Raw genomic sequence first — 55,042 nt, forward strand, 5'->3', positions numbered from 1 at the left:
GGGGCGTTGGCACCCGGCGCGGGTGTTGCAGCCACCGGCAACCCACTCGCTCCCGTATCCGCATCGGTCCCCGTCTCCGTCTCCGTCTCCGATGGCGCTGAGGCCCGCCACTCACGCTCCAGGGCCTGCACCTCGCGCTCGGCGTTCTGCTGGGCCTGGCGGTTGGTCCACCACAACTGATGGACGACGAGGAGCAGCAGCACGACCCCAACGGTGACGAGGAGTTCGCCGCAGCTCCACAGGGCGCGCTGGCCGAGGGCGCGTCGTCGCCGGGTGCTGTGCCGCACCACGGGAATCCGCGTGGCCCGCATGACGTGCATGACCTGCATGCGTGCGCCTCCTTCGCCGGGGCGGCACGCACGTTAAGGGTTGCGGCTTCAAGTCACCAGCCCCGCAAGCCTTCGCAGCCCGGCGTGGCCGCCCCTGCTTCCGGCGCTGGAACACCGTCACGCCGGGCGGCCGTGACCTGTACACGGCCGCCTCGGACACGTGCCTGAGCGGGAAGTCTGTGAGCGCGCTGTTCGCGGCGGGGCCGCTGTAGGCGCTGTAGATCGCCGGGCGGGGTGATGTGAGCGTGCGGTGTGAGCCCGCGCACCACCCATGAGGGCAATGTGCGGGTGTGTGATCCTCTGCCCCTGTGACGCCTCTGGCCTGCGGATCCCTCTCGTTCGCGGGCCGACGGCAGTACGGTGTCCACCATGCGCCCCGACACGCCTGCCGAGAACGCCGACCACACCGGCGAAGCAGCCCGCCTGGAACGTACCGCCGGCCTCTACCCCGAGGACGCCGAACACCTGCTTGTGCAGGCCGCGGCCCACCTCGAACTGGCCGGCGACCGCCCCGCCGCCACCGCGCTCTACGACCGCTTGCTGTCATCCGCGGCCTCCCTCGAGAACCCCCACCTGGTACGAGCCCTCAAGGCCTCCAACCTCTGGGAGTACGGCCACGAGGCGGAGGCCCGCGCGATCATCGACGGAGTCCGCGCCGCGTCCCCCCGCGACCCGGCCCCCTGGGTGATCGTGGCGGAGTCCCTCGAATCCCACGACGAGCTGGAATCGGCCCAGGAAACGTTCACGCAGGCGGCCACGCTCCTCCTGACCGACGTGGCCGAACCCCCGTACGCCACCCACCCCGTCCTCTTCGGCCGCCACCGCGTCCGCCGCATGCTGGGCGCCCCCCACGACGACTGGGACCTCCAGGCCGACACCCTGCACTCGTCCCCCATCTCCCTGGACGAACTCCACGACCCCAAGCGCGTCTGGTCCCTCGGCTCGGACAACCCGGAAGAACTCCAGGCCGAAATCTCCCGCCTCCGAGCCGAACTGGGCACCTACCGAGCCGCCCTCTCCCGCCCGTTCCCGGTAGCCGTCCTCCACTGGCCCGCCGAGGAACTCACCGAACTCCTCGCCGCGTACTCGTCCCTCGAGTCGGAGTACCCCTCCCACGAGGAACACCTCGCGACGATAGAGGCGTCGCTACGGGAGCTCGCGGCCTCCGGCACCCCGAACCTGGGGATCGTGACGGGGACGGTGCCTTCATACGAGGCATTCGCGGCGTCGGAGGCCTCGTCCCCGGCAGACGCGACGTTGTTGCCGCAGTACGCGACGACGCTGGCGGCACGGGGGCTGGCTGTGGCTTGGCCGCCGCAGCGGGGGGATGGGTGCTGGTGTGGGTCGGGGAGGGTTTATGGGGAGTGTCACGGGACCACCTACTGACCGCGCGCCCGCCAAAGTTCGAGGCCTGCCTGTCAGTGCTCGAAGCACCGCGCCTGATCTTGCGTCGACGCAAAGGTGGACGAACGACCTACAAGTCGGCGACGGTCAGGCGCATGGTGACACCGGTTAACGGTTGTCATGCTTGCAGCAGCGGCTACTGACAATACTTTCAAAACCCCCTAAATCCCGCTTTTACATCCTCCCCAAGTCGCCCCTCATCTACATCTCACCTACCTACTCGCCGTCGCCCACTTAAGTCATTACCTAATAGTTGTTAGGGTCGTGACATGGCGACAAAGGTTAGCAAAATCTTTCCCGGAGACGTGCGCACGCGGGCAGAGATTAGGGAGGTGTTCGGAGGGAGCCCGCAGGGCGGGATATGTCCCGCAATAGAAAAGCAGAGTGTCAACCTCTACTCGGACCCCTCTGTCGGAGAGGTCAATGGCTACTACGACGGTTGGCTGTCCGAGGAAGACGATCTCGGATCCGTCTTCGAGTACACCGGAGCCGGGAAATCTGGGGATCAGACATTCGCCGGAATTGCGGGGACAGGCAACCGGGCTATCCTGCTCCACGCACAACAGGAACGTAAGATACGCGTTTTCATCCAGGTCGGACAGGTCCCCCAAAGCGGCACCAAGACTCACCAGTACATCGGAGAGTTCACTCTGGATGCACTGAAACCATACGTGTGGCGCAGAGTACACGACATGGATGACAAGGAACGCAATGTCATCGTCTTTCGCCTTCGGCCGGATGCGGAGGTCGAGCGCTCGCCAAATAGCCTGGTCCCCATCGCGGAAGAGACCACATGGGAACTCGTCCCCTTTGAGGAGGTGGTCACGGCGGCGACCCTTCAAAGCGATCCTGCGACTATTGGGGAACTACCTGTTTCCAAGCAACGCAGAAAAGCCAGATCTCTACGAAAGGCCGCCGAAAATGCCGCCACCAGTGGCACATTCGTCGTCTCGGAGACCTTCAATAAAAAAATGAGTCTGCGCGCCTCGGCTGCAGCACACATCGCTGTGCGACGTGAAGCCGAGTTGACTCGCACCTACATGGCCTACCTTAAAGCTGTCGGACGCAAGACTGGCGCCTTCCAGATCAAAGTAAAGGGCCTTACGTCCACCCTAAGGACAGATCTCTACGACGCGACGGAACACGTGCTCTACGAAGCTAAGGGATCTAGCGCTCGCGAAGAAGTGAGAATGGCACTGGGGCAAATCCTAGACTATAGCCGCTATGTGCGGACTGAGGATCACAAGGAGCCCCCCAAGCGGGTCATACTGCTCCCCGCAATGCCCGACCTGGACATGTTCGACCTGTGCGAATCGTACGGGGTGGAAATAGTTTACAGATCAGAAAATGGCAGCTTCATTGGGGAATCCGTACCAGTCGAGTAACCCTTTGCACCTTCACCCTCACGGGCCTTCCAGCACCTTAGGAGGCCTACCCACGGGAGTCATTCGCCATCGACGTGAGATGACGCCAAGGCGAGTGGCTCCCGCGTATGGGACAAGGTCCACCGGGTTCATCCACGCATCCGAGAAGTGAATGTTCAGGTGTAGTGCGAGCGCCAAAAGGATGTCCTCAGATTCATCCGTATCGATTTGCGCAAGCAGAGATCCCGGCCCTGGCGAGCGTTCGAGAAGGTGCGTGTCGGGGTTCTGCCACTGTAATTGCCCTTTACCCAGTACCCACACACTGTCAGGCCATTCAACCGGAAGTCGATTTTGACACCATTCCATCAGGTGACTACCAATGGTCTCCAGTTTCAGACTATCAAAAGCGATGATGATCCCAGAAGTGGGGAAGAAATCGTAGGCTTTCCCATAAGCCCACGTTTTTCGTGGTACAAGGCCAGGTGTCAGACGATATGAATCCTTCGCCATGTGGCGCAGCCTGCTGATCTTGCTGCACGCGTCGACGAGTTGCACCTTGTCGAGTTTAGTTTTCACCTCGACAACGCCATAAACACACTCGTTCGGGAGTATCCGATACCCGTTCAAGGTCGTGAAGGGTGGCGTTCCTCTATCTGCGAGAACGATGTCGCACTGAGGAGAAGTCTCGCCTGATGCAGTGACGATCTCGGCATTGTGCACTGTTTCCACATGGGATGGTAAGTAGTTGGCGAGAAACTCGCGAACAAGGGCTTCCCGGGAAGTGCCCGCCTCACCGTTATGGCTGAAATTTCGCGACTGCTTGAAATCTGCATGCATTCGCATGGCGACCGAGCTGAGTATTCTTCCAAGTTTCTCTTGACCCATGAAATGATTCTAGGTCAGCACGCAGACCTCTGCAGCTACGAAAGGCGAACCTGCCGGGATCTCTAGAATACGGCGAACCATCATCACCCATGAAGAATCACCCCATATGGCATAACTTTGGCTCCCGCTGACATGCAGCAGCAGTTGGCAGCTTCACCACCTTCCGTGGCCCCACCCCTGAGCTGGACGTGGTCTTCCTCCACATCCTCGGCGGTGGACTCTTCGTGGAGAAGCCGCCGGAGTTGGAGCGGCGCAGGCTGGCGTTCCAGTACCTCAGCGCTCGATCACGAGTCGTCCGCGGCCCTCATCCACCGCATGCACAAGGAGTCCTGGGGCCCGCACCCCTGGCGCCCCTCTGGTTCAAGTCCTCCTATAGCGGCGGTAGCGATACGGAATGCGTCGAGCGCACACAAGCGAGAGCTCCCTTGTGTGCGATTCCAAGGACTTAGGAGGTCCTGCCGTCATGGTCGGGCGAAACGCTTGGCAAGCCTTGACACGAACCGTGGGTCACGAAGTGCTGAAGGGGTGACGCAGTCTGGCGCCTCGCTACCCTGCCCCTATGATTCGCGCAGTCGTGTTCGACGTCGGTGAGTGTCTGGTGGACGAGACCCGTGAGTACGGGGCCTGGGCTGTCTGGTTGGGTGTGCCCCGGCATACGTTTCACGCAGTGTTTGGGGCTGTGATCGCCCAAGGACGCGACTACCGCGAGACGTTCCAGGAGTTCCGGCCGGGCTTCGACCTCTATGAGGAGCGGGAGAAGCGGGCCGCTGCCGGGCAGCCCGAGACGTTCGGGGAAGGTGACCTGTACGAGGACGTCCGGCCGGCCCTCGCTCAACTCCGCGCCGATGGGATGTGGCTCGGCATCGCGGGCAATCAGACCGTGCGGGCTGGCCGCATTCTCCGGTCACTGTTCTCCGATGACGTCGATCTGATCGGGACGTCGGACGACTGGGGTGCCAGCAAGCCCGACCCTGAGTTCTTCAAACGCGTGGCTGCTGTGATGCCCTTCGACAGCGACGAGATCCTCTACGTCGGGGACCGGTGCGACAACGACATCCGACCCGCTGTTGAAGCGGGGATGCACACCGCGCTTGTACGGCGGGGTCCTTGGGCCACGATCCAGTGGGACAGTTCGGAGGCTCGGGAGCTGCCGACGTTTCGGGTCGGCAGTCTCCTCGAACTGTCCGGTCTCATCCTCAACTTCAACGGCTCAGCGCGCTGACCGTCGTCGACCATCCGTAGAGCCGGTCGTCGAGGTCTCGTACGCAACGCTCGTGCTGGTGCGGCGCGAGTGCCCGCCGTACCTCGCGTACGCGGTCCATGCCGGTGGCGTACCAGGTGAGCGCCAGTTGATCGAGAGCTTGTCCTGCGTAGGCACACGCCTGCTCCGGATTCCCCGACGCCGCCTCGACAGCGGCCAGGTCGCCGAACACGACGCTTCGCTGCTTGTCCTCGCTCGTCGGCATTGCGTCGAGGACGCCGAGCAAGGTGTCGCGTGCTTGAGGAAGGTGTCCGGCGATCAGCTGCGTGTTGCCCTTGAACGCGGCCAGGCGGGCTGGGGAGAACCAGTCCATCCATTCAGGTGAGGGGTGCTCGTTTCCTGTGGCGAGGACGTCCTCGGCATGCCCGATCAGGTGCAAGGCCGTGCGAGTGTCGCCGCACCGTGTCTCGCACTCCGCTTCCACCGCGTCTAGCCAGGCCAGAAGCTCCGCGGAAGCAAGCCCACGACGAGCGTATGTACGTGCCGCGATCATCCGCTCCAGCGCCGCGTCGCGGTCGCCCGCCCAGCCCGGAATGAACGCCATGTGCGCGATGATCGCCGAGCCGAGCAGCGGATCGTCCGCTTCGCCTGCGGCTTGCAGAGCCAGCAGGAGTGCGTCGCTCGCGCTGCTGGGTTCCCGGCGGTCGAAGAAGTCGATCCGTCCCGCGAGGAGATACGACTCGGCGAGCGCTGTCGCGACCGTACGACGGGTGGAGCCTGTGGTCTCCGGAAGCAGCGCGCAGCCCAGTGTCGCGTGGGCAAGGATGGCCGGGTGCAGTCTGGCGGGAGCGACGGACCAGTAGAGCCGACGATGCGAGCGCGTCACGGCGGCGAAGTCCGAACCGGCAGTGGCTGGTTGTGTCGTAGTGGCAACTGCCAGCGCGGGGACTGCCGCGAGGCCGACAGCAGTCACGCCACCCGTTACGAGGGCACGCCGCGTGCGGTCGGGCTGAGTGCCGTCGGGGTCCCAGGGCGGGGTGAACCCGAGTGACTCCATGCTCTGGCCCAGCAAGTGCACCAACACCCTCTGGCAATCCGGCTGAGGCCAGGGAGGACTGTCCGACTCCCAGCGCCGGACCTGACGTACGCCAATCGACAGTCCGCGAATACCGATCTGCTTTGCGGTTCCGGACAAGGCATCGGCCAAGTCCTGTTGCGAGTTGAAGCCGGCGGCCACACGAGCGGCCTTCAATCGGACGTTGCCAGTGGGACGGGGCATGAGCACCTCCTCATCTGGAGATTGCACTGTCCGTCTCAGAGTAAGTCCGCTGTACGACGTCATGTCACCCTCACGCGCCAACTAGGCCCTGTCGAGGTCCTCTTGAGGACCTTCTGAAGTCCTGGAGTTGAACGCCTGCCGCGTCCAGGCTGGCTCCAAGTCCTACGAGCCGAGTACTCATGCCGAGAGGTGGCCTAGTGAACGACACGCAGCAGGCAACGGAGCGAGCGATTGCCGAGTGGCTCACGTGGGAGCACCCCGTGCCAGCACAGGTATGGACAGAATGGACAACCCATGGAGTCGCGTTGCTGCCTCTCGGAAAGCGGTTCGCCGCGGTGCGGATGCCTATGGACGTCGTCCATGCCGCCCTCGATACCGACCAGCCGACTCAAGTAGCTTCGCTTCTTGAGCAGTTACTCTGCGGTCCCGTCGTCCATGACCGCCGAGTCGTGGGCGTGACGTACTACGCCTTGATCCAGTGGAATGCCGATCTCGTTTGGGCCCACGACGAGATCGCGCCCTGCCTTGGACGAGGCATCTACCTGGGAGTGCCGCGCATCGACCGCCGTAAGCCTCCGGGTACGTATTGGGTCGTGGCACCGAAGTACGCGGGGAATCTGTGTGCGCCGCATGCCGTGGCCTCCTTGATCGAGGCCGGTCGGCAACGGCTTGTCCATCAGCGGAGTTGTCGCTGAGCGCGGCGCCGGCGGCTCCGTAGCAACAGCGTGTGGGGCAGCACCACCTTCCGGTCCTTGAGCCTGACCGGCGGGTCTTGCCAACCGGCATGAAGGGCCTCCGAGCCAGGCTCGGCGAGTCCGCGGTGCGCGAGTCCGCAACCGGCGTCGCGGTACCCCGGTTTGAACTCAACCCGTTGACGCAGGGAATTGCACCGCCAGTCGCAGGCCGCCGCCGGGATTGGGGTGGGCGGTGATCTCGGCGGCATGGGCGCGTGCGATTGCGGCGACGATCGACAGGCCAAGGCCGGTGCTGTCGGCTGACCCCGTCCGCGCGGAGTGCAGCCGGCGGAATGGTTCGAAGAGCTCGCCGATGCGGCTTTCGGGAATCTCAGGTCCGGTGTTGCGGACGGTCAGGAGAGCGGTGGGTGTGAGCTGTATGTCCACCACGCCGCCGGGGCGGTTGTACCGGATCGCGTTGTGCACCAGGTTGGCCACCAGCCTGTGCAACAGGACCGGGTCGCCGGTAACCGTGGCCCGTTCGGTGTCCTGTCTGATCGAGATGCCGTTTGCCGGCGTTTCGCTGACCGCCCGGCGTACCAGGAGATCGAGGTCCACCGGCTCCGTGGTCTCCAACCCGTTCTCTCCCTGGGCGAGGATGAGAAGGCTGTCGATCAGCCGCTCGTTGCGCCGGTTGACCTCAAGCAGTTCGTCACGCACCTGGGCGAGCCTTTGCGGGGAGGGATTGTCCAGGCCGATCTCGATCGCAGCCCGTTGAATGGCCAGCGGGGTTCGCAGTTCGTGCGAGGCGTTGGCGATGAACCTGCGCTGGCTGTCCACGGATCGCTGAATGCGTTTCAGCATGCTGTCGAAGGTGTCGGCCAATTCGGTGAGCTCGTCGCGCGGTCCGCCGAGCGCGATGCGTTCGTTCAGGTTGGACAGCGAGAGCCGTCTGGCGGTTGCGGTGATCTGGTGCACGGGGCGCAGCAGGCGGCCGGCCAGCCACCAGCCGATGGCGATCGACACGATCGTCAGTACGGCGACAGTGATGCCCGCGATGCCCCACTGGTAGGTGAGCACGGCATCGGGCAGATGCCTGAGGTCCGTGCTGCCGGGTGCCTGCTGGGCCACAGGTGGCGGGGCGAGAGCCGGGTTGGGCGCCGGGTTGAGCAGCTCGACCCGGACGTCGGTGATCCGTCTGTCCAAGTTGTGCTTGAGCAGGAGGTTGGTGGTGACAAGCACGGCCGCCGAGGTCAGCAGGAACAGACCGCTGTAGACGGCGGTGAGTCGCACCCGCACGGTGCGGCGTTTCACAGGTGGTACCCGACGCCCGGGACGGTGTGAACGCACGGCGGGTCCCCGAGTTTTGACCGCAGCCTGCTGATGATGACCCTGACCACCGTGGTGAACGGATCGACGTTCTCGTCCCAGGCCAGTTCGAGCAGTGTCTCGGCACTGACCACCGCACCGTCCGCCCGCATGAGCACTTCGAGTACGGCGTACTCCTTGACCGACAACGGCACATGGCGGCCATCGCGGCTGACCTGTCGGCGGGGCGTGTCAAGCACGATCCCAGCCCGTTGCAGGATCGGCGGAACGGGCGCCTGGCTGCGCCGCCCCAACGCCTGCACCCGCGCGACGAGTTCGCTGTAGTCGAAGGGCTTGGGAAGGTAGTCGTCAGCGCCGAGGCCGAGCCCGGCGACCCGCTCGGGCACCGAGGTGGCGGCGGTCAACATCAGGATCCGGGTCCGGGCGCCGCTCTGCGCCAGGTCGCGGCAGATCACGTCGCCGTGCACGCCCGGTAGGTCCCGATCGAGGACGAGGACGTCGTAGTCGTGCACGGCCAGCCGCTGCGATGCGGCCGTACCGTCGTAGACCACGTCCACCGCCATGGCCTGCTTGCGCAGTCCCTCGGCCACCAGATCGGCGAGCATCCGCTCGTCCTCGACTACCAGGATTCGCATACCGGGTCTATATCAGGTGCCTCCGCTACGGGGGCGTTAACGGTTGCGTTCACACCCCCGCAACGGCATGCCCCCAATGGTGAGCGGCATGAAGAACAACCTACGGATCACGGCCTACGTGGTGACCTTGGCCTCGCTTGCCGGCTACGCCGCGACGCTCGTGATCGCCCCGGCCGTTTCCGCCGACGCGTCCAGCCGCCCACCGGCCTGCGCCGCGCCCACCGGGCCGATCGGGCAACCCACCACGCCCGCGTCCGAGTCGAAGCCCACCACCATCACCACCATCGAGCAGGCGTACTACTGCATCTTCGAGAACTACTACAGCGGGTCCGTACTGGACGCCCGCACCTTGCTGGTGCCGGCCTTCGCCGCGCTCACTCAGGAACTGCAACGCCGCGGGCTGGACCAGCCGCAGGCCACGACGCCGGTCCTGACCGGTAAGAGGGCCGCCGACTGGACCGCCTTCAGCCGCGCCTACCAGAAGATCGCCGCGAACCTGCCGCAGGACTCCGTACTCCAGCAGGCCATCGCGGAGGCGACGTTGCAGGGCATGGTGGCGGCTCTCGGCGACAACCACGCCAACTGGGCCCGTACGCCGCAGCAGCGAAGTCTGCTCGGCCTGAAGTTCTCAGGCCTGCGTCCCGACGGCACCGACCCGGCCGTCACAGCACCGGTCTTCGTCACCTCGGTCGCACCGGGCAGCGGTGCGGACAGCGCCGGGATCAAGCCGGGAGATGAGGTGGTCACGGTCAACGGCGTGCCGCTGATCCTCAACGGGATCGTGTCGGAGGGCGTCGTCGAGTGGCTCACGGCGGCGTCGCCTGAGCAGCCGCTGCGGTTCAGGCTGCGACGCCCGAGCACCGGCAGAATCTTCACTACGACCGTCACACCGGTCACGTTCCCGCAACAGCAACCCAAGGCCGAGGCAAGGCTGCTGTCCGACGGCATCGCCTACGTCACGATCCCCGGCTTCTCTCCGGGAGTTGCCGACCAGGCGCTCGACGCGATCACGGACCTGCGCGAGAACACCACCCTGCGGGGACTCATCCTCGATCTGCGCGGCAACGGCGGCGGTTCCGGGGCGGAGCTGGAAAGGCTGCTGGGCGCCTTCGTCCACGGCAGGACCACAAGTTACTGGTGCGACGTGCGTGACCAATGCACCGCCAACCACCCGGACGACTCGGTACCCCTGCTGGATCTCCCCCTGGTCGTGCTGACCGACCGCAACTGCGCCTCGGCCTGCGACTCGTTCGCCGGCACGGTCAAGGATCTCCACCTCGGCACCCTGGTCGGTACCCGCACCGCGGGCCTCGTATCGGGCCCGTCCCTGCCGTACCTGCTCGACGACAACAGCGAGTTGACGCTGCCCGGTCTCCGCGAGATCGGCGCGAACCGGGAAACCATCGACACCATTGGCGTCGCCCCTGACCATCTGGTGCCGATGACCTCCGCGGACCTGTCCGCGGGGCGGGACCCGGGGGTGGCGAAGGCCCTGACCCTGCTGCGATAGACGTCGGTAAGCCGGCTGTGTCCGCGCGCGCCCCGCGAGGCTCGCGCGGATGCCCGCACGAAGGCCAAGGGCTCCGCCGGATGTCTGACGTCGCAACCACGCTGCTCGGGGCCCATGGAAACGTGCGCGCATCGCGCCGAAGGGTCTACGCCGCTCACCGTAGGCACGAACACCCTGGGCAAGAGTGCTCAAGCATCCCGGCGGGGCACCGTCGCTCACAGCCCGCCGACGGCCTGAGCTCACGATTCGTCACCAACTCGTCAGCCAACGGGAATTGGACCGCCTTCCGGCACAACCCCCACCACCGATGCGGTGTCTAACGGGGCGATCCGGATCAACAGCCACCCACCCACACAACTCCAGTCTCACCGGCCCGCACCGACCGCCACGACAGCGGCGCCTCCACTGGCAAGGGACTTCAGCGGCGGCCTCCTCGCCGACCGACCTGACCACCCGCTGCCTGCCCAACACCCCACCACTGATTCAGCTTCCGCGAAGGGTTACTTCCGCATGCGCACTTACAGGACCCGGACCATCGCCACCACCGCCACGCTCGCCCTCGCCCTGGGTGGAGCCTTGTTCGCGGCACCCACTGCCCAGGCGGCCACAACGGTGGCCTCCGTCGTCCATGAGAACGGTGAGCTCTGGTACAAAGGCGCCGCCGGGCAGGCGAACAACCTGACGGTCTCCACAGAGGTCGAGGAGAGGGGCGAGTGGGAGTACTACTACGTCATCACCTTCCGCGATCGGGGTGACGTCACCATCGATTCGAGCGCGGCAAGCACCGATGAGTGCACATACCCCTCGTCGGCCGACCGCACCGTCGTCCAGTGCGCGACCGAGATCCCCCAGGGCTCCGACGACTCGGACAACTTCGACGTCAACCTCGGCGACGGCAACGACAAAGCGACGGTCAACGCCGACAGCAACGCCTACTCCTCGATACACGGTGGCGCCGGCAACGACGTCCTCCGGGGCTCCGCGGCGGACGTGCTGTACGGCGACAGCGGCAACGACCGCCTCGACGGTGGCGGCGGCGTCTGGAGCGTCGGCCCCTACGGCGGCACCGGCAACGACACCATCACCAACTGCGCGACCGACTGCTACGGCGGCCCCGGCAACGACTCCCTGACCGGAGACGCCGGCGCCAACCACCTTTACGGCGAAGACGGCAACGATGTCATCCACGGCCTGTCCGCGGCGGACTTCATCTACGGCGGCCGGGGCAACGACACCCTGTACGGCGAGAAGGGCAACGACACGGTCTACGGCAACAGCGGCAACGACACGCTGTACGGCGGCCAGGGCACCGACAAGCTCTCGGGCGGCCCGGGCACCAACAAGGTCCACCAGGGCTGAGGAGCCCGCCCGCGAGGGACGCCGGCTCTCCCACGTCTCGAAGAACCCCGGCATCCAGACGACGACCTGGTACAGCAACCACTACCTGTCCACAGGCCCCGCCTGGAAGCTCGGCTGACCGGTCTTTCGGCCGGCGGCCAGGGCCCGGTGCGCCAATTGCGGCGTACCGGGCCCCTTTTCAGGTTCTTGGAGGGCTCAGCGCTTGAGCGTGAAGGTGAAGTCGCCGGTGAGCTTGCCGTTCAGGCGGACGGCCGAGACGAGTTCGCCTTCCGTGATCAGTCTCTCGACCTCGGCCCGGGAGAGGCCGCAGCCTTCAGCGATCAGCCGTACCGGCCGGACGGGGATCCGCGCCGCAAAGCGGACGGATATGTCGATCACCTCGCGGTCGAGGTGATCCGTTCCGCCGGTGTCGAGGCGCCAGGCGTTGTCCCAGTCGAGTGCGATGCGATTGCGGCGCTGCACAACCGGATCCTGGAGCAACTCGACTGTCAGGCCAGGGTCGTTGCCGTGCAGCCTGTCCAGCAGCTCAGGCCTTACAGAGCGCACCTTGACCCGCTCCAGGACCGTGAGTTTCGCCGTCTCCCCGCACGCGGTGCAGAGCACGAGGAGCCAGATGTCGAGGAGCTTGTGGTGTGCGTTGACGCGGAATTTGCCGCTTGCCCGGAAGCGTTCTGACGCGCACGTGTGGCAGCGGCGGCGAACGAGCGGTGGGCAGGTGGGCATGACCACCCAGTTTTCGAGCACAGAAGTACACCGGTTTCAGTGAGAAGTCCGCAGCGAAAAGGAGCGCGGCGCACATGCGCGACGCGCGACAGATCAGCTCTCGGGGGGTCTCACAGGGTGTACAACGGCGCGTCCTTGACTGAGCGGCGGCTGCGCGACGACTGGGCAGCGACTGGGCGACGTGGTTCGGCAGCACGGTAATGGCGCACGGTGGCGCTGCTCCACCGGTTTTCGGGCGCCCCACCGGCAGGGCCTGTCCGGCGGGTCGTGGACGAAGGACAGAGTCGGATCGCGGCGGCGACGACGCCGACGGCGACGGCGACGGCGACGGCGACGGCGACGGCGACGGCGACGGCGATGGCGATGGCGATGGGAGCGGCGACGGCGATGGGAGCGGTGGCGTGGCGCGCGTGACATCCGTGAGCGACATGCGGGACATCGACGCGGGGGCGTCACCCGACCAAAGTATGATCGCCCTTCGGCTGACAGGGCGCTCCTCAACAAGCCGCAAACGAGGAGCCGTTGGGCGTTGGGCCGGCCAGGGAGCCTCATGGCGCCGCCGGCCGGATCGGTCCCTGAAGCAGTGGAAAGGAACCCGCGGTGTCCGACGAAGGACGGCTGATCGCCGGCCGCTACCGCATCCTCGACCGGGTCGGCCGAGGCGGCATGGCCACCGTGTGGCGCGCCCACGACGACCTCCTCGGGCGCGAGATCGCCGTCAAGAAGCTCCACCCCCAGCCGCATCTCGACGCCGACGAACTCGCCACCCTCTTCGAGCGCACCCGCCGCGAGGCCCGCAGCACCGCGAGGATCAGCCACCCCAACGTCGTTGTCGTCCACGATGTCGTGGAGGACGAGGGTGTGCCCGTCATCGTCATGGAGTACGTGCCTTCCACCACGCTCGGTGCCCTGGTCAAAGAGCACGGCCCGGTACCGCCGGAAGAGGCAGCCAGGATCGGCAGTGACGTGCTCGCCGCGTTACGGGCGGCGCATCGGGCCGGGGTCCTGCACCGGGACGTGAAGCCGGCGAACGTACTGCTCGCCGAGGACGGCCGGGTGGTCCTCACCGACTTCGGCATCGCCCAGGCCGCCGAGACCTCCACTCTCACCCGCACCGGCCAGCTGGTGGGATCGATCGACTTCATGGCCCCCGAGCGTCTCGTCGGCGGGCCGCCGGGCCCGGAGGCCGACCTGTGGGCGCTGGGCGCCACGCTCTTCCAGGCGGTCGAAGGCCGCTCGCCGTTCCTCCGGGACACGGCGGGGCAGACGATGTACGCCATCGCCATGGAGCCGGCTCCCAAGGTTCTCGGCGCCGGGCCGCTCACCCCGCTGATCGAGGCTCTGCTCGTCGGCAACCCGGCCGACCGTATGTCGGCCGAGGACGCCGAGCGCCTCCTGCGGACCGTGGACACGGGCCCGCCACGAATACGCCGAGCGGGTTCCTCCAGCGCCCCGCCCGCTGGCGCTCCGACCGCTGCCCCGAAGGCTGCGACTGCGGCTGCGGCTGCGGCTGCGGCTGCGGCGAAGTCGGAACCGAGTTCCAAGCCGGAGCCGGAGCCGGAGCCGAACTCGAAGCCGAACCCGAACCCGAAACCGGAACCCGAACGAGAACCAGCCTCAAAGCCGGAACCCAGCCCGGGACGCAGATCACGCAAAGCATCCGCCGCCGCCGCTGCCGCTGCCGCCGCCGCTGCCGACAAAGCACTGGCCGCGGAACGCCCGCAGCCCGCCACGACCGACATGCAGGCGCTGCGGCCCTCCAGCAGCCGAACGGGCGGCCGTTCGAAAAAGCTGGTCGCGCTTGCCGCAACGGTCGCCACAGCAACACTGATCACGACCGCGTTGCTGCTCAACACGACGGCGAAGAAGAACACCAACGACGCCACAACGTCGGCCGGCCCGCTCCCGGTCGGTGGCATCACAACGTCGCAGTCCGCGAACACCCCGACATCCTCCTCCGTCTCGTCTCAACCGAGCTCTGCGAGTTCCGGCGTCACGTCCCCGACGGCGCACGCCCCGTCGCAGGCGTCGACGCCCAAGCCCGGAGAGGTGGATCCCGGCCCTGAACCGGGAGAGGAGAACCCGTCCCCGGACAGCGGATCCGACCCATCGCCCGCCCCGGCCACCGGCCACACCTTGGTGGTCGCCGCCTCGGCGAAGTGCCTGAGCAGCGGCGCCGGAACCGAGGGGATACAGCTCGTCCAGGCCACGTGCGACGGCTCCGCGGCACAGCAATGGCAGACCGGATCGGACGGGACCCTCCGGTCATCGGGGAAATGCATGACCGTGGCCGGCGGGTCGAGCGAGGACCGCACCGAGATCCAACTGACCGGCTGCAGCGGCGGCGCCAGCCAGCAATTCCACCTCTCCGGTACGAAACTGCTGGCTGATCAGTCCCAGAAATGCGTCGACATTTTCGGAGGCGAGAGCGGAACAGGCGCGGTCCTCTGGGAATGCAACGGCAGGGACAACCAGACCTGGACGATGGGATGACCCGACAGGCTGCGCGCGACCGGGCCGGCGGGATCGCGTGTCGGTCAACTTCCCTTGAGATACCGCAACTTGGGCCTGCGTGAGGCTGCCGTGACACCGCCTGCCCTCGCTGCACATCATGAGTGAATGACGCGCCTCCGTGACATCGTCATCGACTCGGCTCCCCCCTTCCGCGGCCCGATTCTGGGCTACCACGCTGGACAGGTGAGCCATTGCTCCGTACGACGATGCGGAACTCACGGGGGAGGCGGTCAGTACCGGGCGTCGGGGAGGGATCGGCTCGTGGATCCTGTGCGCAGCCAGTCGTTGAGAGCCGCGTAGTCGGCGTCGGTGAGACCCCGGCGCGCATCGACGCGATGGAGCAGGGCCTCACCTCGATGGTGTGCCGACACCCAGGCCCGGTCGGTGTCGGTGATCTCGTCGTCGACCCAGATGAAGTCGCGGCCGGCCGCCCAGTCGACGAGAGGGCGGGTTTTCCAGTGCAGGCCACAGCGCTCGTCCTGCTCGTCGGCGTCCGATGGGTCCGGCCAGATCACTACCGGCAGCTCGGACAGGCCGAGCCGTGGTGCGATGGACTCGTTCGCGTCGGTCATCCAGGTCGTGGCCCAGACGAGTTCGCACGGTAGCGCCGTCAAGCGGGAGCCGTGCGCGGGGTTGACCCTGGCCAGAAGGGGATTCGAGTCGGCGCCGTGCGGATCGGGACCCGGCGGGTAGGTCGGATGCCCGTGGATGTACTGCGGTGGCGGCGCCCCGAACGGAATTAGCGGTCCGTCGACATCGAGGAAGAGCAACGGGCGCTGTTCGGAACGAGTCACGGCTGGACGATAGCGCGCACATCGGGACCCGATCGGTGCCGTTCAGGTGGAGGTCTTTGATCGCCAGAGTTACGGCGGCCTCGTGACGTCCGCGATGCCAGTCAGCCCCTGGACCCATCGCCCGGAACCGCGACGCAGCGAGCTAGCCTCGGTTCGTACGAGACACGTAGCAGCGGAGGCAGTGATGGCGAAGGTCGTGAAGGTGCCGGCTGCGGTGGTGGCCGCGGGTGGGCTCATCGGTGGGTACGGCGTGGCCCGCTGGACCAAGAAGCGGCAGCTCGGCGGAGTCGTGCTGGCCGCCGCCGGAGCCACGGCCGCTCAGCAGTGGCGGCAGCAGGCCGGCGGTAAGGCCGCCGGGGCGCTGACGGTCGCGTACGTCGCCGCCTTCGCCGGGTCTCATCCGCTGGCGAAGAAGGTCGGCGCCTGGCCCGCCGTGTTCGGCGTCGCCGGGGCCGTCGCCCTCGCCTCCTGGGCCGTGGCCGACCGCCGAGCCGTCTGAGCGAGCAGGATCCCAACAACCTCGCCTACGAGGCAGCGGCAGCGGAACCCGATACGGATGCCGAACCGGGCGCCGAACCCGTCCCATCCACCCCCTGAAACGCCCGCCGATACGCATACGGACTCGTCCCCACCACCTTCTTGAACCGCTCCCGGAACGCCGTCGGGGAGCCGAACCCCGCCTGGGACGCGATGCGTTCGACGGGGTAGGTGGTCGTCTCCAGGAGGTACTGGGCGCGCCGTACCCGGGCCCGGTGCAGCCACTGCAGAGGCGTCGTGCCCGTCTGTTCGCGGAAGCGGCGGTTGAGCGTACGGGTGCTCATGCCGGCGTGGGCGGCGATGTCCTCCAGGGTCAGTTCCCGCCCGGCGTTCTCCTCCAGCCAGTCGAGGAGGGGCTCCAGGGTGGCGCCGGCCGGTACCGGTGGCTGGGTGTGGATGATGAACTGGGCCTGGCCGCCCTCCCGTTCGAGCGGGACGACCGACATCCGGGCCGCGTGCGCGGCGACGGCCGAGCCGTGGTCCTTGCGGATCATGTGCAGGCACATGTCGATCGCGGCCGCGGCGCCCGCCGAGGTGAGGAACTGGCCGTTGTCGACGTAGAGGACGTTCGGGTCGACGGTCACGGCGGGGTACATCTCCGCCAGGTCCCGGGCCGCGATCCAGTGCGTCGTCGCGCGCAGCCCGTCCAGCAGGCCGGTGGCGGCGAAGACGAACGCGCCCACGCAGACCGAGGCGATCCGGGTGCCGTTCGCGGCCGCCGCGCGCACCGCCTCCGCGACGCCCGGCGGAAGCGGGACGGTCGGGTCGGCGACACCCGGCAGGATGATCGTGTCCGCCTCGGCCAGCGCCTCCAGCCCGTACGGGGCCCGCACCGCGAACGGGCCCGCGCTCACCTCCTCCGTCACCGAGCAGACCCGGATCCGGTACGCCTCCCGCCCGTCCGGCAGCCGCGCCCAGCCGAAGGTGTCGATCGGGGCGGAGAGGTCGAACGGGATGACCTGGTCGAGCGCGAGTACGGCAACGGTGTGCATGGCAAGAGAGTAGGGGTACGACGGATTCCAGTCAGCAGCGGTACGAGGCACACAGACCCGGAAGCACCCGCAACAACCAGGAACCTTTACGGCCCCGGCACCCCTCCACCCCCCCCTGGCGAAAATCCGTTGCCCCCTGGCAAAACCGCCACTTCCAGAAGATCCCCGCCGCCCCTACCGTCACCCCGTGACCAAGTTCCTCCTCGCCGTCCACGTGATCGCCGCGATCGTCGCCATCGGGCCCGTCACGGTCGCCGCCAGCATGTTTCCGCCTACAGCGCGCAAGGCGCTCGCCGAACCGGGGGACGCGCAGACCCTCGCGACCACGCGGCTGCTGCACCGCATCTGCCGGGTGTACGCCACCGTCGGCGTCGCCGTTCCCGTGTTCGGGTTCGCCACGGCGAGCAACATGGGGGTGCTCGGCGACACCTGGCTGATCGTCTCGATCGCGCTGACGGCCGTCGCCGCGGTCGTCCTCGGCGCGCTGGTGCTGCCGAGGCAGGCGTCGATCATGGAGGGCATCTGGGACGCCGGGGGCCGTGCGGTCACCGTGACCCCGCGGGCGACCGCACAGCTCGCCATGTTCACCGGGATCTTCAACCTGCTCTGGGCCACCGTCACGGTCCTGATGATCATCCGGCCGGGTTCTACGACAGGGGCTTAACCCGTGAGGGGTTCAGCTCCCCGGTGCCCCAGCACATTCACCACCCGCCCGTTGGGATCCCGTACGAAGAAGCGCCGTACGCCCCACTCCTCGTCCCGCAGCTCTCGTACGACCTCCGCGCCCGTGGCGACCACCTGTGCGTACACCGCGTCGACGTCGTCGACCTCCACGCTCAGGTCGGGGACGACGGGGGCGGTCCGTTCCTCGGTGAAGAAGCTGATCTGGGCGGTGGGGTTGGACGGGGAGGCGAGGGTCATGACCCAGCCCAGGTGCATGACCTGCTCCAGGCCGAGCAGGCCGTAGAAGTCACTGTTGGTCCTCATCGACTCCTCGGAGCCGACCTGGATGTCGGGGACGATCCTGCGGACGGTCATCGAAAGCGGCTCCTCAGGTGAGGTGGGCGTACAGCAGTCCGTCCGTCGAGTCTTCCTCAGCCGGCCGGAACCGGCGGGCCACCGCCGCCGCGACGAGTACTGCGGCACCGATCAGGAACGTGCAGAATCCCCACGTCAGGGGCCACGAGTGCGCCATGCCGTCCGGCGTTCCGGGGTTCGTGCGCAGCGAGATGTGGAGCAGGACTACAGGCGGGCCCGCAACCAGCAGCAGGGGCCAGCCCAGGTAGTCCCGGTGGCCGAAGTAGGCCGCCAGCGTCAGCAGGACGAGGGTCAGGCCGACGACCCCGACGACCGTCACCGGGGTCGTCCCGTCGACGGAACCGGGCGCCTGGGCGCGGTTGTTCAGGTCCCATGGGACACGGTTGTTCAGATCCCACGGGATACAGACGAGGTACGCCGCACCGGAGAGGGCGGCGCCGAGCACGCGCGTCAGCCAGCGTTCCGGCCAAGGGCGCGTTCGCAGCGGGCTCAACAGCTTCTCGGTCATGCGTACGAGGTTTGCGCGGCGTGCGAGGGCCCGACAGAGTACGCGTACTCAGTCGGGCCCTTCACCTACTCAAGCGGGCGCCCGCTTGACGTAGCCGGTTACTCCGGCGGGCGCCCGCCTCACGTAGCCGGTGCCGAGGACGGCGACTCCTTCTCCACCACCGACAGCGGCGTGGCGATGTCCTCCAGCGAACGGCCCTCCGCCTTCACCGCGAAGAACACCGCGACCAGACCCGCCGCGCACATCAGTGCCGCACCGATCTGGAACGCGAGCACCGTGTCGCCGACGACGCCGGACTCCGTGAGGTCGGCGAAGACCAGCGGGCCGGTGATACCGCCGGCGGCCGTGCCGATTGCGTAGAAGAAGGCGATGGCCATGGCGCGGGTCTCCATCGGGAACACCTCGGACACCGTCAGATACGCGCTGGAGGCGCCCGCCGACGCGAAGAACAGCACCACGCACCAGCAGGCCGTCATCGTCACCGCGCTCAGCGAGCCCCGGTCGAAGAGCCAGGCCGTGCCGAACAGCAGGATGCCGGAGAGGAGATACGTCGAGGAGATCATGATGCGCCGGCCGACCGTGTCGAACAGCTTGCCCAGCAGCAGCGGGCCAAGGAAGTTGCCGGCCGCGATGACGGCGAAGTAGTAGCCGGTGCTGCCGGTCGGCACGTCGAAGAACGTGGTGAGGATGGCGCCGAAGCCGAAGGTGATCGCGTTGTAGAGGAACGCCTGCCCGATGAAGAGGGCGAGACCGAGCGTGGCCCTCTTCCGGTAGCGGCCGAAGACGGTCTTGGCGATCAGGCCGAAGCCGACGCTCTTGCGCTGCTGGATGGTGATCTCGCGGTCGGGCTGTGGCAGCGCCTCGCCCTTCTCCTGCTCGATCTCGCGCTCCACGGAGGAGACCAGTGCCTCGGCCTCCTCGCCGTGGCCGTGGATGAACTGCCATCGCGGGCTCTCCGGCACATGCCGCCTGACCAGCAGGATCACCAGGCCCAGTACGACGCCGAGCGCGAAGGTCAGCCGCCAGCCGACGTCCTTGGGGAAGATGGACGTGTTCAGCATCACGACGGACAGCAGCGCTCCGCCGATCGCGCCCAGCCAGTAGCTGCCGTTGATGATCAGGTCGACCCGGCCCCGGTACTTGGACGGGATCAGCTCATCGATCGCCGAGTTGATGGCCGCGTACTCGCCACCGATGCCGAAGCCGGTGAGGAAGCGGAAGACGAAGAACCACCAGGGCGAGAAGGACAGCGCGGTGAGAGCCGTCGCCGCGAGATAGACCGCCAGGGTGATCATGAAGAGCTTCTTGCGGCCGTAGCGGTCGGTCAGCCAGCCGAAGAACAGCGCGCCCGCACAGGCACCCGCCACATAGAGCGCCGCCGCGATACCGGTGACCTGCGCGGTGGAGACGGCAAGACCGCTGCCCTCCTCGGAGAGGCGGCCGGCGATGTTACCGACGGTGGTGACCTCAAGGCCGTCCAGGATCCATACGGTTCCCAGGCCGATCACGATCATCCAGTGCCAGCGGGACCACGGCAGCCGGTCCAGACGCGCCGGTACCGACGTGGTGACCGTTCCCGTGGAGGCGGGCACAGCGCCCGGCGTCGCTGATGCTGTCATGGCTCCCTTTCAGTCCAGTGACCCTGAGCGATCACTCGACTATCAGTGAGTGATCCATGGGTGACCAAACCAGAGTGCCCTCATCCGCGCATCTCACGCCCGTCGAACACCGCACGGCACGCACGGCCGCACGCCCGGCGCACACCGCACGACGCGCACCGCCGCACGCCCGGCGCGCAGTACGCGACACGCACCGCCGCACGCCCGTCGAACACCGCGCGACACGCACCGCCGCACACCCGGCGAACACCGCGCGACACGCACCGCCGCACACCCGGCGAACACCGCGCGACACGCACCGCCGCGCAGCACGCGACACGCACCGCCGCACACCCGGCGAACAGCACGCGGCGCACAGCACACCCGGCGCTCCACGCTCCACTACCGGCGGCCGACGCCGACCCTCACGCCCCCAACGCCCGCGACACCGTATAGATCAGCAGCCCCGCCAGCGACCCCACCACCGTGCCGTTGATCCGGATGAACTGCAGGTCGCGCCCGATGTTGGCCTCGATCTTCCTGGTCGTGTGCTCGGCGTCCCAGCCCGCGACCGTGTCGGTGATCAGGGAGGTGATCTCGCGCCGGTACGTCGTCACGACGTACACCGCCGCGCCCTCGACCCAGCCGTCGACCTTGGCCTGCACCTTGGGCTCCACCGCCATCCGGGCCCCCAGAGACAGCAACGACGCCCGCACCCGCAGCCGCAGTTCGCTCCGCTCGTCCTCCGCAGCGGACACGATCATGGACCGTACGGCGGTCCAGGCGGAGGCGATCAGGTCCTGGACCTCGCCGCGGCCGAGGACCTCGCCCTTGAGGCGCTCCACGCGGGCCCGGGTGTCGGTGTCGGACTGGAGGTCGGAGGCGAAGTCGGTGAGGAACCGGTCCAGGGCGCCGCGGGCGGGGTGCGAGGGGGCGTCGCGCATCTCGGTGACGAAGCGGAGCAGCTCCTTGTAGACGCGCTCGCCGACCCTCTTGTCGACGAACCGCGGGGTCCAGCCGGGCGCGCCGCCCTGCACCGCGTCCATGACCTGCGCGTCGTGCAGGACGAGCCAGTCGTGAGCGCGCGCGACGACCAGGTCCACCACACGCTTGTGGCCGCCGTCCGCGACGATCCTCTCCAGCATTTTCCCTATGCCGGGCGCGATCTCGGCGGAGTCGGCCCGCCGTGTGATCGCCTCGCCGACCACCGCCTGCACATCGGAGTCGCGCAGCACGGTCAGCGCCCCCCGGAGCGCGGCGGCCAGCTCGGCCGTCACCCGGTCGGCGTGCTCCGGTTCGGCGAGCCAGGCACCGAGCCGGCTGCCGATGCCGACGGCGCGCAGCCGGCTCCGTACGACCTCCTCCGAGAGGAAGTTCTCCCCCACGAACTCACCGAGCGAGACGCCCAGTTGGTCCTTCTTGGTGGGGATGATCGCGGTGTGCGGGATGGGCAGGCCCAGCGGGTGGCGGAAGAGGGCCGTCACCGCGAACCAGTCGGCGAGCGCGCCGACCATGCCCGCCTCGGCGGCCGCGGCGACGTATCCGGCCCATGGGCCCGCTCCCTCGTTCGACGCCCACTTGGCGAGGACGTACACGACCGCGACGAAGAGCAGCAGGCCGACCGCCGTCGCCTTCATCCGGCGTACGCCCCGCTGCTTCTCCTCGTCGGCAGGGCTGAAAGTGGTCATCGCCCGGCGAGGGTCCGCCTTCGGCGCGCCTTCCCGGTTCATCGCGGCGGCCGGCAGGGCCGGTTTCCCGTCGGCATCCGCGCCCGCTTCTTCCGGTTTCGTACGTTCCATTCACTCCACCCGTTCGCGTCCCCCGTACACATTGTCCCTTCCTGACCGACTCCCGGAACGGAACAGGAGTTCCCGTCGTCTGTCCGAGGGGCAAAGTTCCGGCTGAAGTTGCACGAGTGCGACGGTTTCGCCCCACTGATGACGCATCATGGTTTGATCGCACCGGAGCCTCGGGCTCCCATCGCCCGAGGGGAAACGCACCGCATGACCCAGCAACGTGGTTATGCCCTGCTGGCCGGAATCGTCGCCGTGGTGCTGGTCATGTCCGCCGCCATATTCCTCGGCGTGGGCGCCGACGACGGCGGCGAGCAGAACAACCTCGCCGGCGCCCGTGCCCCGCGGGGCACCGCAGCTCCCGCGTCCACCGGTACCTGGGTCGGCGCCTGGTCGGCCTCCCCCGGCGGAGGCGAGCCGGGCACCGCGGCCAACGGCATGGCCGACCGGTCGGTCCGCAACATCATCCACACGAGCGCGGGCGGCACACGTGCCCGGATCACGCTCTCCAACCTCTACGGTCGACAGGATCTCTCCGTCACGCACGCCACGATCGCCGTGGCGGAGACCGCGAACAGCGCCACCGCCGAACCGGACACCATGACCCGCCTCACCTTCGGCGGCAACACCTCGGTGGTCATCCCCCCGGGGCAGGAGGTGCTCAGCGACGCGGTGAGGGTGCTGATCCCGAGCGACTCGGACGTACTCGTCACCACGTTCTCGCCGACGCGGTCGGGCCCGGTCACCTTCCACCCGCACGCGCGCCAGATCTCCTACGCCGCCAAGGGCGACCTCGCGAGCGAGGTGAGCGGAGACGCGTACACCGAGGAGACGCGGTACTGGCGCTATCTGACCGCCGTCGACGTCCTCAGCGACGAGTCCGTGGGCACCGTCGTCACGTTCGGCGACTCCCTCACCGACGGCGGCACCGCCACCGTGGGTGCCAACCACCGCTATCCCGACTACCTTTCGGACCGGCTCCGCGCCGCCGCCGGCACCGACGGAGCACCCCGCTACAGCGTCGTCAACCAGGGCATGGGCGGAAACCAGCTCCTCGCCTCCCGGCCCGGCAGCCCGGCCGAGAGCCTGAGCGGCCTGTCCCGCTTCAGCCGCGATGTCCTCGGCCGTCCGAACGTCAAGGCCGTCGTCATCGACCTCGGCATCAACGACCTCCTGCGCAACCCGAACGAGGTCAACTACAAGACGATCACCGACGGACTGCGCACGCTGGTCAAGCAGGCGCACGCTCACCGGATCGTCGTCATCGGGGCGACACTGACGCCGTTCTACGGCTCCGGTGGCTACTCCGACCAGCGTGAGGCCGTACGTCAGGCCATCAACGCGGAGATCCGGTCGGGAGAGGTCTTCGACGCGGTGGTCGACTTCGACGAGGCGCTCCAGGATCCGTACGACCCGCGCAGGCTCCGCCCCGACTACGACTCCGGCGATCATCTCCACCCCAGTGACAGGGGGAACGAGCGGATGGCGGAGGTCTTCGACCTGGGAGCGCTGTCGCAGTCGGTGACGGCCACGATGTAGGAGCCGGCCACGATGCGGGGGCCGGCGGCCGCCTATCGCGCGCGCCGGTTACACAAGTCGGTCACACGAGCCGGCCGCACGAGCCCGTCACACGAAGCGGCGGGGCACCCGAGAGGTCGAGAGGTCACACCTCGGGTGCCCCGAAGCCGAAGGCCCAGGCCGAAGGCCGGAAGCCGAAGGCCCAGGCCGAAGGCCGGAAGCCGAAGACCCAAGCCGAAGCCGAAGACCAATGCCGAAAGTCCCAGCCGTAGGCCGGAACCGAAGCCCAAAGCCCGGAGCCGAAGCCGGAGCCGGACCTCAATGCCCCCCCGTGCCGCCGCCGATGGCGCTCATCCCGCCGCGCCTGGTGCCGTTCCCGCCGCTCCTCGTGCCGCTCCCGGCGCTCCTCGTGCCGTTCGCGGACCAGGTCGCGGGCCTCGTCCAGCGCGTCGAACGCGTCACCGAGACCATCGCGGTCGCCGCGGTCGCCGCGTGAACCCTGCAGCTCCTTGCGGGCCTCGCGCCGCTCCAGCTTCTCCTGGCGGCGCTCCTCCTTCAGGCGCAGACGCTCGGCGCGGGTCAGCTTCCGCTCCACGCCCACGCCGCCCCAGAAGGCGAAGCCCGTGACGACCACGCGCGGGGCGCCGGGCTCGCCCGGGACACCCTCCTCACGGTGGTCGAAGCCGCCCATGATGCCGATGCCGCGCACGACGACCTCGACACCGGGCGGTACGACGACGTTCATACCGCCCATGATCGCGACGCAGTTGACGACCACCTCGCGGTCCGCGAAGTACGCCTCGCGCAGGTCGATCTCACCGCCGCCCCAGAACACGAAGGAGTTGAACCGCTTGGGCATCGTCCAGCGCCCCTTGCGCTGGAAGCCCGCCATGATCGCGACACCCCACGAGGACGAACCCTCGCCGCCGACGATCCGGTCCGCCCAGGCCCCGGTTCCGCCCTCGGCGGGCCCCTTGACCATGTTCACCACGGGCGGTGTCACACCCGGGTCCGGCAGATCACGGGTGATCGGCGCCAACTCCCCGTACGTACGCGCCTTGTACGTCGCCTCCAGCCGTTCCTCGAACTCCTCCATGTCGAGGCGGCCCTCCGCGAGGGCGTCCCTCAGCACGTCGGTGACTCTCTCCCGGTCGGCGTCCGAAGCCCGGAGTTCGGGGCCGGGGAGTCCGGGTCCGGGTCCAGGGAGTTCAGGACCGGGAAGTCCGGGGTCCCGCGGCGCCGGCCGCCCGTCGTCGCGTCCCTCGGAAGGCACAGGCTCGCTCATGGAACGAAGCCTACGAGACCGCCTTCTCCGCGTACATGCGGCTGATGACCGCCTCGATGTCCGGCTCCCGCACCGAGAGGTCCACCAGCGGGTACTCCGCCGCGATCCGCGCCACGAGCGGAGCCGCCGACTGGGCCGCGGGGAACGCGAGCCACTGCCGAGGCCCCTCCACCTTCACCACCCGCGCCAGCCCGACCTCGATCGGCGGAAGCTCCCGCTCCAGGTCCACCACCAGCGTCCGCTCGCTCTCCCCCACCTCGTGCAGCCCCGACAGTGCGCCGTCGTACATCAGCCGCCCGTGGTCGATGACCATCACCCGCTTGCACAACTGCTCGATGTCGGTGAGGTCATGAGTGGTGAGCAGGACCGTCGTACCGCGCTCGGCGTTGAGATCGCGCAGGAACTCACGCACCCGCGCCTTGCTGATCACGTCGAGCCCGATCGTCGGCTCGTCGAGATACAGCACCTCCGGATCGTGCAGCAGAGCCGCCGCGATGTCACCGCGCATCCGCTGCCCCAGGGAGAGTTGCCGGACCGGCACGTCCAACAGGGCCCCCAGCTCCAGGAGTTCGACACACCGGTCGAGGTTCTCGCGGTAACGGGCGTCCGGGATCCGGTACATGCGGTGCATCAGCCGGTACGAGTCGATCAGCGGGAGGTCCCACCACAGCGTCGTACGCTGCCCGAAGACGACGCCGATGCGCTGCGCGAGCCGGGTCCGCTCGCGCGACGGGTCGATGCCCGCGACCCGCAGCCGGCCGCCGCTCGGGGTGAGGATGCCGGTCAGCATCTTGATGGTGGTCGACTTTCCGGCACCGTTCGGACCGATGTAACCGACCATCTGCCCGCGCGGCACCGTGAAGGAGATCGAGTCGACCGCCCGCACCTGCCGCCGCTCACTGCGCAGGAACCCCGTCTTCTTGCGCACGTCGAAGACCTTCTCGACCCCGTCGAGCTCGATGAAGTCACTGTCCACGTCCACGTCGGCTAACTCCCCGTGCTCCGGTACGAACGAAGTCCCGCCCGCCAGGCAAGGCCCGCCAGCGCACAGCAGACCGCGGCCACCAGCGGTGGGGCGAAGGCGACCCACGTCGGCAGGTCGAGCGGATAGGGCCGCCCCAGCACATACAGCGCGGGCAGCCAGTTGACGAAGGCCAGCGGGAAGACGAAGGTCACCCCGCGCACCAGGTCCTTGGCGAAGACGGTCGGCGGGTACTGCAGGAGCGTACTGCCGCCGTACGTAAAGGAGTTCTGCACCTCGGACGCGTCCTGCGCCACGAACTGGAACGCCGCGCCCGCCACGAACACGGCCCCGAAGATCGCGCCGCCGCTCAGCAGCGTCAGCGGGATCAGCAGCACCTTGAGCGGCGTCCAGGAGATGTCGAGCGCGACGAGGGCGAACCCGAGGACCAGCAGCCCCTGGGTGACCCGGCCGATGCGGCGCACCGCGAAACGGTCGGCGGCGACCTGCGCGAGGACGGGCACGGGCCGCACCAGGAGCGTGTCAAACGTGCCGTCGCGCACCCGCCGCCCCAGCCGGTCCATCGTGCCGAACCCCAGGTCCGCGAGCCCGAAGGCGGTGCCCCCGAGGCCGTACAGCAGCGCGACCTCGGCAAGCGAGTAGCCGCCGAGCCGGTCGACCTGCGAGAACATCAGCAGGATCGTCACGAAGTCCAGGCCGGTCATCACGAAGTTCCCGAAAAGGGTCATCGCGAAGGAGGCGCGGTAGGCCATCGTGGAGCGGATCCACATGGCGGCGATCATGCGGTAGGCGCGCAACCCGTCGCGCACCCGGGCGTACGCCCCCAGCCTGGGCGTGGGCCACCGGGTGTCCGCCGCCCGCTCCTCGACCTGGCTAGCCACCCTGCACCACCACCCTCCGCGTCGCCGCCGACTGCACGAGCCGCCCGGCCGCGAGCAGCGCGGCGGCCCAGGCGATCTGGAAGGCGTACGTACCCAGCGGATCGGCCGTGCCAAGGAGCACGTCCGCGGGCGCCTGGATCAGGGACGACCAGGGCAGCGCGCGTACGACCTCGCCGAGCACGCCCGGGAAGACGTTCAGCGGCAGCACCATCCCCGAGCAGAAGATCGCCAGGATCCAGGCCATCTGCGCCACGCCCGCCCCGTCCATGAGCCAGAACGCCGACAGCGCCACCAGATAGCGGATCGAGAAGCTGACCAGCACCCCGAGGGCGACCGCGACCATGAACGCGATCCACGTCAACAAGTCGGTCGGCAGCGCGAGTTCGAAGACCAGCGCGCCGAACGCCAGCGGGACCGCACCGCGCGCCAGCAGTTGGAACAGCGCCCGGCCCATGTCCTGTGCCAGCCACCACAGTTGCAGGTCGACGGGCCGGTACAGGTCGATCGCGATGTCCCCCGTACGGATGCGCTCGATGAGCTCGTCCTCGAAACCGCCGCCCATCACCGACACCACCGTGAGCAGCCCCTGCCCGACCCACACATAGGTCAGCGCCTGCGCCTGGTCGTACCCGCCGAGGTGCGGCTTCTCGTCCCACAGCGCGATGAAGGTGTACGCCAGGATCAGCCCGAAGACGGTGTTGGTGAACAGGCCCGCCGCGGTGGCCACCCGATAGGTGGCGTACCGACGGAAACCGCCGACCGCGACGGCGACGTACAACCGCCCAGTGCCCACAAAAAGGCCCTCCCTCAGCGCGTCAAGGCCGAAGCGCACGACCCTAGCCGCCGGGTGACACGCCCCGCCAGGCATTTTCCTGGCCCGACGCGTGCCGAGGTGAGGGAACGGAACGCATGGTGCGACAGTCTTCAAGAGGGGGCGCATCAGGCGTACGAGGGCGTACGGCAACGTACGACGCGAAACGGGAGTCCGGCGAACAGATGAGCGACGAGCCGCAGCCGCAACCGCAGCAGAACAGCCAGGGCTGGGCGCCGAGGGAGCCGGCACCGGGACCGGACCGAGGACAGGGACCCGGTCAGGGACAGGGGTCCGGCCAGAGTCAGGGTCCGGGATTCGGTCCCGTACCGCAGCCGGTCCCCGGCGGGAAGAAGCAGAAGCGCAAGCGCACCGGCTGGCGGCGGATCATCCCGACCTGGCGCATGCTGCTCGGCACCTTCCTCACCGTCCTCCTGCTCCTGATCGGCCTCTTCGCGCTCGGCTACTACCTCGTCAAGATCCCGCCCGCGAACGCCGCCGCGACCAAGCAGAGCAACGTCTACCTCTACGCCGACGGCAGCCAGCTCGCCCGCGACGGCGAGGTCAACCGCGAGAACGTGACCCTCGCGCAGATCTCCAAGGACGCCCAGCGCGCGGTGCTCGCCGCCGAGGACCGGGACTTCTACTCCGAGTCGGCCGTCGACCCCAAGGCGATGATCCGCGCCGCCTGGAACACGGTCACCGGCAAGGGCAAGCAGTCCGGCTCGACGATCACCCAGCAGTATGTGAAGAACTACTACCTGGGCCAGGAGCAGACGGTCACCCGGAAGGTGAAGGAGTTCTTCATCTCCATCAAGCTCGACCGCGAGAAGAGCAAGGACGACATCCTCGAGGGCTACCTCAACACCAGCTACTTCGGCCGCAACGCGTACGGCATCCAGGCCGCCGCCCAGGCGTACTACGGCGTCGACGCCATCGACCTGACGGTGGGTCAAGGTGCTTACCTGGCCGCGCTGTTGAACGCGCCGAGCGAGTACGACGTGATCGCGCACCCGGAGAACAAGTCCGCGGCCGTGGCCCGCTGGAACTACGTACTCGACGGCATGGTCAAGAAGGACTGGCTGACCGCCTCGGACCGCGCGGCCGTCAAGTTCCCGGCGCCGAAGGAGGCCAAGGGCTCAGCGGGCATGTCGGGCCAGCGCGGCTACCTCGTGCAGGCCGTCCGGGACTACCTCATCACCAACAAGATCATCGACGAGGACACCCTCTCCACCGGCGGCTACCGCATCACCACCACCATCCAGAAACCCAAGCAGGACGCCTTCGTCGAGGCCGTCAACGACCAGGTGACGGCCAAGCTCGACAAGGAGAACCGCAAGGTCGACACCTACGTCCGCGCGGGCGGCGTCGCCATCGACCCCTCCAGCAGCAAGGTCGTCGCGATGTACGGCGGCATCGACTACACCCAGCAGTACGTCAACAACGCCACCCGCCGCGACTACCAGGTCGGCTCCACCTTCAAGCCCTTCGTCTTCACCTCGGCCGTCCAGAACGACTCCCAGACCCAGGACGGCCGGACCATCACCCCGAACACGCTCTACGACGGCACCGACCGGCGCCCGGTGGAGGGCTGGAACGGCGGCACGTACGCACCCGAGAACGAGGACGGCGTCTCGTACGGCGACATCACCGTCCGCACCGCCACCGACAAGTCGGTCAACGCCGTGTACGCGCAGATGGCGGTCGACGTCGGCCCCGCCAAGGTCAAGCAGACCGCGATCGACCTCGGGCTCCCCGCCAACACCCCCGACCTGACCGCCACCCCGTCCATCGCGCTCGGCCCGGCCACCGCCAGCGTCCTCGACATGACCGAGGCGTACGCCACCCTCGCCAACCACGGCAAGCACGGCACGTACACCCTGGTCGACAAGATCACCAAGGACGGCGCGCAGGACGTACAGCTGCCGGAGCAGGACACCCAGCAGGTGGTGCCCCGCGAGGCCGCCGACACGACCACCTCCATGCTCCAGAGCGTCGTCGACGGCGGCACCGGCACCGCGGCCCAGGGCGCGGACCGGCCCGCCGCCGGCAAGACCGGCACCGCCGAGGAGGACCAGGCCGCCTGGTTCGCCGGCTACACCCCCGACCTCGCCACCGTCGTCGCCGTCATGGGCCAGGACCCCGACACCGGCGCCCACAAGTCCCTGTACGGTGCCCTCGGCCAGGCCCGCATCAACGGCGGCGGACCCCCGGCACAGATCTGGGCCCAGTTCACCAAGGCCGCCCTCGACGGCACCGAGGCGACCGACTTCGACCTCGAACTCCAGCCGGGCGCCGAGGAACCCCCGCCCGTGACCGACGAGCCCTCCACCGAGCCCCCCGCCATCGGCGGCCAGGACAACGGCGGCACGACGACCGGCGGCACGCAGCCCCCGTCCCAGACCCCGGGCCAGACGAACGGCCAGACCCAGGGCCAGACGGACGGCGGCACCACCACGACAACAGGCGGCACCACCACGGACGGCGGCACAACCACCGACGGCGGCACAACCACCACCGGCACCACCGACGGCGGCACGACCACCGACGGCACCACCACGGACGGCGGCACCACCGCCGACGGAGGAACAACGGACGGCGGGACGGACACCGGCGGGACGGACGCAGGGGCGATCGCGGGGGCGGGACCCCTGAACCGGCCCGCATCGCGAAAACCGTAGAGGGACCGCCGAACAACAGGAACAACGAAGGGGCTGGTGACCATGGCCACCAGCCCCTTCCGAAGCCCCTTCTGGGCTACGAATCACAGATACAAGCCGGTCGAGTCCTCGGAGCCCTCGAAACGGTCCGCCGCCACGGCATGCAGATCCCGTTCACGCATCAGCACATACGCCGTCCCGCGCACCTCGACCTCGGCGCGGTCCTCGGGGTCATAGAGAACCCGGTCACCCGGCTCCACCGTCCGTACGTTCTGCCCGACCGCGACCACATCCGCCCACGCCAGGCGCCGGCCGACGGCCGCCGTCGCGGGGATCAGGATGCCGCCGCCGGAACGCCGCTCGCCCTCGGCGGCGTCCTGCCGCACCAGCACACGGTCGTGCAGCATGCGGATGGGCAACTTGTCGTCAGGGTGGGTGCTCTGCTTGTCCCGGTTGGCGCTCACTCCCCGAACCTACCTGCCCTCGACCGGTCCGTACGCCGCCGGGTCAGCGCTTGCGCCGACGCGAGCCGACGGCGAGCAGCCCGACGATCCCGACCACGACGAGGGCCACCGGCACGATGCGTTCGAGCCGCGGCGCGCCCTCATCGGTGACGAACTGCCCCTTCACATCACTCACGACCCGGTTGACGCCGACGTACGCGCGCCCCAGCGTGTGATCGATATTGGAGACGACCTTGGCCTTGGCGTCCCCGACGATGGTCTTCGGGTGCACGCGCACCCCGATCTCGTCGAGCGTCTCGGCGAGGGTTCCGCGGCGGCGCTCGATGTCCGCCTCGATCTGCGCCGGAGTCCTGGTATCCGACGTGTCCGACGTGTCCGGCACCGCGCTGCCTCCCGTAATGGTGTTCTGGCCCTTTGCTCCCGACAGTCTGTCAGCTCCGGCGGCGACGCACCCCTCGGCACCCCCATTACGCTCGTTCCGTAGTCCGTAACCCATATCCACCCATCCCCCGGCCACGTGAGGTACCGATGAGCGAGCGACTCCAGCCCGGCGACACCGCCCCCGCCTTCACCCTGCCCGACGCCGACGGCAACGAGGTCTCCCTCGCCGACCACAAGGGCCGCAAGGTCATCGTCTACTTCTACCCGGCCGCCCTGACCCCCGGCTGCACGAAGCAGGCCTGCGACTTCACCGACAACCTCGACGTCCTTGCCACCGCCGGCTACGACGTCATCGGAGTCTCCCCCGACAAGCCCGAAAAGCTCGCCAAGTTCCGCGAGAAGGAGAACCTGAAGGTCACCCTTGTCGGCGACCCGTCCACCAAGGTCATCGAGGCCTACGGCGCCTACGGCGAGAAGAAGAACTACGGCAAGACATACGTCGGCGTCATCCGCTCCACCCTCGTCGTCGACGAGGAAGGCAAGATCGAACACGCCTTCTACAACGTCAAGGCCACGGGCCACGTCGCGAAGATCATCAAGGACCTGGGGATCTGAGGCCGCCACTCCGCCAGGAACGGCCCGCACCGGCCCGATCCGGTACGGGCCGTTTCACGTTCCGGGCGTGACTGTCCGATAAACGGTTCGTTACTCCGTACGAGGTCACGAACGTGTGGCCGGTACAGGAGGGGTACATGCGCGTGTGGAGCACACCGGAACCGGCAACGAAGACCAACTCTGGTGACGGCGCGGCGCCACCAGAGCCATATAGCAAGGAACAGCTCGGACCGGTCGTCGCCGAGGCCCGCAACTGGACCGATCTGATGCGGCGGCTCGGCCTCAAGACAAGTGGGGGCCAACGGCGTGTGTTGCAGGAGAAAGTAACGGGCCATGGACTCGACACGAGCCACTTCGTCAAGCGGAGCCCGTGGCGCAAGTACCCGGACGCCGCAATTGCCGAAGCTGCGGCCTCGTCGTCCTCGCTGCGCGAAGTGGCTCTGAAACTGGGAGCCACCCCGGCCACGGGAACGCTCTCTCACATCCGGCGCCGCATCAGCGCGGCGGGCATCGACATCAGCCACTTCCCGGGCATGGATCGCCCCGAGTTGGACCTACCGTTCACCCCGGAGGAGCTGCGGGCAGCCGCAGTTGCAGCGACCAGCATGCGCGGCGTAGCCCGCACACTGGGCGTTCCGGACGACAGTCGCTCGCGCGCGACGCTGAGCCGCATGCTGGCAACCCAACGCATCGACATCGGGCACTTCTCCCACCGGCGTACACAGATTGCCGAGGACGGGCTGCGCAGCCTTGTGCTGAGCTCCACCAGCTACGCCGACCTCATGCGTGGGCTCGGGATGGAAGTCAACGACACCAATCACCGACGTGTCCGGCGGGCCGTCTCGCGCCTCGATCTCGACACCAGCCACTTCAAGCGCCGAGCCTGGGGGCGGCCGGAGCGCCCAGCACCCGCATCGACCGCGCACCGGGTACTGGCCGTCCTACCAGATCAAGCCGGACGGACCAACAGAGCCCAGCTCCACCGAGCCATGACCGAGATCGGGGTGCCGTACGCATGCGTGGAGTGCGGAAACACCGGTGAATGGCGAGGCCGCCCGATCACCCTGCAAATCGACCATGTCAGCGGAGACTGGCGGGACAACCGCAGGGAGAACCTGCGATACCTGTGCCCCAACTGCCATTCGCTGACCGACACGTGGTGCCGACAGAAGGAAAGAACGGCGCTCGCCGGATAACCGCGCGGCACCGTACACTTGCAGCCGCCCGCTACTCTCAATGGCGGGCGGCTAGGCGGCCTTGGCGGAACGGTAGACGCCTCGCGTTTAGGGCGCGATGGGAGCAATCCCGTGAGGGTTCGAATCCCTCAGGCCGCACTTGCCTTCAAATGAAAGGTCCGGCTTGCGACTATGCAAGCCGGACCTTCGTTCTTGGTAGGCACTCCTCAGCCCAACAACTCCCGAACCACCGGCACCAACCCCCTGAACGCCTTCCCCCGGTGGCTGATCGCGTTCTTCTCCTCGGCCGAGAGCTCCGCGCACGTTCGCGTCTCCCCCTCCGGCTGGAGGATCGGGTCGTACCCGAACCCGTTCGTGCCGACGGGAGCGTGCCGCAGGGAGCCCCTCAGCTGCCCCTCGACCACACGCTCCGTGCCGTCCGGCAGGGCAAGCGCCGCCGCGCACGCGAAGTGGGCGCCCCGGTGTTCGTCGGCGATGTCGCCGAGCTGGGCGAGGAGCAGGTTCAGGTTCGCGGTGTCGTCGCCGTGGCGGCCGGACCAGCGGGCGGAGAAGATGCCGGGGGCGCCGCCCAGGACGTCGACGCAGAGGCCGGAGTCGTCGGCGACGGCGGGGAGGCCGGTGGCCTGGGCGAGGGCGTGGGCCTTGAGGAGGGCGTTCTCGGCGAAGGTGACGCCGGTTTCCTTGACGTCGGGGATGTCGGGGTAGGCGTCCGCGCCGACGAGGTCGTGGGTGAGACCTGCGTCGGCGAGGATCGCCTTCAGCTCGGTGATTTTTCCGGCGTTGCGGGTGGCGAGGATCAGGCGGGTCATGCCCCTCAGTATCCCCAAGCCGTCCCCGGGCCCCAGCCCAAGCCGTCTCCAGGCCCCATCCCCAGCATCCCCGAGCCATCCCCGGGCCCGGGCGTGATCCCAAGCCCCCGCCTGACGGTTACGGCGTGCAGACCTTCGTCAGTTCACCCGCCGCGTCCGTGACCGGGCTGATGTCGGGCGTCTCGTCGCCGTTCTGGATCGCCGTACGGACGTTGCCGACGGCCTCGTTGAGGTCGTCGACCGCTTTGTTGACGTCGGCGTTGTCGGTCTTGTCGCCGATCTCGTCGAGGTTCTGCTCGATGGAGTCGAGGGACTCGGCGGTCTGCGTCGGGTCGTTCGCCGCGTTCTCGACGGCCTGCTGGAGGTCGGTGACGCTGTCGGCGATGGCGTCGGCGGTCTGGACGCAGTCCAGGGCCTTGTTGACGGCGTCGCAGCCGACTGCCGCCGGTAGGGCGACGAGTGCGGCGATGACGGCGAATGCGGCGGTGCGTCGGCGTTGGCGCGCGGCCATGGAACGGTCCCTCCCCGTGGGCAAGATGTGATCGACCCCATTGGTGTGGTCGACCCATTGGTGTGGTCGACCCATCGGTGTGATCGACCCTCTGGTGCGGTCGGCCCGGGCCCCGTGCCGGGGCCGGGCTGGGGCGCACGGCTGGACCGTACGCCCGTACCCCTTAGAACGCGAAGGGTTAACTGGTGGTTGCCTCAAGTGCCGCGCGTTGTACGGCGGCCAGCTCGTCGCAGCCGGCGACGGCGAGGTCGAGCAGGGCGTTGAGTTCCTTGCGGTCGAAGGGCTCGGCCTCGGCGGTGCCCTGGACCTCGACGAAGCGGCCGTCGCCGGTGCAGACGACGTTCATGTCGGTGTCGGCCCGCACGTCCTCTTCGTAGCAGAGGTCGAGGAGCGGGATGCCGCCGACGATGCCGACGGAGACGGCGGACACGGTGCCGGTGAGGGGCTGGCGGCCGGCCTTGACGAGCTTCTTGCCCTGGGCCCAGGTGACGGCGTCGGCGAGGGCGACGTATGCGCCGGTGATGGCGGCGGTGCGGGTGCCGCCGTCGGCCTGGAGGACGTCGCAGTCGAGGACGATGGTGTTCTCGCCGAGCGCCTTGTAGTCGATGACGGCGCGCAGGGAGCGGCCGATGAGGCGGGAGATCTCGTGGGTGCGGCCGCCGATCTTGCCGCGGACGGATTCGCGGTCGCCGCGGGTGTTGGTGGCGCGCGGGAGCATGGAGTACTCGGCGGTGACCCAGCCTTCTCCGCTGCCCTTGCGCCAGCGCGGGACGCCTTCGGTGACGGAGGCGGTGCAGAAGACTTTTGTGTCGCCGAAGGAGACGAGGACGGAGCCCTCGGCGTGCTTGCTCCAGCCACGCTGGATGGTGATGGGGCGCAGCTGTTCGGGGGTGCGGCCGTCGATTCGAGACATGGCGTTGAGCCTAGCCGTATACGGGTGAGGGGCTGCCGCCGGTTGGGGAAGCAGCCCCTCAGGGGTGAGCCGTCGTTCTAGAAAACGTGGTTCTGGAAAACGTGGTTCTGGAAAACGTGGTTCTGGAAAACGTGGTTCACATCATGTCTTCGATGTCCGCCGCGATCGGGTCGGCGTCGGTGCCGATGACGACCTGGATGGCGGTGCCCATCTTGACGACGCCGTGGGCGCCGGCGGCCTTCAGGGCGGCTTCGTCGACCTTGCTCGGGTCGATGACCTCGGTGCGGAGGCGGGTGATGCAGCCTTCGACCTCTTCGATGTTCTCGATGCCGCCGAGCCCGGCGACGATCTTCTCAGCCTTGGTGGCCATGTCCTACTCCCTGATCCGAACCGCTTTGTCGCAGTAACCCACAGTTGGCCCATCTTCGCGAGCGGCCATGTCGTGGGTGCCGAATCATGGCGTTCACGACAGCGCGACCGTTCATGGACTGGTCTACACCAGTCGAGGAACGGGCGCCAAGCCCGGTTCCGCCCGGAGGACGCCCATGAGTGCCAGCAGTGCCGCCGCACCCGCGCGCACGCCCTGGAGCAACCTGTTCCAGAGTCTGCAGAAGATGGGCCGGAGTCTTCAGCTTCCCATCGCCGTTCTGCCGGCGGCGGGCATTCTCAACCGGCTTGGCCAGCCGGACGTGTTCGGTGATGACGGTCTCGGCTGGACGAACGTCTCGAAGGTGATGGCGGGCGCGGGTGGTGCGCTGCTGGACGGTTCGCTGGGGCTGCCGTTGTTGTTCTGTGTGGGTGTGGCCATCGGGATGGCGAAGAAGTCGGACGGGTCGACGGCGCTGGCGGCGGTGGCGGGGTTCCTCGTCTACTACAACGTGCTGCGGCAGTTCCCGGTGGACTGTGCGAGCGGGGCGACGAAGATCCCCGCGGGGTGTCAGGCGTCGGACGGTACGGTGGCGGCCTTCTCGTATCAGAATCCCGGGGTTTTCGGCGGCATCGTCATCGGGCTGCTGGCCGCGTACTTCTGGCAGCGTTTTCACCGTACGAAGCTCGTGGACTGGCTGGGCTTCTTCAATGGGCGCCGGCTGGTGCCGATCATCATGTCGTTCGTGGCGATCGGGTTCGCCGCGTTGTGTCTGTGGGTGTGGCCGCCGATCGGTGACGGTCTGGAGAACTTCAGCGACTGGCTTGTCGGGCTGGGCGCCTGGGGTGCGGGGCTGTTCGGTATCGCCAACCGTGCGCTGCTGGTGATCGGTCTGCACCAGTTCCTGAACGTGCCCATCTGGTTCCAGTTCGGCACGTACACGAAGCCGGACGGGACGGTGGTGCACGGTGACATCAACATGTTCCTGGCGGGTGACCCGAACGCGGGGCAGTTCACTTCGGGCTTCTTCCCCATCATGATGTTCGCGCTGCCGGCCGCCTGTCTGGCGATGACGCACTGTGCAAAGCCCCATCGCCGCAAGGAGGTTGGCGGTCTGATGCTGTCGATCGCGCTGACCTCGTTCGTCACGGGCATCACCGAACCGATCGAGTATTCCTTCGTGTTCATCGCGCCGCTGCTGTACGCGGTGCACGCGTTGCTCACCGGTGTCTCGATGGCGGTGACTTGGGGGCTCGGCGTACACGACGGCTTCAGTTTCTCCGCGGGTCTGATCGACTACGTCATCAACTGGAATCTGGCGACCAGGCCTTGGGCGATCATTCCGATCGGGCTGTGCTTCGCCGTCGTGTACTACGTGATCTTCCGTTTCGCGATCACCAAGTTCGATCTGAAGACTCCGGGGCGGGAGCCGGACGAGGATCGGGAGGACACCACCAAAGCATGATCCTTTACCACACCCGCGCGTAGACGTTCCCCGCTCAAGGGCCCCTGGACCTCCTGGTCCAGGGGCCTTTCGCCATGAATAGGAACGCTTTCAGCCACTTCATCCACTATGGCCCAGGCCACAAAATTGGCGGGTTCCTTATCCCACCTTCACCGTGCTAAAACAGGTCTACACCAGTTAGTGGTGTAGACCACGTGGTAGCTGCCTACCTCCCGCTTCACCCCCGTTTCCCCCTTCCCGTCCCCCGGGCAGCTCCGGTACATGGAGGAACTATGAGCACCGCCACCACAACGGCGGCACCCGCGAAGAAGCGGGGATCCGGTCTTTTCCAGGGCCTGCAGAAAGTCGGCCGCAGTCTCCAGCTTCCCATCGCCGTGCTGCCGGCGGCGGGCATCCTGCTGCGGTTCGGACAGCCGGACATCCACGACAAGTTCAACTTCCCCGACAAGTTGACGGCGGTCTTCGCCACCGCCGGTGGCGCGATCTTCGACAACCTGCCGCTGCTCTTCTGTATAGGCGTGGCGATCGGCTTCGCCAAGAAGTCGGACGGCTCCACCGCTCTCGCCGCCCTCGTCGGCTTCCTTGTCTACAGCAATGTGCTCAAGGCCTTCCCGGTCACCGAGGCCAAGGTCCAGGCGGGCGCCGACGTAGCCGCGACGTACAACAACCCCGGTGTCCTCGGCGGCATCATCATGGGTCTGCTGTCGGCAGTGCTGTGGCAGAAGTTCCACCGCACCAAGCTGGTCGACTGGCTCGGCTTCTTCAACGGCCGCCGTCTCGTCCCGATCATCATGGCCTTCGTCGGCACCGCGACGGGTGTCCTCTTCGGTCTGGTCTGGGAGCCGATCGGCGAGGTCATCTCCAACTTCGGCGAGTGGATGACCGGCCTGGGCTCGCTGGGTGCGGGTCTGTTCGGTCTGATCAACCGCGCGCTGATCCCGGTCGGCATGCACCAGTTCGTGAACACGGTCTCGTGGTTCCAGCTCGGCGACTACACCAACCCCGCCACCGGTGCCGTCGTCCACGGCGACCTCAACCGCTTCTTCGCGGGTGACCCGACCGCCGGCCAGTTCATGTCCGGCTTCTTCCCGATCATGATGTTCGGCCTGCCGGCCGCCGCGCTGGCGATCGCGCACACCGCCCGCCCGGAGCGCCGCAAGGCCGTCCTCGGCATGATGATCTCGCTCGCCCTGACCTCGTTCGTCACCGGCATCACCGAGCCGATCGAGTTCTCCTTCATGTTCATCGCGCCCGTGCTGTACGGGATCCACGCGGTGCTCACCGCCCTCTCGATGGCGGTCACCTGGGGGCTCGGCGTCCACGACGGCTTCACCTTCTCCGCCGGCTTCATCGACTACGCCCTGAACTGGAACCTGGCCACCAAGCCCTGGCTGATCATCCCCATCGGCCTGGTCTTCGGCGCCATCTACTACGTCGTCTTCCGCTTCGCGATCGTCAAGTGGAACCTCCCCACCCCGGGCCGCGAGCCCGAGGAGGAGGTCGAGGACCTCACCAAGGTGTGAGCCTCGTAGGTACGGCATGAGGAGGGCCCCGGAACCGTTCGGTTCCGGGGCCCTCCCTGTTACCTGCTCTAGATCTCGTACGACATCCTGGGCGCCGCCAGCTCCACCGGCCCGCTGTACACCGCACGCGCGTCCGCCAGGTTGATCTGGGGGTCCGTCCACGGCGGGATGTGGGTGAGGACGAGCTTGCGGGCGCCGGCGCGGGTGGCGGTCTCGCCTGCCTCGCGGCCGTTGAGGTGGAGGTCGGGGATGTTCTCCTTGCCGTGTGTGAAGGCGGCCTCGCAGAGGAACAGGTCGCTGTCGCGGGCGAGTTCGTCGAGGGAGTCGCTCACGCCGGTGTCCCCGGAGTAGGTCAGGGCGCGTCCGCCGTGCTCCACGCGGATGCCGTACGCCTCCACGGGGTGGCGCACCCGGTCCGTGTGCAGGGTGAAGGGGCCGACCTCGAAGGTGCCCGGCTTGACCGTGTGGAAGTCGAACACCTCGCTCATCGAGGAGGCGGTGGGCGTGTCCGCGTAGGCGGTGGTGAGGCGGTGCTCCGTGCCCTCGGGGCCGTAGACGGGGATGGGGCCGGCGCGGCCGCCGTCGTGGCGGTAGTAGCGCGCGACGAAGTACGCGCACATGTCGATGCAGTGGTCGGCGTGCAGATGGCTGAGGAAGATCGCGTCGAGGTCGTAAAGACCGCAGTGGCGCTGCAGCTCGCCAAGGGCACCGTTGCCCATGTCGAGAAGCAGCCGGAAGCCGTCGGCCTCTACGAGGTAGCTCGAACAGGCCGATTCCGCGGACGGGAACGACCCCGAGCAGCCGACGACGGTGAGCTTCATAAGAGCTGGAACCTCCGCGCTGACAGGACGTGCAGAGAGCGGACGCGGTGAGCGGATCCTCAGCGCAGACACTCGGAGCAGATACGGGAAACGGGGGTCGTGCGGTCCGTCGAGCGTAAGGCGCAAAAGGGCCGGTCGCTCCTCCACCAGGGGCCGTTGTGGGCGAACTCACCTGTGTTGTCACCGGTTCGGATGGACCTCGGGCGGAGCCGCCTCGCCCGTGCAGGGGGCGGCCGACGGTACCCACCGGTACCTTCGTTGCTATGGACACGTCCTGGTGGCTCGCGCTGGCGGCCGTGGTGCTGCTCGCGCTGGTCGCGGCGCTCGTGGACGGCTGGGGGCGGGGGCGCCGGCCGTCCCGTCGTACCCGGCCGCCCGGGCGGCCGGGCGGGCCCCGGCGGGGGCGGGTGCCGCGGCCTCGGGCGGCGGAGATCTGGTGGGCGAACGTTCCCTACGAGGACGGGCCGGGGGCCAAGGACCGGCCGTGTCTCGTGCTGGGGGTGCGGGGTGAGGTGGTCACCGTCGCGAAGATCACCAGCAAGTACCACGACGAGCGGGCCGGGGTGATTCCGCTGCCACCCGGTGCGGTGGGTGACGCCCGGGGGCGGGCGAGCTTCCTCGAGACGGATGAGCTGCGGGAGGTCTCGGTGTGGGACTTCCGGCGGCGGGTGGGGGTGGTGGACCCGGTGCTGTGGGACCAGGTGAGATACCTGGCGGGCTGAGGTGGGGAGGATTTCGCCCCCTCCGTCCCTGCCCGTCCCTTGTTTCTGGGGGCTATGCCCCCAGACCCCCTGTCGCGCTGAACGCGCTCGTCCTCGAACGCCGGACGGGCTGAAACGGGGCGTAGCCCCGGATGTACGGGACGGGCAGGGGCGGAGGGGGCGAGAAAACCACCCGCCACCCCCTACGCCCACAACTGTCCCTGCAACGTCTCGATCGCTTCCTCCGTGGTCGCGGCCGTGTAGACCCCGGTCGACAGGTACTTCCAGCCCCCGTCGGCGACGACGAACGCGATGTCGGCGGACTCCCCCGCGGCGAGGGCCTTCCTGCCGACGCCGATCGCGGCGTGCAGCGCGGCCCCGGTGGAGACGCCCGCGAAGATGCCCTCCTGCTGGAGCAGCTCCCGGGTGCGGGTGACCGCGTCGGCGGAGCCGACCGAGAAGCGGGTGGTGAGGACGGAGGCGTCGTACAGCTCGGGGACGAAGCCCTCGTCGAGGTTGCGCAGCCCGTACACGAGGTCGTCGTAGCGCGGCTCGGCGGCGACGATCTTCACGTCGGGCTTGTGCTCGCGCAGGAAGCGGCCGACGCCCATGAGGGTGCCCGTGGTGCCGAGGCCGGCCACGAAGTGGGTGATCGAGGGGAGGTCGGCGAGGATCTCGGGGCCGGTGGTGGCGTAGTGGGCGCCGGCGTTGTCGGGGTTGCCGTACTGGTAGAGCATCACCCAGTCCGGGTGCTCGGCGGCGAGCTCCTTGGCGACGCGTACGGCGGTGTTGGAGCCGCCGGCCGCGGGCGAGGGGATGATCTCCGCGCCCCACATGGCGAGCAGCTCGCGCCGCTCCTGCGAGGTGTTCTCCGGCATGACGCAGACCATGCGGTAGCCCTTGAGCTTCGCAGCCATGGCCAGCGAGATGCCGGTGTTGCCGGACGTCGGCTCCAGGATGGTGCAGCCGGGCGTCAACCGGCCGTCCTTCTCCGCCTGTTCGACCATGTGCAGTGCCGGCCGGTCCTTGATGGAGCCGGTCGGGTTGCGGTCCTCCAGCTTGGCCCAGATACGCACGTCCTGGGACGGCGAGAGCCGCGGCAGGCGCACCAGAGGGGTGTTGCCCACCGCGGCGAGCGGGGAGTCGTAACGCATCGGTGATCAGAGCCCGATCAGACCATGCCGCCGGCGACGGCCGGCAGGATCGTCACGTTGTCGCCGTCGGTCAGCTTGGTGTTGATGCCTTCGAGGAAGCGGACGTCCTCGTCGTTCAGGTAGACGTTGACGAAGCGGCGCAGTTCGCCGCCGTCCACGATGCGGGCCTGGATGCCCGTGTGCCGGGTTTCGAGGTCGGCGAACAGCTCGGCGAGGGTCTCCCCGCCGCCCTCGACGGCCTTCTGGCCGTCGGTGTAGGTGCGGAGGATGGTGGGGATGCGGACCTCGATGGCCATGGTTGCGGGCTCCTGTCGGGAGGAAAGTCAGGTCGGTGGGCGCGCGGCAGCGCGGTGGATCAGGGTGTACGCCGGTTTGCGGAGCCGCGGCTCACGGCCGTACGGCGGCAGGGATCAGCGCGTACAGATGGCGCTCTGCAGCCGGCACAGGTCGACGTGCAGCCGCGCCACGAGCAGCATGCCCGGCGTCTTGTCGCTCACGTCGTGGGAAACCATGGGGTCATCGTATCGATTCCCGGTCCGGGTCCCGGAGTCTGATCTCAGATGCTGGATGAATTCTGACCGAAATACGGGACCGTCGCGCGATTACGGGGGCTGTGTACGCCTCCACGCCGGACTCAGTAGGCCTCCACCACCTTGATCTCCTCCTCCGTCACCACGCCCTCGACGATTCGGTACGAGCGGAACTGGAAGGGTCCGGCGTCGTCCGAGTCGGCCGTGGAGACGAGGACGTAGTGCGCGCCGGGCTCGTTGGCGTAGGCGATGTCGGTGCGGGAGGGGTATGCCTCGGTCGCGGTGTGCGAGTGGTAGATGACGACGGGTTCCTCGTCGCGGTCGTCCAGCTCGCGGTAGAGCTTGAGCAGGTCGCCGGAGTCGAACTCGTAGAACGTGGGTGAGCGAGCGGCGTTGAGCATCGGGACGAACCGCTCGGGGCGGTCGGTGCCCTCCGGGCCCGCTACGACGCCGCATGCCTCGTCGGGGTGGTCCTGGCGCGCGTGTTCGACGATCTGGTCGAAGAGGGCCTGGGTGATGGTCAGCATCTGGCCAGGATAAGCAGAAGGCCGCCCCGTACCGACGCGTGGTACGGGGCGGCCCACATGGTGAACCGGAGGGGTCAGCCGGTCTTCTCGAAGACCGGGTCGCGGCGCTCGGCGACCTGCGGGTTCCGCACCTTGAGGATGGCCCAGCCGATGCCCAGGGCGGCGGCCCAGACGGCCATCACGTACAGGCAGACGCGGGAGTCGGCGTCGTACGCGATCAGGCAGGTGACGAAGAGCAGGAAGACGACGGCGACCCAGCTGAACTTCGCGCCGCCCGGGGCGGGGAAGGCGGAGGCGGGCAGGCGCCCGGCGTCGACCGCGCGGCGGTACCGGATGTGGCTGATCAGGATCATCAGCCAGGTCCAGATGCCGGCGGCGGTGGCCACCGAGACGACATAGCCGAATGCCTTCTCGGGGACGACGTAGTTCAGGACCACGCCGATGCCCATGAAGAGCACGGAGACGGTGATGCCGAACGCCGGGGCCCTGGTCGAGGAGAGCTTGTTGAAGATCTTCGGGGCCTCGCCGTTGTCGGCCAGGGTGCGCAGCATGCGGCCTGTGGAGTACATGCCGGAGTTGCAGGAGGAGAGGGCGGCGGTGAGGACGACGAAGTTGACGATGCCCGCGCCGGCCGGGATGCCGATCTTCGCGAAGGCCTCCACGAAGGGGCTGACTCCTGGTGCGAACTCCGTCCACTTCACGACGCAGAGGATGACGGTGAGGGCGCCGACGTAGAAGAGGGCGATGCGCCAGGGCAGGGTGTTGATCGCCTTGGGGAGGGTCTTCTCAGGGTTCTCGGACTCGCCGGCCGTGACGCCGACCAGTTCGACCGCGAGGTAGGCGAACATGACGCCCTGGAGGGTCATCAGGGAGGAGCCGATGCCCTTGGGGAAGAAGCCGTCGAACTCCCAGAGGTTGGAGACGGCGGCGGTGTCACCGGCCGCGCTGAAGCCGAAGGTGAGGACGCCGAGGCCGATCACGATCATGCCGATGAGTGCGGTGACCTTGACCATCGAGAACCAGAACTCGATCTCGCCGAAGAGCTTCACCGAGATCAGGTTGGCCACGAAGAGGACGACCAGGAAGACCAGCGCCGTCACCCATCGATGGACCGACGGGAACCAGTAGTGGACGTAGATCGCGGCGGCGGTGAGTTCCGCCATGCCGGTGACGACCCACATCAGCCAGTACGTCCAGCCGGTGAAGTAGCCGAAGAACGGGCCGAGGAACTCGCGGGAGTACTCCGCGAAGGAGCCCGAGACCGGGCGGTAGAGCAGCAGTTCGCCGAGCGCCCGCATGATGAAGAAGATGATCACGCCGGCGAGGGCGTACATGAGGATGAGGCTGGGTCCGGCCTTGGCGATGTTCGCCCCGGCGCCCAGGAAGAGGCCGACGCCGACGGCGCCGCCGATCGCGATCATCTGGACCTGGCGGCTGCCGAGCCCGCGCTCGTACCCCTCTTCGGGGGCGTCGCCGCCCACGGCCTCACTGCCGGCACGCGGCTCGTCGGTCTGGTCGACCTGCGACGAGGTCATGTGTGGTGCGCCTTTCTCCATGCCGGTCCGGGCCAGTCATCTGGCCTCGGATCGGGTTCCGATCCCCCCGGATACGTGGAGCTGTGCCTGGCCGGCGATCCGCCGGCTCGGTGGCGCACCCGACCGGACCTGGGTGGTGTCCTGTCGGGCGGTCGTGAAGATTTATCACGGCCGCAATGTTGACCGACGGGGGGTCGTGTTGCGCACACCACAGAAAGACCCGGACAAACGACGAACCGCGCCCCATAGGGCGCGGTCATGGTGACGTGATCGTTATCCGCATTTGAGCGTCCTCTGAGCGAACGCGGACGCCGAAGTGGATCAGGGCATCAGGGCTTCGACGAGCGTCTTCTGAGCGAACGCGGGCCCGCCGCGACTCAGGGCATCAAGGCTTCGACGAGCGTCTCCTGGAGGCCTCCCAGCCATAGATACGCCATCACCATCGGCTTGCGCGGGTCCTCGTCCGGCAGGCGGTAGAGGAGGTCGGTGTCCTCCTCGTCGACGACGTCGAGCCGGGAGCCGATCGCCAGGCGCAGGTCGTTCAGGGCGCGCAGCCACTGCTCGGCCTCGTCGGCGGACAGCTTGACGACCGCGCCGCCGTCGCCGGAGGACACCGCGTCCAGTGAGCGGACCACCGTGAGGGCGTTCTCGCGCTTGCCCGCGCGCAGGTCGTTCTCGGTGAAGCGGCGGAATTCCGAGGAGTAGGCGCGCTGTTCCTCGGCCTGCTCGGGCGAGTGGGCCTCGACGTCGGGGCCGCTGTAGGCGTCGGGGAAGAGGCGTTTGAGGACGGGGTCGGAGGGCGGCTCGCTGGGGCCTTCGGCGAACAGTTCGGCGAGCGGGTCGTCGGGGGCGTTCTCGGCGGGCCCGGGACCGATGAGCTCCAGGAGCTGGACGGCGAGGGAGCGGATGATGGAGATCTCGACCTCGTCGAGCGCGACGGCCGCGCCGCCGCCGGGGATCGGTTCGAAGTGTCCAGGCATGAAGTGAGTTCGCTGCTTCCGGTCCTGCTCGCGGGTTTCCAGGGCTCGGGCTATTTCCGGTCCTGCTGAAGGGTGGCCCACAGACCGTAGCCGTGCATGGCCTGTACGTCGCGCTCCATCTCCTCGCGGGTTCCGCTGGAGACGACCGCCCGGCCCTTGTGGTGGACGTCCATCATGAGCTTGGTGGCCTTGTCCTTGGTGTAGCCGAAGTACGTCTGGAAGACATACGTCACGTAGCTCATGAGGTTGACCGGGTCGTTGTGGACGATCGTCAGCCAGGGAACGTCCGGCTCGGGTACGGCGAAGACCTCCTCCGCCGACTCGGTCTTCTCGGTCTCTAGGGGTGCGGGAGCCGTCACACGGCCCATGCTGCCACCAGAGGGGGGTGCTCGCACAAACGGACGCCACAAACCGCGACATTGGACCATCCACAAATCGTCAGAGTGACGAGATGGGGGTACGATCCGGTCCTATGCAGCATCCCCCGGGGGACAACCCCCGGACCCCCGGCCGACGCTGGGGGCGCCCGGAGCGATATCGCGAGGAGAGCACAGTGAACCCAGCGGACCTTGGGCTGCCGGTGGACGTTCCCTCTACGGCGCTCTTCACCGACCAGTACGAGCTGACGATGCTGCAGGCCGCCCTGGCGGCGGGGACGGCCGAGCGGCGCTCGGTCTTCGAGGTCTTCACCCGGAGGCTGCCCGAGGGGCGGCGCTACGGGGTCGTGGCCGGCACCGGACGCGTTCTCGACGCCGTGGAGAACTTCCGCTTCGACGCGGACGTCCTCGGCTTTCTGCGCGAGCGCAAAATCGTCGACGAGCCGACCCTGGACTGGCTCGCCGGCTACCGCTTCGGCGGCGACATCTGGGGTTACCCGGAGGGCGAGGTGTACTTCCCGGGCTCGCCGGTCCTGCGGGTCGAGGGGTCGTTCGCGGAGTGCGTGCTCCTGGAGACGGTGATCCTCTCCATCCTCAACCACGACTCGGCGATCGCTGCCGCCGCCTCCCGGATGGCCTCGGCGGCGGGCGGGCGCCCGCTGATCGAGATGGGCGCCCGGCGCACCCACGAGCTGGCCGCCGTGGCCGCCGCACGCGCCGCGTACGTCGGCGGCTTCACGACCACCTCCGACCTGGCGGCCGGTTTCCGCTACGGCATCCCGACCGTGGGCACGTCCGCGCACGCCTTCACCCTGCTCCACGACCACGAGCGGGACGCCTTCCAGGCCCAGGTGAACTCGCTGGGCCGGGGCACCACGCTGCTCGTGGACACGTACGACGTCGCGGAGGCGGTCCGGCTGGCCGTCGAGGTCGCCGGGCCCGAGCTGGGCGCCGTCCGCATCGACTCCGGGGACCTCCTGCTCGTCGCGCACCGGGTGCGCGAGCAGCTGGACGAGCTGGGCGCGACCGGCACGCGGATCGTCGTGACCTCCGACCTGGACGAGTACGCGATCGCCTCCCTGGCGGCGGCGCCCGTCGACGCGTACGGCGTCGGGACCCAGCTGGTGACGGGATCCGGCCATCCGACCTGCTCCATGGTCTACAAGCTGGTCGCCCGCGCCGAGTCGGCGGACCCGAGGGATCCGCTGGAGGCGGTGGCCAAGAAGTCCTCCGGCGGCAAGACGTCCATCGGCGGGCGCAAGTGGGCCGCGCGGCGCCTGGACGAGCACGGGATCGCCGAGGCCGAGGTGATCGGCGTCGGTCCGGTGCCCGCCGAGCTGGCCGACCGGCAGCTCCTGGTCGAGCTGGTCAAGGGCGGTCAGGTCATCGCCCGCGAGCCCCTGGACGTCGTACGGGAGCGGCACGCGGCGGCCCGCGCCAGCCTGCCGCTGTCGGCGGCCCAGCTCTCGCGCGGGGAGGCGGTCATCCCGACCGAGTACGTCTGACGTACGCCGTACGGCCATGGAGCGGGCGCATGAACAACCGGTGAGCGGGAATGCAACGGCCACGCCCCCCGTGCACCGCACAAGCGCCCCCTCCACACCCCCTGAGGCACGGCGCAGCAGCCGAATGCACCCTCCCGGAGTGCACTCGAAGTCTCTAGGCTCGGTAACCCACAGGCCGGGCCCCCCTTTTCCGACGCCACCGATCGCCCGCCGAGCCGAAGGACACCGCCCATGCGCCGCGCCTTGATCGTCGTAGACGTGCAGAACGACTTCTGCGAGGGAGGCAGCCTCGCGGTGGCCGGGGGTGCCGACGTGGCCGCCGCCATCACGGAGCTGATCGGGCAGGCGCCCGCCGGCTACCGCCATGTCGTGGCGACCCGCGACCACCACATCGCCCCCGGTGGCCATTTCGCCGACAACCCGGACTTCGTCCACTCCTGGCCCGCGCACTGCGTGGCCGGCACCGAGGGCGTGGGCTTCCACCCGAACTTCGCCCCGGTCGTCGCCTCCGGTGCGATCGACGCCGTCTTCGACAAGGGCGCGTACGCGGCGGCGTACAGCGGCTTCGAGGGCGCCGACGAGAACGGCGTGACGCTGGCGGACTGGCTGCGGGCCCGGGAGATCGACGAGGTGGACGTGGTGGGCATCGCCACCGACCACTGCGTACGCGCCACCGCCCTGGACGCCGCCCGCGAGGGCTTCCGTACGCAGGTGCTGCTCGATCTGACGGCCGGAGTGGCCGTGGAGACCACCACCCGTGCGCTGGAGGAGCTGCGGGCCGCGGGCGTGGAGCTGACCGGCAAGCCGGTGGTCTGAGCGCCCGCCAGGGCCCGCAGGGAGCCCCTAGAGGCCTTGGGGCGCCGCGGGTCTGCGCATCAGCGCCCGGATCGGGTGCCACAGCTCCTGGACGAGCTCCGGGCCGATGGTCGCGCTGACGGCGACACCGTTGTCAGGGACCGGTGCCGTGCGCCATATCAGGCCGTCGGGGTGGTGCAGGACCGCGGTGATCTCGTCCGGGGTGGGCGGCTGGGCGTTGCCCCGCAGGTACACCGCGCGCATGCCCAGGTTGCGCAGCCGTGTCAGCGCGCGGGCCCGGTTCTGGGCCACCACGAGTACGCGTACGGAGCCGGCGCCCGAGCTGTAGGCGCCGGACGGGCTGGGCAGGTTCAGCGCCACCACCACGCTGCCGTTCGGCAGCTTGCAGAAACCTCCTGCGGCCATGAAAAGTCACACCCCCGTGCGGTCCGGTGTCAATAAGGGAATCACAGGACGCACCTAAACACGATCGGCCGCGACCCGCCAGGGGGTCACGGCCGATCATGCTCTGACCTGGGGAAATGCCGTTTACTTCACCGCAGGGGCGACCTGGAGCGAGATCGTGGAGCCGTTCGGGGCCTCCTTGACGATCGTGATCTTGGTGTTGGTGTCAGTGATCTTGACGCCCGCGAGCGGGGTGCTCGTGTCGTAGTAGGTGCTGGTCCGGTCGTTGAAGACCGAGACGCCCTTCTTCGACGGGATCTTCGTCGCGACGTCCGCCTTGTGCAGCGTGAGGCCGTCGGTGCGGTACAGGCTGAAGGGCGAGTCGTAGGACTGGATACGGCTGCGCATCAGCGTGCCGTCCGACCACTTCAGCGCGGTCGGGTGGGCGTCGACCGGCAGCACCAGACCGGTACCGGGGTGCTGGCTGGTGTTGTTGTCCGCCTGGGAGGTGTCCCACTTCCAGATCAACAGGCCGTTCTGGTACGGGAAGTGCTCCACCCAGTCCGGACGGGTCGTCGAGAAGCCGAAGTTGTACGGGCCGACCTTGAGGGTCTTGTCGTACGACACGTACTGGCGGTTCTCGGCGATGTAGTACTGCGGGTAGTCGTCCGTGATGGCCGCGCCGATACGGGAGAAGCCGTCCGCCGTCCAAGCCGCGTCCGCCGTCTCCGCGTTGTCGGCGAAGAGCGCGACGCCGTCCGCCGTCACGGAGATCGAGTCGGCCGCGAAGCCCTTCTGGGCCACGCCGCCGTCGGTCGCGTAGCGGAAGCGCAGGCCGATGTTCTGGCCCGCGTAGGCGTCCAGCGGGTACGACAGCTTCGTGTACGCCTCGGTGGTGCCGTCGAGCGCCGGCTTGCCGCTGCCGTCACGGCTGATGGCCGCGCCGTTCGCGGTGCCGTCGATGGCCGTCCAGGAGGCGCCGCCGTTGGTGGACACCTCGGTGTAGAGGTAGTCGAAGCCCGCCTCGATGTCCCACCAGCCGTCGAGGGTCAGCGTGGCCGCCGACTTGCCCGTCAGGTCGACGAGACGCGTCAGCGTGTTGGAGAGGTCGTCGCCGCTGCCGCTCCACCACTGGGTCGCGCCCTGCGCCGGTTCGACGATCTCGTTGGTGACCGTCTTCTCGGGCAGTTCGACCACGAGCGCCTGCGCGTTCTTGGTGTTGTACTCGGCGACGCCCAGGGTGTGCTTCGACTTCGTCGCGGCCTTCGCCGTGTCGTAGTTGAGCCAGCCGAGCTGCAGCTTGTCCCAGGCGGTCATGTCGCCGGGCAGGTTGCCGATCTCGCCCTCACCGGTGCCGAGCCAGGAACCGGACGACATCAGCGTCCAGAAGCCGGTGGAGTTCTCGCCGCCGCTGGTGTCGTAGTGGTCCGGCAGACCGAGGTCGTGGCCGTACTCGTGGGCGAAGACGCCGAGTCCGCCGTTCTCCGGCTGAATGGTGTAGTCGCCGACCCAGATGCCGGAGTCGCCGATCGCGGCGCCGCCGAGCTTGTTGCCCTCGGGTCCGGTCGCACCGGCGTCGGTGCCGAACGCGTACCAGCGGTGGGCCCAGATGGCGTCCGCGCCCTGGGCGCCGCCGCCCGCGGACTCGTCCTCGCCGGCGTGCACGATCTGGAAGTGGTCGATGTAGCCGTCGGGCTCGTTGAAGTTGCCGTCGCCGTCGAAGTCGTAGCGGTCCCACTGGTCGTACTCGGCGAGCTGCGCCTTGATCTCCGCGTCGGTCGCGCCTGCTGCCTCCTGCGCCGCGACCCAGGCGGTGACGCCGTCCTGCACCGCGTACCAGGCGCCGGTGTTCGCGTCGTTGGAGCCGTAACGGGCCTCGTTGTAGGGGACCTTGACCCAGTCCGAGACCTCGCCGTCGACCGAGTAACGGCCGGACGACTGCTTCTCGTAGTACGTCTTCATCGAGTCGACACCCTTGCCGGTGCCGAAGTAGAGCTCGTTGAAGTGTTCCTGGTTGTAGTCCGCCTGCCAGGCCGTGCTGTTGTCCTTGGCGGGGTCCGGCTCGGCTATCTCGTTGTGCAGCGGACCGACCGTGCCGCCGTAGCGGGGGTCGACCTGGTCGCCGAACTCGACGAGGATCGTGAAGATCTTGTCGGTCTTCTCGCGGGCGAGCTCGACGTACTTGCCCTTACTGAGCTGCACCACCTGCGAACCGTTGCGCTCCTGCGCCGTGGCCTCGCCGGATATGACCTGCTGAAGGGCCTCTTCGCGCTGAGCCGCCTCGCTGTCCGTGAACGGGCCCTTGAGGTCGTGCTCGGTGTCGCTCGCGGCGGGTGCCGCCGGGTCACGGCGGTCCACCGTCGGGGCCGGCGCGCCGGCGTCGGCCTGCGCCACGGCGAAGGTCGAGAACGTGGCAGTGGCCGCCGCGAGGGCAACGCCCACCGCCGCCCCTCTGAACGTCCATGATCTGCTGGTCACTTGATGTCCTCCCTCGCGCCCGCGCGGATGGAGGGGGTCCAGGTCATGGGGTCCGCGCGCGTATACGCGTGTCAAGTGACGACATTGGATCGGAGTTACCAAAGAAAAGACAGATCTTGACTTGAACCTGGCAACTGCACTATGTGGAGCAGACGTTCACCGTCCGGAGGTCCACCGCACCGCTCAACGGGCGCGCCCGCCCGTCCACTTGCTGGACGTGATGACTCCGTGCGCCCCCTGTGCTCCGGCACCGTGGGTTAGGTCACGCTTACCGGGCGTTCCAGTCGGGCATGCAGGCGAATAGAGTCGGCTGGCGGCACGTCGGGATTCCGATGGATTGCCAAGTCGACACCGTTGTCGGCCCCCGATTCACAGCCTCACCCCCAATGCTTCATCCGCCCCCTCCCCCATCGCGAGAGGCACCCGGGGGGAGCACCCCCAGCCGAGGAAACGATTGCCATGCCTCGAACGACAGCCTTGCCTCGTCCGACCGCCGCACAGCTCGCCTACGGTTCCTGCACCGTGATCCTCTCCACCCTCGCCATGCTGCTGCTGTCTCAGACGAGTTCGGGCGTGGGGATCGTGGCGATCACCCTCTCGGCACTCGTTCTCGGACTCCTCGTCGCCCTGACGGTTCCGCTGCCGAAGCCCGCGCGTACCGTGCAGGTGCCCGTCGTGCCCGTGCTGGCCAAGCGCGTCCCGGCGCAGCGCGAGACCGCGTCCGTGGCCGCCTCAGGGGCCTCCGAGCCCGTACGGGAGCCGGCGAACCCGTAATCCCGGGAACCCGAAGAGCGTCACCGCATACGAGAACCGGCGGGCCCGTGTTTCACGGGCCCGCCGGTTCTCGTTGCCGGTCGAGTGGTCAACCGGTGCTGACCACCACCGTCTTGGCGGCCTTGTCGTGCAGGCCCTGCTTGTAGGGCTTGTCGAAGAAGCTCCAGCCGCCCGCGATCGCGGTCCAGATGCACGCGCAGCAGAACGCGAACGGGATCCACAGGACCAGCGAGCGGATCAGCGTGGTCTGCACGGAGGGCGTGGCGCCGTTGTCGAGGTTGGCCACCCGCTGCTTGAACAGCCGCTTGCCGAGGGTCTGTCCCGTGCGGCTGATCATGACGGTGTCGTAGCCGATGTAGAGCACGGCGGCGACGAGCGACTGCCCGAAGGACTTGCCGGTGTCGATCTTGTCCGTGTCGTACTCGGTGACCCCGAACGCCCACGACAGCAGCCACACCACGACGCCCACGATGATCATGTCGATGATCCGCGCCAGGACCCGCTTGCCGCTGTCCGCGAGCGGCGGCATACCGGCGAGCGGATCGCCGCCGTAGGGGCCGCCCGCGCCGTAGGGATCGCCACCCCCGCCGAATGGGGGCGGTGGCGGCTGGTCGCCGGGTGGCGGGGGCTGACTGCCGTACGGGGGGTCGTACGGGGAGCCGCCGCCCTCGTCGGGCGGGGGCTGCTTCTTGAACGGGTCGTCGTCCGGTGACCGGCCGGAGCCCGGAGGCGGCGGTTCGCTGCTCATGGCCCGAGTGGACCGCGAACCCTCCGGCTCCGCATCCGGCGAGCGGCCGTCCGGGCTACCGGATCGGGTACGTCCGATGCGCCACCGCCCTGTACGTCCGCTGCGGCGGCGCTCCTTACGACCGCGCCGCCACGAAGGTGTGGGCCGCCTTGTCGTGCCAGCACTGGCGCCACGGCTTGTCGAACAGGCACCACAGGACACCGATGACACCGACACCGAGGACGCCCGTGACGGCGTAGACGAGCCAGCGGCGCAGGGCCGAGCCGAAGGTCGGGGGTTCGTGGCCCTCGATGTCGCGCACGTCGATACCGCACAGCTTCTTTCCGAGGGTCCGGCCCCAGCGGGCGGTGGGCAGCACGTCGTAGAGGACTCCGAAGAGGAGCAGGACGGCGAGGACGATCCCGAGGTAGCCGGCGGTCGTGCCGTCCAGCAGCCAGACCGTGACGGTCTCGCCGGAGAGCTTGGCCGCGTCGACCTTCTCGTCGATGTGGTCGATCGCCTTGGTGCCCAGCGGTACGGCGGCCACCGCGGTGACACCGGCGAGCACGACGGTGTCCACGAGCCGCGCGGCCAGCCGCCTGCCCAGGCCCGCGGGACGCGCCGCCGACTGCCTGCGCGCGGCGGCCGTGAAGATGTCCTCGACCGGCGGCTTCCAGGGCGCGACGGGCTGCCCCTCCTCACCCGCGAGCCGGTGCACCTGCTGGGCCCAGGAGGGCTGTCCACCGCCGATGCCGGACGTCGTGGGGGTGCCGCCGATCTGCTGGGGGACGGCGGGGTTCTGCGCGGCGACGGGAGCGGGAGCGGGCTGGGCGGTCGCGGCTTGGGCCGCCTGGGCGGCGGCGGCCTGGCCGGCTGCGAAGCCGCCACCCGCCGAGGAGGCGGCCGGGCCCGGGCTCCCGGGCTCCGGCGCCGTGCGCGGGGAGACCGGACGGAAGGTCATGGTGCCCTCGGAGGGGAGGTCCTCGGCGCCGGACGGGCCCTCGGCACCGGACGGCCGCACCGGTCCGGTCGGGCGCCGGAACACCACGCTGCCGCCGGACGCCGGGTGGTGGGGGCCGGCCGAGTCCGCGGGCGGGATCGTCGCCGTGCCGTCCGTACGGGAGGACCGGCCGTCGGGCTGGACGACCGGGCCGGCCGGGTCCGAGGCCCGGGGCACACGCGGATCGGCGGTTCCCGGGGGCGAGCCCCAGGACACCCGGCGGTCCGGTCCGCGGCCGAAGCCGGACTGCTGGGAGCGGTCGGCGCCCCACGCGGCGGCGGGCTCCGGACGGCTGCCGTGCTGGGCCTCGGCGGGACTCACCTGCCGGGCGCCGCCGGACGGTTGCGGATCCTCGTCGAAGAAGAACGGCCCGGTCTGCTCGGCGAGACCCGGGGCCTGCGCCTGCGACTGTCCCGGCGTCTGCCCCTGCGCCTGTCCCTGCGCGGGCACGGACGCCGAAGGCGTGGCGGGAGGTACGCCGTCGGACGGCGCGGGCCGGCTCGTACCCGGTACCCAGGCGGCACCGTTCCAATACCGGACATATCCAGGAATGGAGGGATCCGGGTAATACCCTTCGCGGGGCCTGTCGTCACCGGGTGCCGGGGTTGGGGCGCTCATGTCCGTCGTCCCGTATCTGCTCGGGGGCTTCTTGGGGGATCCACATCTATCAGACCGGCGCACCCACCACTGCCGCTCCCGCCGTACCCACCCCGTTCGTGCATGGATCTGCTACGTCCGCGGACAACGCGAGAAAACTTCTGGGAACCCGCGTAATGATTCCGCCTTCACGCGCTCTCCACTCGTACGGGCCCGCCCACAGGGCCCCCTACGAGAAGGGAAACGCATCGACATGCACACCGTGGTGGAACGCGAACTGGAGCTCAAACTCGTCCTGTCGCCAGAGCGCAGCATCCCTGTCCCCGCTCGGCTCAGCTACCGCACCGACGATCCGTACGCCGTCCACATCACCTTCCACGTCGGCTCCGACCATCCGGTCAGCTGGACCTTCGCCCGCGAACTGCTCGTCGAGGGGGTGTTCCGGCCGTGCGGGCACGGCGATGTGCGGGTGTGGCCGACGAAGGTCGCGGGCCGCGGTGTCGTGCTGATGGCACTCAGCTCGCCCGACGGCGACGCGCTCCTCGAAGCGCCCGCCGCGCAGGTCTCCGCCTGGCTGGAACGCACCCTCCGGGCGGTCCCCCCGGGCTCTGAGGCGGAGCAGCTCGGCATCGACGACGGCCTCGCCGAGCTGCTTGCCCCGACTCCGGCCGACGACCTGTGGCTGCGCGACCCGTGGCCCTCGGACGAGTCCAAGGACGGGGAGTAGGCCTGGGTCTCAGAAGAGCTTGCCCGGGTTGAGGAGCCCCAGCGGGTCGAACGCCGCCTTGATCGCGCGCTGCATCTCGACGCCGACGGGGCCGATCTCGCGCGCCAGCCACTCCTTCTTCAGGACGCCCACGCCGTGCTCGCCGGTGATCGTGCCGCCGAGCTCCAGGCCGAGGGCCATGATCTCGTCGAAGGACTCGCGGGCGCGCCGGGACTCCTCGGGGTCGGAGGCGTCGAAGCAGACGGTGGGGTGGGTGTTGCCGTCGCCGGCGTGCGCGCAGACCCCGATGGTCAGGGCGTACTTGTCGGCGATGCGCTCGATGCCTTCGAGCATGTCGCCGAGCCGGGAACGCGGCACGCACACGTCGTCGATCATCGTGGTGCCCTTGACCGCTTCGAGCGCGACGAGCGCCAGCCGCCGTGCCTGGAGCAGGAGTTCGGACTCGGCCGCGTCTTCGGCCGGTACGACCTGGGTGGCGCCGGCGGCCTCGCACAGGGCGCCGACCGCGGCGAGGTCGGCGGCCGGGTCGTGGGTGTCGAAGGCGGCGAGGAGGAGGGCCTCG

At 68.5% G+C, this 55,042-nt stretch carries 55 protein-coding genes, 1 tRNA gene and 1 pseudogene (2 of these 57 cut by a window edge); 22 read left to right on the forward strand and 35 right to left on the reverse strand.

The window, feature by feature from the left end:
- On the reverse strand, positions 1-329 hold the start of the coding sequence (locus tag ACFVKT_RS19235; RefSeq protein WP_385732927.1) for a class E sortase. 505 nt of this gene lie to the left of the window's left edge; the window shows 329 of its 834 coding nt (coding positions 1-329); the start codon lies at positions 327-329; its stop codon lies beyond the left edge, outside the window.
- Positions 330-698: 369 nt separating this feature from the next.
- Between ACFVKT_RS19235 and ACFVKT_RS19240 the strand changes: the two genes are divergently transcribed.
- Together ACFVKT_RS19240 and ACFVKT_RS19245 are read left to right on the forward strand one after the other, a co-directional pair.
- Positions 699-1,715, forward strand: a complete 1,017-nt coding sequence (locus ACFVKT_RS19240) for an SEC-C domain-containing protein (RefSeq protein WP_385732929.1) — start codon at positions 699-701, stop codon at positions 1,713-1,715.
- 287 nt (positions 1,716-2,002) lie between these two features.
- Complete coding sequence (locus ACFVKT_RS19245; RefSeq protein WP_385732931.1) at positions 2,003-3,118, forward strand: hypothetical protein; 1,116 nt, start codon at positions 2,003-2,005, stop codon at positions 3,116-3,118.
- An 18-nt stretch (positions 3,119-3,136) separates the two neighbouring features.
- On the opposite strand, the gene ACFVKT_RS19250 is transcribed toward ACFVKT_RS19245, so the two are convergent.
- The gene (locus tag ACFVKT_RS19250) at positions 3,137-3,982 is read right to left on the reverse strand and encodes a DUF6602 domain-containing protein (RefSeq protein WP_385732933.1); all 846 of its coding nucleotides are present in this window, start codon (positions 3,980-3,982) and stop codon (positions 3,137-3,139) included.
- Between the two features lie 559 nt (positions 3,983-4,541).
- On the opposite strand from ACFVKT_RS19250, the gene ACFVKT_RS19255 reads away from it, so the two are divergent.
- Entirely contained in the window at positions 4,542-5,204 is a 663-nt protein-coding gene (locus tag ACFVKT_RS19255) for an HAD family hydrolase (RefSeq protein WP_385732935.1), read from the forward strand.
- On the opposite strand, the gene ACFVKT_RS19260 is transcribed toward ACFVKT_RS19255, so the two are convergent.
- Positions 5,185-6,462, reverse strand: a complete 1,278-nt coding sequence (locus tag ACFVKT_RS19260) for a transcriptional regulator (protein ID WP_385732937.1) — start codon at positions 6,460-6,462, stop codon at positions 5,185-5,187. The two genes, ACFVKT_RS19255 and ACFVKT_RS19260, sit on opposite strands and share 20 nt — an antisense overlap.
- Before the next feature lie 197 nt (positions 6,463-6,659).
- Between ACFVKT_RS19260 and ACFVKT_RS19265 the strand changes: the two genes are divergently transcribed.
- Entirely contained in the window at positions 6,660-7,157 is a 498-nt protein-coding gene (locus ACFVKT_RS19265) for a hypothetical protein (protein WP_385732939.1), read from the forward strand.
- A 168-nt stretch (positions 7,158-7,325) separates the two neighbouring features.
- On the opposite strand, the gene ACFVKT_RS19270 is transcribed toward ACFVKT_RS19265, so the two are convergent.
- The gene (locus ACFVKT_RS19270; protein ID WP_385732942.1) at positions 7,326-8,450 is read right to left on the reverse strand and encodes a sensor histidine kinase; all 1,125 of its coding nucleotides are present in this window, start codon (positions 8,448-8,450) and stop codon (positions 7,326-7,328) included.
- Entirely contained in the window at positions 8,447-9,100 is a 654-nt protein-coding gene (locus ACFVKT_RS19275) for a response regulator transcription factor (protein WP_385732944.1), read from the reverse strand. Before ACFVKT_RS19275 ends, ACFVKT_RS19270 begins: the two co-directional genes overlap by 4 nt.
- An 88-nt stretch (positions 9,101-9,188) precedes the next feature.
- Between ACFVKT_RS19275 and ACFVKT_RS19280 the strand changes: the two genes are divergently transcribed.
- A complete protein-coding gene (locus tag ACFVKT_RS19280) occupies positions 9,189-10,610 on the forward strand; it encodes a S41 family peptidase (RefSeq protein WP_385732946.1) in 1,422 nt (473 codons plus the stop codon).
- A gap of 510 nt (positions 10,611-11,120) precedes the next feature.
- Positions 11,121-11,969 carry a calcium-binding protein gene (locus tag ACFVKT_RS19285; RefSeq protein ID WP_385732948.1) on the forward strand — a complete coding sequence of 283 codons (849 nt, stop codon included), beginning with the start codon at positions 11,121-11,123 and terminating at the stop codon, positions 11,967-11,969.
- Positions 11,970-12,164: 195 nt separating this feature from the next.
- On the opposite strand, the gene ACFVKT_RS19290 is transcribed toward ACFVKT_RS19285, so the two are convergent.
- Positions 12,165-12,713, reverse strand: coding sequence for a DUF1062 domain-containing protein (locus ACFVKT_RS19290; RefSeq protein WP_385732950.1), 549 nt, complete (start codon positions 12,711-12,713; stop codon positions 12,165-12,167).
- Between the two features lie 246 nt (positions 12,714-12,959).
- On the opposite strand from ACFVKT_RS19290, the gene ACFVKT_RS19295 reads away from it, so the two are divergent.
- Together ACFVKT_RS19295 and ACFVKT_RS19300 are read left to right on the forward strand one after the other, a co-directional pair.
- The gene (locus ACFVKT_RS19295; RefSeq protein WP_385732952.1) at positions 12,960-13,106 is read left to right on the forward strand and encodes a hypothetical protein; all 147 of its coding nucleotides are present in this window, start codon (positions 12,960-12,962) and stop codon (positions 13,104-13,106) included.
- 186 nt (positions 13,107-13,292) lie between these two features.
- Positions 13,293-15,185, forward strand: a complete 1,893-nt coding sequence (locus ACFVKT_RS19300; protein WP_385732954.1) for a serine/threonine protein kinase — start codon at positions 13,293-13,295, stop codon at positions 15,183-15,185.
- 251 nt (positions 15,186-15,436) lie between these two features.
- Here ACFVKT_RS19300 and ACFVKT_RS19305 read toward each other — a convergent pair whose 3' ends face one another.
- The gene (locus ACFVKT_RS19305; protein ID WP_385732956.1) at positions 15,437-16,000 is read right to left on the reverse strand and encodes an HAD domain-containing protein; all 564 of its coding nucleotides are present in this window, start codon (positions 15,998-16,000) and stop codon (positions 15,437-15,439) included.
- Between the two features lie 184 nt (positions 16,001-16,184).
- Here ACFVKT_RS19305 and ACFVKT_RS19310 point away from each other — a divergent pair, with 184 nt between their 5' ends.
- Positions 16,185-16,499 carry a hypothetical protein gene (locus ACFVKT_RS19310; RefSeq protein WP_385732958.1) on the forward strand — a complete coding sequence of 105 codons (315 nt, stop codon included), beginning with the start codon at positions 16,185-16,187 and terminating at the stop codon, positions 16,497-16,499.
- A 25-nt stretch (positions 16,500-16,524) separates the two neighbouring features.
- On the opposite strand, the gene ACFVKT_RS19315 is transcribed toward ACFVKT_RS19310, so the two are convergent.
- A complete protein-coding gene (locus ACFVKT_RS19315; protein WP_385732960.1) occupies positions 16,525-17,529 on the reverse strand; it encodes a GlxA family transcriptional regulator in 1,005 nt (334 codons plus the stop codon).
- A 187-nt stretch (positions 17,530-17,716) separates the two neighbouring features.
- Between ACFVKT_RS19315 and ACFVKT_RS19320 the strand changes: the two genes are divergently transcribed.
- Positions 17,717-18,193 (forward strand): hypothetical protein, encoded by a 477-nt coding sequence (locus tag ACFVKT_RS19320; RefSeq protein WP_385732962.1) that lies wholly within the window; start codon positions 17,717-17,719, stop codon positions 18,191-18,193.
- Here the strand turns inward: ACFVKT_RS19320 and ACFVKT_RS19325 are convergent.
- From ACFVKT_RS19325 to ACFVKT_RS19340, 4 genes are all read right to left on the reverse strand, one after another.
- Entirely contained in the window at positions 18,190-18,567 is a 378-nt protein-coding gene (locus ACFVKT_RS19325) for a VOC family protein (protein ID WP_385732964.1), read from the reverse strand. The two genes, ACFVKT_RS19320 and ACFVKT_RS19325, sit on opposite strands and share 4 nt — an antisense overlap.
- A 13-nt stretch (positions 18,568-18,580) precedes the next feature.
- A complete protein-coding gene (locus tag ACFVKT_RS19330) occupies positions 18,581-19,075 on the reverse strand; it encodes a hypothetical protein (RefSeq protein ID WP_385732966.1) in 495 nt (164 codons plus the stop codon).
- 119 nt (positions 19,076-19,194) lie between these two features.
- A complete protein-coding gene (locus ACFVKT_RS19335; RefSeq protein WP_385732968.1) occupies positions 19,195-20,694 on the reverse strand; it encodes an MFS transporter in 1,500 nt (499 codons plus the stop codon).
- Between the two features lie 404 nt (positions 20,695-21,098).
- Entirely contained in the window at positions 21,099-22,472 is a 1,374-nt protein-coding gene (locus ACFVKT_RS19340; RefSeq protein WP_385732970.1) for a DUF445 domain-containing protein, read from the reverse strand.
- A gap of 204 nt (positions 22,473-22,676) precedes the next feature.
- On the opposite strand from ACFVKT_RS19340, the gene ACFVKT_RS19345 reads away from it, so the two are divergent.
- Positions 22,677-24,005, forward strand: coding sequence for an SGNH/GDSL hydrolase family protein (locus ACFVKT_RS19345; protein WP_385732973.1), 1,329 nt, complete (start codon positions 22,677-22,679; stop codon positions 24,003-24,005).
- A 319-nt stretch (positions 24,006-24,324) separates the two neighbouring features.
- Here the strand turns inward: ACFVKT_RS19345 and ACFVKT_RS19350 are convergent.
- The 4 genes and pseudogenes from ACFVKT_RS19350 to ACFVKT_RS19365 all read right to left on the reverse strand — a co-directional run.
- Positions 24,325-25,269 (reverse strand): annotated as a pseudogene (locus ACFVKT_RS19350) (DUF1707 domain-containing protein); the annotation flags it as partial.
- Between the two features lie 10 nt (positions 25,270-25,279).
- On the reverse strand, positions 25,280-26,251 hold the full coding sequence (locus ACFVKT_RS19355) for an ATP-binding cassette domain-containing protein (protein WP_385732975.1): 972 nt from the start codon (positions 26,249-26,251) through the stop codon (positions 25,280-25,282).
- A gap of 5 nt (positions 26,252-26,256) precedes the next feature.
- On the reverse strand, positions 26,257-27,078 hold the full coding sequence (locus ACFVKT_RS19360; RefSeq protein WP_385733196.1) for an ABC transporter permease: 822 nt from the start codon (positions 27,076-27,078) through the stop codon (positions 26,257-26,259).
- A gap of 46 nt (positions 27,079-27,124) precedes the next feature.
- Positions 27,125-27,925, reverse strand: a complete 801-nt coding sequence (locus tag ACFVKT_RS19365) for an ABC transporter permease (protein ID WP_385732977.1) — start codon at positions 27,923-27,925, stop codon at positions 27,125-27,127.
- A gap of 203 nt (positions 27,926-28,128) precedes the next feature.
- Here ACFVKT_RS19365 and ACFVKT_RS19370 point away from each other — a divergent pair, with 203 nt between their 5' ends.
- Positions 28,129-30,624: a transglycosylase domain-containing protein gene (locus tag ACFVKT_RS19370; RefSeq protein WP_385732980.1), complete on the forward strand. Its 2,496-nt coding sequence runs from the start codon at positions 28,129-28,131 to the stop codon at positions 30,622-30,624.
- 83 nt (positions 30,625-30,707) lie between these two features.
- Here ACFVKT_RS19370 and ACFVKT_RS19375 read toward each other — a convergent pair whose 3' ends face one another.
- Together ACFVKT_RS19375 and ACFVKT_RS19380 are read right to left on the reverse strand one after the other, a co-directional pair.
- A complete protein-coding gene (locus ACFVKT_RS19375; protein ID WP_326790934.1) occupies positions 30,708-31,010 on the reverse strand; it encodes a co-chaperone GroES in 303 nt (100 codons plus the stop codon).
- 100 nt (positions 31,011-31,110) lie between these two features.
- Positions 31,111-31,449 (reverse strand): DUF3618 domain-containing protein, encoded by a 339-nt coding sequence (locus tag ACFVKT_RS19380; RefSeq protein WP_385732981.1) that lies wholly within the window; start codon positions 31,447-31,449, stop codon positions 31,111-31,113.
- Positions 31,450-31,595: 146 nt separating this feature from the next.
- Between ACFVKT_RS19380 and bcp the strand changes: the two genes are divergently transcribed.
- From bcp to ACFVKT_RS19395, 3 genes are all read left to right on the forward strand, one after another.
- Positions 31,596-32,063, forward strand: a complete 468-nt coding sequence (gene bcp / locus ACFVKT_RS19385; RefSeq protein ID WP_385732983.1) for a thioredoxin-dependent thiol peroxidase — start codon at positions 31,596-31,598, stop codon at positions 32,061-32,063.
- 137 nt (positions 32,064-32,200) lie between these two features.
- Positions 32,201-33,259, forward strand: a complete 1,059-nt coding sequence (locus ACFVKT_RS19390; protein WP_385732984.1) for an HNH endonuclease — start codon at positions 32,201-32,203, stop codon at positions 33,257-33,259.
- A gap of 55 nt (positions 33,260-33,314) precedes the next feature.
- Positions 33,315-33,397 (forward strand) — tRNA-Leu (locus ACFVKT_RS19395).
- 68 nt (positions 33,398-33,465) lie between these two features.
- Here the strand turns inward: ACFVKT_RS19395 and rdgB are convergent.
- The 4 genes from rdgB to ACFVKT_RS19415 form a co-directional block, all read right to left on the reverse strand.
- Positions 33,466-34,068, reverse strand: coding sequence for an RdgB/HAM1 family non-canonical purine NTP pyrophosphatase (gene rdgB, locus ACFVKT_RS19400; protein WP_385732986.1), 603 nt, complete (start codon positions 34,066-34,068; stop codon positions 33,466-33,468).
- 118 nt (positions 34,069-34,186) lie between these two features.
- Positions 34,187-34,579 (reverse strand): hypothetical protein, encoded by a 393-nt coding sequence (locus ACFVKT_RS19405; protein WP_385732988.1) that lies wholly within the window; start codon positions 34,577-34,579, stop codon positions 34,187-34,189.
- Between the two features lie 178 nt (positions 34,580-34,757).
- Positions 34,758-35,492 carry a ribonuclease PH gene (gene rph / locus ACFVKT_RS19410; RefSeq protein WP_385732990.1) on the reverse strand — a complete coding sequence of 245 codons (735 nt, stop codon included), beginning with the start codon at positions 35,490-35,492 and terminating at the stop codon, positions 34,758-34,760.
- 136 nt (positions 35,493-35,628) lie between these two features.
- Positions 35,629-35,862: a glucose PTS transporter subunit EIIB gene (locus tag ACFVKT_RS19415; RefSeq protein ID WP_112449866.1), complete on the reverse strand. Its 234-nt coding sequence runs from the start codon at positions 35,860-35,862 to the stop codon at positions 35,629-35,631.
- Positions 35,863-36,037: 175 nt separating this feature from the next.
- Here ACFVKT_RS19415 and ACFVKT_RS19420 point away from each other — a divergent pair, with 175 nt between their 5' ends.
- Together ACFVKT_RS19420 and ACFVKT_RS19425 are read left to right on the forward strand one after the other, a co-directional pair.
- A complete protein-coding gene (locus tag ACFVKT_RS19420; protein ID WP_385732992.1) occupies positions 36,038-37,324 on the forward strand; it encodes a PTS transporter subunit EIIC in 1,287 nt (428 codons plus the stop codon).
- A gap of 272 nt (positions 37,325-37,596) precedes the next feature.
- On the forward strand, positions 37,597-38,847 hold the full coding sequence (locus ACFVKT_RS19425) for a PTS transporter subunit EIIC (protein ID WP_385732994.1): 1,251 nt from the start codon (positions 37,597-37,599) through the stop codon (positions 38,845-38,847).
- A gap of 68 nt (positions 38,848-38,915) precedes the next feature.
- Here the strand turns inward: ACFVKT_RS19425 and ACFVKT_RS19430 are convergent, their stop codons facing one another.
- The gene (locus ACFVKT_RS19430) at positions 38,916-39,668 is read right to left on the reverse strand and encodes an MBL fold metallo-hydrolase (RefSeq protein ID WP_385732997.1); all 753 of its coding nucleotides are present in this window, start codon (positions 39,666-39,668) and stop codon (positions 38,916-38,918) included.
- A 263-nt stretch (positions 39,669-39,931) separates the two neighbouring features.
- Here ACFVKT_RS19430 and ACFVKT_RS19435 point away from each other — a divergent pair, with 263 nt between their 5' ends.
- Positions 39,932-40,390, forward strand: coding sequence for a type II toxin-antitoxin system PemK/MazF family toxin (locus ACFVKT_RS19435; protein WP_385732999.1), 459 nt, complete (start codon positions 39,932-39,934; stop codon positions 40,388-40,390).
- A 182-nt stretch (positions 40,391-40,572) separates the two neighbouring features.
- On the opposite strand, the gene ACFVKT_RS19440 is transcribed toward ACFVKT_RS19435, so the two are convergent.
- The 7 genes from ACFVKT_RS19440 to clpS all read right to left on the reverse strand — a co-directional run bounded on the left by ACFVKT_RS19440 (position 40,573) and on the right by clpS (position 45,463).
- Positions 40,573-41,523: a PLP-dependent cysteine synthase family protein gene (locus tag ACFVKT_RS19440; RefSeq protein ID WP_385733001.1), complete on the reverse strand. Its 951-nt coding sequence runs from the start codon at positions 41,521-41,523 to the stop codon at positions 40,573-40,575.
- 17 nt (positions 41,524-41,540) lie between these two features.
- Complete coding sequence (locus ACFVKT_RS19445) at positions 41,541-41,819, reverse strand: MoaD/ThiS family protein (RefSeq protein ID WP_365430405.1); 279 nt, start codon at positions 41,817-41,819, stop codon at positions 41,541-41,543.
- A gap of 114 nt (positions 41,820-41,933) precedes the next feature.
- Positions 41,934-42,035 carry a putative leader peptide gene (locus ACFVKT_RS19450; RefSeq protein ID WP_313904860.1) on the reverse strand — a complete coding sequence of 34 codons (102 nt, stop codon included), beginning with the start codon at positions 42,033-42,035 and terminating at the stop codon, positions 41,934-41,936.
- A 122-nt stretch (positions 42,036-42,157) separates the two neighbouring features.
- Positions 42,158-42,580: a Mov34/MPN/PAD-1 family protein gene (locus ACFVKT_RS19455; protein WP_385733004.1), complete on the reverse strand. Its 423-nt coding sequence runs from the start codon at positions 42,578-42,580 to the stop codon at positions 42,158-42,160.
- Positions 42,581-42,654: 74 nt separating this feature from the next.
- The gene (locus tag ACFVKT_RS19460; RefSeq protein ID WP_385733006.1) at positions 42,655-44,115 is read right to left on the reverse strand and encodes an amino acid permease; all 1,461 of its coding nucleotides are present in this window, start codon (positions 44,113-44,115) and stop codon (positions 42,655-42,657) included.
- Positions 44,116-44,492: 377 nt separating this feature from the next.
- Positions 44,493-45,095, reverse strand: a complete 603-nt coding sequence (locus tag ACFVKT_RS19465; RefSeq protein WP_385733008.1) for a DUF2017 domain-containing protein — start codon at positions 45,093-45,095, stop codon at positions 44,493-44,495.
- 50 nt (positions 45,096-45,145) lie between these two features.
- The gene (gene clpS / locus ACFVKT_RS19470) at positions 45,146-45,463 is read right to left on the reverse strand and encodes an ATP-dependent Clp protease adapter ClpS (protein WP_384375623.1); all 318 of its coding nucleotides are present in this window, start codon (positions 45,461-45,463) and stop codon (positions 45,146-45,148) included.
- A 185-nt stretch (positions 45,464-45,648) separates the two neighbouring features.
- On the opposite strand from clpS, the gene ACFVKT_RS19475 reads away from it, so the two are divergent.
- Both ACFVKT_RS19475 and ACFVKT_RS19480 read left to right on the forward strand, forming a co-directional pair.
- Complete coding sequence (locus tag ACFVKT_RS19475; protein ID WP_385733010.1) at positions 45,649-46,977, forward strand: nicotinate phosphoribosyltransferase; 1,329 nt, start codon at positions 45,649-45,651, stop codon at positions 46,975-46,977.
- 231 nt (positions 46,978-47,208) lie between these two features.
- A complete protein-coding gene (locus ACFVKT_RS19480; RefSeq protein ID WP_385733012.1) occupies positions 47,209-47,793 on the forward strand; it encodes an isochorismatase family protein in 585 nt (194 codons plus the stop codon).
- Positions 47,794-47,820: 27 nt separating this feature from the next.
- On the opposite strand, the gene ACFVKT_RS19485 is transcribed toward ACFVKT_RS19480, so the two are convergent.
- Together ACFVKT_RS19485 and ACFVKT_RS19490 are read right to left on the reverse strand one after the other, a co-directional pair.
- The gene (locus ACFVKT_RS19485) at positions 47,821-48,198 is read right to left on the reverse strand and encodes a hypothetical protein (protein WP_385733014.1); all 378 of its coding nucleotides are present in this window, start codon (positions 48,196-48,198) and stop codon (positions 47,821-47,823) included.
- Between the two features lie 123 nt (positions 48,199-48,321).
- Positions 48,322-50,655, reverse strand: a complete 2,334-nt coding sequence (locus ACFVKT_RS19490; RefSeq protein ID WP_385733016.1) for an immune inhibitor A domain-containing protein — start codon at positions 50,653-50,655, stop codon at positions 48,322-48,324.
- A gap of 477 nt (positions 50,656-51,132) precedes the next feature.
- Between ACFVKT_RS19490 and ACFVKT_RS19495 the strand changes: the two genes are divergently transcribed.
- A complete protein-coding gene (locus tag ACFVKT_RS19495) occupies positions 51,133-51,429 on the forward strand; it encodes a hypothetical protein (RefSeq protein ID WP_385733198.1) in 297 nt (98 codons plus the stop codon).
- 88 nt (positions 51,430-51,517) lie between these two features.
- Here the strand turns inward: ACFVKT_RS19495 and ACFVKT_RS19500 are convergent, their stop codons facing one another.
- A complete protein-coding gene (locus ACFVKT_RS19500) occupies positions 51,518-52,177 on the reverse strand; it encodes an RDD family protein (RefSeq protein ID WP_385733018.1) in 660 nt (219 codons plus the stop codon).
- A gap of 115 nt (positions 52,178-52,292) precedes the next feature.
- Positions 52,293-53,774 (reverse strand): RDD family protein, encoded by a 1,482-nt coding sequence (locus ACFVKT_RS19505; protein WP_385733020.1) that lies wholly within the window; start codon positions 53,772-53,774, stop codon positions 52,293-52,295.
- Positions 53,775-54,006: 232 nt separating this feature from the next.
- Between ACFVKT_RS19505 and ACFVKT_RS19510 the strand changes: the two genes are divergently transcribed.
- On the forward strand, positions 54,007-54,480 hold the full coding sequence (locus ACFVKT_RS19510) for an SsgA family sporulation/cell division regulator (protein ID WP_385733022.1): 474 nt from the start codon (positions 54,007-54,009) through the stop codon (positions 54,478-54,480).
- A 9-nt stretch (positions 54,481-54,489) separates the two neighbouring features.
- On the opposite strand, the gene ACFVKT_RS19515 is transcribed toward ACFVKT_RS19510, so the two are convergent.
- Positions 54,490-55,042: the final stretch of an FAD-binding oxidoreductase gene (locus tag ACFVKT_RS19515; RefSeq protein WP_385733025.1), read on the reverse strand. Its footprint extends 854 nt past the window's final position; 553 of the gene's 1,407 nt are visible here — the last part of the coding sequence; its start codon lies off the right edge, out of view; the stop codon is at positions 54,490-54,492.

It is taken from the genome of Streptomyces sp. NPDC127595 (assembly GCF_042671685.1).
Classification (GTDB): domain Bacteria; phylum Actinomycetota; class Actinomycetes; order Streptomycetales; family Streptomycetaceae; genus Streptomyces.

What these genes read in the sequence shown, in the direction of transcription:
- ACFVKT_RS19240 (WP_385732929.1), top strand. Translation starts at nt 699, where the DNA reads ATGCGCCCCGACACGCCTGCCGAGAACGCCGACCACACCGGCGAAGCA.
- ACFVKT_RS19245 (WP_385732931.1), top strand. Translation starts at nt 2,003, where the DNA reads ATGGCGACAAAGGTTAGCAAAATCTTTCCCGGAGACGTGCGCACGCGG.
- ACFVKT_RS19250 (WP_385732933.1), bottom strand. Translation starts at nt 3,982, where the DNA reads ATGGGTCAAGAGAAACTTGGAAGAATACTCAGCTCGGTCGCCATGCGA.
- ACFVKT_RS19255 (WP_385732935.1), top strand. Translation starts at nt 4,542, where the DNA reads ATGATTCGCGCAGTCGTGTTCGACGTCGGTGAGTGTCTGGTGGACGAG.
- ACFVKT_RS19260 (WP_385732937.1), bottom strand. Translation starts at nt 6,462, where the DNA reads ATGCCCCGTCCCACTGGCAACGTCCGATTGAAGGCCGCTCGTGTGGCC.
- ACFVKT_RS19275 (WP_385732944.1), bottom strand. Translation starts at nt 9,100, where the DNA reads ATGCGAATCCTGGTAGTCGAGGACGAGCGGATGCTCGCCGATCTGGTG.
- ACFVKT_RS19280 (WP_385732946.1), top strand. Translation starts at nt 9,189, where the DNA reads ATGAAGAACAACCTACGGATCACGGCCTACGTGGTGACCTTGGCCTCG.
- ACFVKT_RS19285 (WP_385732948.1), top strand. Translation starts at nt 11,121, where the DNA reads ATGCGCACTTACAGGACCCGGACCATCGCCACCACCGCCACGCTCGCC.
- ACFVKT_RS19310 (WP_385732958.1), top strand. Translation starts at nt 16,185, where the DNA reads ATGGCGAAGGTCGTGAAGGTGCCGGCTGCGGTGGTGGCCGCGGGTGGG.
- ACFVKT_RS19315 (WP_385732960.1), bottom strand. Translation starts at nt 17,529, where the DNA reads ATGCACACCGTTGCCGTACTCGCGCTCGACCAGGTCATCCCGTTCGAC.
- ACFVKT_RS19325 (WP_385732964.1), bottom strand. Translation starts at nt 18,567, where the DNA reads ATGACCGTCCGCAGGATCGTCCCCGACATCCAGGTCGGCTCCGAGGAG.
- ACFVKT_RS19330 (WP_385732966.1), bottom strand. Translation starts at nt 19,075, where the DNA reads ATGACCGAGAAGCTGTTGAGCCCGCTGCGAACGCGCCCTTGGCCGGAA.
- ACFVKT_RS19335 (WP_385732968.1), bottom strand. Translation starts at nt 20,694, where the DNA reads ATGACAGCATCAGCGACGCCGGGCGCTGTGCCCGCCTCCACGGGAACG.
- ACFVKT_RS19340 (WP_385732970.1), bottom strand. Translation starts at nt 22,472, where the DNA reads ATGGAACGTACGAAACCGGAAGAAGCGGGCGCGGATGCCGACGGGAAA.
- ACFVKT_RS19345 (WP_385732973.1), top strand. Translation starts at nt 22,677, where the DNA reads ATGACCCAGCAACGTGGTTATGCCCTGCTGGCCGGAATCGTCGCCGTG.
- ACFVKT_RS19370 (WP_385732980.1), top strand. Translation starts at nt 28,129, where the DNA reads ATGAGCGACGAGCCGCAGCCGCAACCGCAGCAGAACAGCCAGGGCTGG.
- ACFVKT_RS19375 (WP_326790934.1), bottom strand. Translation starts at nt 31,010, where the DNA reads ATGCTGCACGACCGTGTGCTGGTGCGGCAGGACGCCGCCGAGGGCGAG.
- bcp (WP_385732983.1), top strand. Translation starts at nt 31,596, where the DNA reads ATGAGCGAGCGACTCCAGCCCGGCGACACCGCCCCCGCCTTCACCCTG.
- ACFVKT_RS19390 (WP_385732984.1), top strand. Translation starts at nt 32,201, where the DNA reads ATGCGCGTGTGGAGCACACCGGAACCGGCAACGAAGACCAACTCTGGT.
- rdgB (WP_385732986.1), bottom strand. Translation starts at nt 34,068, where the DNA reads ATGACCCGCCTGATCCTCGCCACCCGCAACGCCGGAAAAATCACCGAG.
- ACFVKT_RS19405 (WP_385732988.1), bottom strand. Translation starts at nt 34,579, where the DNA reads ATGGCCGCGCGCCAACGCCGACGCACCGCCGCATTCGCCGTCATCGCC.
- rph (WP_385732990.1), bottom strand. Translation starts at nt 35,492, where the DNA reads ATGTCTCGAATCGACGGCCGCACCCCCGAACAGCTGCGCCCCATCACC.
- ACFVKT_RS19415 (WP_112449866.1), bottom strand. Translation starts at nt 35,862, where the DNA reads ATGGCCACCAAGGCTGAGAAGATCGTCGCCGGGCTCGGCGGCATCGAG.
- ACFVKT_RS19420 (WP_385732992.1), top strand. Translation starts at nt 36,038, where the DNA reads ATGAGTGCCAGCAGTGCCGCCGCACCCGCGCGCACGCCCTGGAGCAAC.
- ACFVKT_RS19425 (WP_385732994.1), top strand. Translation starts at nt 37,597, where the DNA reads ATGAGCACCGCCACCACAACGGCGGCACCCGCGAAGAAGCGGGGATCC.
- ACFVKT_RS19430 (WP_385732997.1), bottom strand. Translation starts at nt 39,668, where the DNA reads ATGAAGCTCACCGTCGTCGGCTGCTCGGGGTCGTTCCCGTCCGCGGAA.
- ACFVKT_RS19435 (WP_385732999.1), top strand. Translation starts at nt 39,932, where the DNA reads ATGGACACGTCCTGGTGGCTCGCGCTGGCGGCCGTGGTGCTGCTCGCG.
- ACFVKT_RS19440 (WP_385733001.1), bottom strand. Translation starts at nt 41,523, where the DNA reads ATGCGTTACGACTCCCCGCTCGCCGCGGTGGGCAACACCCCTCTGGTG.
- ACFVKT_RS19445 (WP_365430405.1), bottom strand. Translation starts at nt 41,819, where the DNA reads ATGGCCATCGAGGTCCGCATCCCCACCATCCTCCGCACCTACACCGAC.
- ACFVKT_RS19450 (WP_313904860.1), bottom strand. Translation starts at nt 42,035, where the DNA reads ATGGTTTCCCACGACGTGAGCGACAAGACGCCGGGCATGCTGCTCGTG.
- ACFVKT_RS19455 (WP_385733004.1), bottom strand. Translation starts at nt 42,580, where the DNA reads ATGCTGACCATCACCCAGGCCCTCTTCGACCAGATCGTCGAACACGCG.
- ACFVKT_RS19460 (WP_385733006.1), bottom strand. Translation starts at nt 44,115, where the DNA reads ATGACCTCGTCGCAGGTCGACCAGACCGACGAGCCGCGTGCCGGCAGT.
- ACFVKT_RS19465 (WP_385733008.1), bottom strand. Translation starts at nt 45,095, where the DNA reads ATGCCTGGACACTTCGAACCGATCCCCGGCGGCGGCGCGGCCGTCGCG.
- clpS (WP_384375623.1), bottom strand. Translation starts at nt 45,463, where the DNA reads ATGGGCCGTGTGACGGCTCCCGCACCCCTAGAGACCGAGAAGACCGAG.
- ACFVKT_RS19480 (WP_385733012.1), top strand. Translation starts at nt 47,209, where the DNA reads ATGCGCCGCGCCTTGATCGTCGTAGACGTGCAGAACGACTTCTGCGAG.
- ACFVKT_RS19485 (WP_385733014.1), bottom strand. Translation starts at nt 48,198, where the DNA reads ATGGCCGCAGGAGGTTTCTGCAAGCTGCCGAACGGCAGCGTGGTGGTG.
- ACFVKT_RS19500 (WP_385733018.1), bottom strand. Translation starts at nt 52,177, where the DNA reads ATGAGCAGCGAACCGCCGCCTCCGGGCTCCGGCCGGTCACCGGACGAC.
- ACFVKT_RS19505 (WP_385733020.1), bottom strand. Translation starts at nt 53,774, where the DNA reads ATGAGCGCCCCAACCCCGGCACCCGGTGACGACAGGCCCCGCGAAGGG.
- ACFVKT_RS19510 (WP_385733022.1), top strand. Translation starts at nt 54,007, where the DNA reads ATGCACACCGTGGTGGAACGCGAACTGGAGCTCAAACTCGTCCTGTCG.